Source organism: Mycoplasmoides pirum ATCC 25960, assembly GCF_000685905.1.
Lineage (GTDB): Bacteria > Bacillota_I > Bacilli_A > Mycoplasmatales > Mycoplasmoidaceae > Mycoplasmoides > Mycoplasmoides pirum.
Genome location: NZ_JMKZ01000001.1, coordinates 288,357 through 346,027 on the forward strand (window position 1 = coordinate 288,357; position 57,671 = coordinate 346,027).

At 24.7% G+C, this 57,671-nt stretch carries 58 protein-coding genes and 5 tRNA genes (2 of these 63 cut by a window edge); 62 read left to right on the forward strand and 1 reads right to left on the reverse strand.

Features of this window, described 5'->3' with window-relative positions:
• From T397_RS0101245 to T397_RS0101395, 31 genes are all read left to right on the forward strand, one after another.
• A protein-coding gene (locus T397_RS0101245) for a ComEC/Rec2 family competence protein (protein ID WP_027123882.1) crosses the window boundary here: on the forward strand, positions 1–388 show its end. The gene continues 557 nt to the left of window position 1, outside the view; 388 of the gene's 945 nt are visible here — the last part of the coding sequence; its start codon lies off the left edge, out of view; the stop codon is at positions 386–388.
• Positions 389–404: 16 nt separating this feature from the next.
• Positions 405–1,331: a DNA polymerase III subunit delta gene (gene holA / locus T397_RS0101250; RefSeq protein ID WP_027123883.1), complete on the forward strand. Its 927-nt coding sequence runs from the start codon at positions 405–407 to the stop codon at positions 1,329–1,331.
• Positions 1,332–1,337: 6 nt separating this feature from the next.
• Positions 1,338–2,735 carry an MPN449 family protein gene (locus T397_RS0101255; protein WP_027123884.1) on the forward strand — a complete coding sequence of 466 codons (1,398 nt, stop codon included), beginning with the start codon at positions 1,338–1,340 and terminating at the stop codon, positions 2,733–2,735.
• 22 nt (positions 2,736–2,757) lie between these two features.
• Positions 2,758–3,684 (forward strand): hypothetical protein, encoded by a 927-nt coding sequence (locus T397_RS0101260; protein ID WP_027123885.1) that lies wholly within the window; start codon positions 2,758–2,760, stop codon positions 3,682–3,684.
• 38 nt (positions 3,685–3,722) lie between these two features.
• A tRNA-Ser gene (locus T397_RS0101265) sits at positions 3,723–3,813 on the forward strand.
• A 113-nt stretch (positions 3,814–3,926) separates the two neighbouring features.
• The gene (locus T397_RS0101270) at positions 3,927–4,415 is read left to right on the forward strand and encodes an MG406 family protein (RefSeq protein ID WP_027123886.1); all 489 of its coding nucleotides are present in this window, start codon (positions 3,927–3,929) and stop codon (positions 4,413–4,415) included.
• Positions 4,381–5,265, forward strand: coding sequence for a F0F1 ATP synthase subunit A (locus T397_RS0101275; RefSeq protein WP_027123887.1), 885 nt, complete (start codon positions 4,381–4,383; stop codon positions 5,263–5,265). The genes T397_RS0101270 and T397_RS0101275 overlap by 35 nt, the downstream gene beginning before the upstream one ends.
• A 35-nt stretch (positions 5,266–5,300) precedes the next feature.
• Positions 5,301–5,594: an ATP synthase F0 subunit C gene (gene atpE / locus T397_RS0101280; RefSeq protein WP_027123888.1), complete on the forward strand. Its 294-nt coding sequence runs from the start codon at positions 5,301–5,303 to the stop codon at positions 5,592–5,594.
• A gap of 25 nt (positions 5,595–5,619) precedes the next feature.
• The gene (atpF, locus tag T397_RS0101285; RefSeq protein WP_036448594.1) at positions 5,620–6,246 is read left to right on the forward strand and encodes a F0F1 ATP synthase subunit B; all 627 of its coding nucleotides are present in this window, start codon (positions 5,620–5,622) and stop codon (positions 6,244–6,246) included.
• Positions 6,239–6,805, forward strand: coding sequence for an ATP synthase F1 subunit delta (gene atpH / locus T397_RS0101290; RefSeq protein ID WP_027123890.1), 567 nt, complete (start codon positions 6,239–6,241; stop codon positions 6,803–6,805). The genes atpF and atpH overlap by 8 nt, the downstream gene beginning before the upstream one ends.
• A 58-nt stretch (positions 6,806–6,863) precedes the next feature.
• A complete protein-coding gene (gene atpA / locus T397_RS0101295) occupies positions 6,864–8,435 on the forward strand; it encodes a F0F1 ATP synthase subunit alpha (protein WP_027123891.1) in 1,572 nt (523 codons plus the stop codon).
• Positions 8,436–8,437: 2 nt separating this feature from the next.
• On the forward strand, positions 8,438–9,304 hold the full coding sequence (atpG, locus tag T397_RS0101300; RefSeq protein WP_027123892.1) for an ATP synthase F1 subunit gamma: 867 nt from the start codon (positions 8,438–8,440) through the stop codon (positions 9,302–9,304).
• A 12-nt stretch (positions 9,305–9,316) separates the two neighbouring features.
• On the forward strand, positions 9,317–10,726 hold the full coding sequence (atpD, locus tag T397_RS0101305; RefSeq protein ID WP_027123893.1) for a F0F1 ATP synthase subunit beta: 1,410 nt from the start codon (positions 9,317–9,319) through the stop codon (positions 10,724–10,726).
• Complete coding sequence (gene atpC / locus T397_RS0101310; protein WP_052663054.1) at positions 10,726–11,133, forward strand: ATP synthase F1 subunit epsilon; 408 nt, start codon at positions 10,726–10,728, stop codon at positions 11,131–11,133. The genes atpD and atpC overlap by 1 nt, the downstream gene beginning before the upstream one ends.
• A gap of 3 nt (positions 11,134–11,136) precedes the next feature.
• Positions 11,137–12,402 (forward strand): hypothetical protein, encoded by a 1,266-nt coding sequence (locus T397_RS0101315; protein WP_027123895.1) that lies wholly within the window; start codon positions 11,137–11,139, stop codon positions 12,400–12,402.
• Positions 12,403–12,465: 63 nt separating this feature from the next.
• Positions 12,466–13,311, forward strand: a complete 846-nt coding sequence (locus T397_RS03825; protein WP_036448597.1) for a hypothetical protein — start codon at positions 12,466–12,468, stop codon at positions 13,309–13,311.
• Between the two features lie 27 nt (positions 13,312–13,338).
• Positions 13,339–14,814 carry a lysine--tRNA ligase gene (gene lysS, locus T397_RS0101325; protein WP_027123896.1) on the forward strand — a complete coding sequence of 492 codons (1,476 nt, stop codon included), beginning with the start codon at positions 13,339–13,341 and terminating at the stop codon, positions 14,812–14,814.
• Positions 14,815–14,817: 3 nt separating this feature from the next.
• Complete coding sequence (locus T397_RS0101330) at positions 14,818–15,795, forward strand: hypothetical protein (RefSeq protein ID WP_027123897.1); 978 nt, start codon at positions 14,818–14,820, stop codon at positions 15,793–15,795.
• A 4-nt stretch (positions 15,796–15,799) separates the two neighbouring features.
• Positions 15,800–16,951, forward strand: a complete 1,152-nt coding sequence (glf, locus tag T397_RS0101335; protein WP_052663094.1) for a UDP-galactopyranose mutase — start codon at positions 15,800–15,802, stop codon at positions 16,949–16,951.
• Positions 16,952–17,049: 98 nt separating this feature from the next.
• Entirely contained in the window at positions 17,050–18,228 is a 1,179-nt protein-coding gene (rpsF, locus tag T397_RS04205) for a 30S ribosomal protein S6 (protein WP_052663055.1), read from the forward strand.
• A 10-nt stretch (positions 18,229–18,238) separates the two neighbouring features.
• On the forward strand, positions 18,239–18,751 hold the full coding sequence (locus T397_RS0101345; RefSeq protein ID WP_027123899.1) for a single-stranded DNA-binding protein: 513 nt from the start codon (positions 18,239–18,241) through the stop codon (positions 18,749–18,751).
• A 153-nt stretch (positions 18,752–18,904) separates the two neighbouring features.
• Positions 18,905–19,150, forward strand: coding sequence for a 30S ribosomal protein S18 (rpsR, locus tag T397_RS04495; RefSeq protein ID WP_408633470.1), 246 nt, complete (start codon positions 18,905–18,907; stop codon positions 19,148–19,150).
• 21 nt (positions 19,151–19,171) lie between these two features.
• Positions 19,172–19,612, forward strand: a complete 441-nt coding sequence (gene rplI, locus T397_RS0101355; protein WP_027123901.1) for a 50S ribosomal protein L9 — start codon at positions 19,172–19,174, stop codon at positions 19,610–19,612.
• Between the two features lie 2 nt (positions 19,613–19,614).
• A complete protein-coding gene (dnaB, locus tag T397_RS0101360) occupies positions 19,615–21,000 on the forward strand; it encodes a replicative DNA helicase (protein ID WP_027123902.1) in 1,386 nt (461 codons plus the stop codon).
• A gap of 2 nt (positions 21,001–21,002) precedes the next feature.
• Positions 21,003–22,478 (forward strand): hypothetical protein, encoded by a 1,476-nt coding sequence (locus T397_RS0101365; RefSeq protein WP_027123903.1) that lies wholly within the window; start codon positions 21,003–21,005, stop codon positions 22,476–22,478.
• A gap of 18 nt (positions 22,479–22,496) precedes the next feature.
• A complete protein-coding gene (locus T397_RS0101370) occupies positions 22,497–23,159 on the forward strand; it encodes a uracil-DNA glycosylase (RefSeq protein WP_027123904.1) in 663 nt (220 codons plus the stop codon).
• A gap of 18 nt (positions 23,160–23,177) precedes the next feature.
• Entirely contained in the window at positions 23,178–24,587 is a 1,410-nt protein-coding gene (gene gatC, locus T397_RS03840) for an Asp-tRNA(Asn)/Glu-tRNA(Gln) amidotransferase subunit GatC (protein ID WP_162150121.1), read from the forward strand.
• 23 nt (positions 24,588–24,610) lie between these two features.
• Positions 24,611–26,053 carry an Asp-tRNA(Asn)/Glu-tRNA(Gln) amidotransferase subunit GatA gene (gene gatA, locus T397_RS0101380; RefSeq protein ID WP_027123905.1) on the forward strand — a complete coding sequence of 481 codons (1,443 nt, stop codon included), beginning with the start codon at positions 24,611–24,613 and terminating at the stop codon, positions 26,051–26,053.
• Positions 26,046–27,491, forward strand: a complete 1,446-nt coding sequence (gene gatB, locus T397_RS0101385) for an Asp-tRNA(Asn)/Glu-tRNA(Gln) amidotransferase subunit GatB (protein WP_027123906.1) — start codon at positions 26,046–26,048, stop codon at positions 27,489–27,491. Before gatA ends, gatB begins: the two co-directional genes overlap by 8 nt.
• Entirely contained in the window at positions 27,484–27,960 is a 477-nt protein-coding gene (locus T397_RS03845; RefSeq protein WP_052663057.1) for an NUDIX domain-containing protein, read from the forward strand. The genes gatB and T397_RS03845 overlap by 8 nt, the downstream gene beginning before the upstream one ends.
• Before the next feature lie 120 nt (positions 27,961–28,080).
• Positions 28,081–28,575 (forward strand): Holliday junction resolvase RecU, encoded by a 495-nt coding sequence (locus T397_RS0101395; RefSeq protein WP_052663058.1) that lies wholly within the window; start codon positions 28,081–28,083, stop codon positions 28,573–28,575.
• 79 nt (positions 28,576–28,654) lie between these two features.
• Here T397_RS0101395 and T397_RS0101400 read toward each other — a convergent pair whose 3' ends face one another.
• A complete protein-coding gene (locus T397_RS0101400; RefSeq protein WP_027123908.1) occupies positions 28,655–28,966 on the reverse strand; it encodes an HU family DNA-binding protein in 312 nt (103 codons plus the stop codon).
• A 317-nt stretch (positions 28,967–29,283) separates the two neighbouring features.
• Here T397_RS0101400 and T397_RS0101405 point away from each other — a divergent pair, with 317 nt between their 5' ends.
• From T397_RS0101405 to T397_RS0101555, 31 genes are all read left to right on the forward strand, one after another.
• A complete protein-coding gene (locus T397_RS0101405; RefSeq protein ID WP_027123909.1) occupies positions 29,284–29,727 on the forward strand; it encodes a DUF1951 domain-containing protein in 444 nt (147 codons plus the stop codon).
• A gap of 195 nt (positions 29,728–29,922) precedes the next feature.
• Positions 29,923–30,408, forward strand: coding sequence for a 50S ribosomal protein L10 (gene rplJ, locus T397_RS0101410; RefSeq protein ID WP_027123910.1), 486 nt, complete (start codon positions 29,923–29,925; stop codon positions 30,406–30,408).
• Positions 30,409–30,468: 60 nt separating this feature from the next.
• On the forward strand, positions 30,469–30,831 hold the full coding sequence (gene rplL, locus T397_RS0101415; RefSeq protein WP_027123911.1) for a 50S ribosomal protein L7/L12: 363 nt from the start codon (positions 30,469–30,471) through the stop codon (positions 30,829–30,831).
• A gap of 21 nt (positions 30,832–30,852) precedes the next feature.
• Positions 30,853–31,026: a 50S ribosomal protein L32 gene (gene rpmF / locus T397_RS0101420; RefSeq protein WP_027123912.1), complete on the forward strand. Its 174-nt coding sequence runs from the start codon at positions 30,853–30,855 to the stop codon at positions 31,024–31,026.
• A gap of 8 nt (positions 31,027–31,034) precedes the next feature.
• Positions 31,035–31,253 (forward strand): hypothetical protein, encoded by a 219-nt coding sequence (locus T397_RS03850; protein WP_036448601.1) that lies wholly within the window; start codon positions 31,035–31,037, stop codon positions 31,251–31,253.
• Positions 31,254–31,442: 189 nt separating this feature from the next.
• Positions 31,443–32,612: a DnaJ domain-containing protein gene (locus tag T397_RS0101430; protein ID WP_027123913.1), complete on the forward strand. Its 1,170-nt coding sequence runs from the start codon at positions 31,443–31,445 to the stop codon at positions 32,610–32,612.
• 65 nt (positions 32,613–32,677) lie between these two features.
• Positions 32,678–33,016 (forward strand): hypothetical protein, encoded by a 339-nt coding sequence (locus tag T397_RS0101435; protein WP_027123914.1) that lies wholly within the window; start codon positions 32,678–32,680, stop codon positions 33,014–33,016.
• A gap of 37 nt (positions 33,017–33,053) precedes the next feature.
• Positions 33,054–34,637, forward strand: coding sequence for a methionine--tRNA ligase (gene metG, locus T397_RS0101440; RefSeq protein WP_036448603.1), 1,584 nt, complete (start codon positions 33,054–33,056; stop codon positions 34,635–34,637).
• A 197-nt stretch (positions 34,638–34,834) separates the two neighbouring features.
• The gene (locus T397_RS0101445; protein ID WP_027123916.1) at positions 34,835–35,104 is read left to right on the forward strand and encodes a hypothetical protein; all 270 of its coding nucleotides are present in this window, start codon (positions 34,835–34,837) and stop codon (positions 35,102–35,104) included.
• 40 nt (positions 35,105–35,144) lie between these two features.
• Positions 35,145–36,884 (forward strand): DAK2 domain-containing protein, encoded by a 1,740-nt coding sequence (locus tag T397_RS0101450; protein WP_027123917.1) that lies wholly within the window; start codon positions 35,145–35,147, stop codon positions 36,882–36,884.
• A 219-nt stretch (positions 36,885–37,103) separates the two neighbouring features.
• A complete protein-coding gene (plsX, locus tag T397_RS0101455) occupies positions 37,104–38,087 on the forward strand; it encodes a phosphate acyltransferase PlsX (RefSeq protein WP_027123918.1) in 984 nt (327 codons plus the stop codon).
• The gene (gene rnc, locus T397_RS0101460; protein WP_052663059.1) at positions 38,087–39,079 is read left to right on the forward strand and encodes a ribonuclease III; all 993 of its coding nucleotides are present in this window, start codon (positions 38,087–38,089) and stop codon (positions 39,077–39,079) included. Before plsX ends, rnc begins: the two co-directional genes overlap by 1 nt.
• A 45-nt stretch (positions 39,080–39,124) precedes the next feature.
• Positions 39,125–42,088 carry an AAA family ATPase gene (locus T397_RS0101465; RefSeq protein WP_027123920.1) on the forward strand — a complete coding sequence of 988 codons (2,964 nt, stop codon included), beginning with the start codon at positions 39,125–39,127 and terminating at the stop codon, positions 42,086–42,088.
• Between the two features lie 6 nt (positions 42,089–42,094).
• Positions 42,095–43,135, forward strand: coding sequence for a signal recognition particle-docking protein FtsY (ftsY, locus tag T397_RS0101470; RefSeq protein ID WP_027123921.1), 1,041 nt, complete (start codon positions 42,095–42,097; stop codon positions 43,133–43,135).
• Entirely contained in the window at positions 43,125–43,472 is a 348-nt protein-coding gene (locus T397_RS03855) for a helix-turn-helix domain-containing protein (protein WP_052663060.1), read from the forward strand. Before ftsY ends, T397_RS03855 begins: the two co-directional genes overlap by 11 nt.
• A complete protein-coding gene (locus tag T397_RS0101480) occupies positions 43,454–44,131 on the forward strand; it encodes a hypothetical protein (RefSeq protein ID WP_027123922.1) in 678 nt (225 codons plus the stop codon). The genes T397_RS03855 and T397_RS0101480 overlap by 19 nt, the downstream gene beginning before the upstream one ends.
• A 140-nt stretch (positions 44,132–44,271) precedes the next feature.
• On the forward strand, positions 44,272–44,934 hold the full coding sequence (locus T397_RS0101485) for an MPN555 family protein chaperone (RefSeq protein WP_052663061.1): 663 nt from the start codon (positions 44,272–44,274) through the stop codon (positions 44,932–44,934).
• A gap of 25 nt (positions 44,935–44,959) precedes the next feature.
• Positions 44,960–45,244, forward strand: coding sequence for a DUF3217 domain-containing protein (locus tag T397_RS0101490; protein ID WP_027123924.1), 285 nt, complete (start codon positions 44,960–44,962; stop codon positions 45,242–45,244).
• 48 nt (positions 45,245–45,292) lie between these two features.
• Positions 45,293–45,610, forward strand: a complete 318-nt coding sequence (locus T397_RS0101495; RefSeq protein ID WP_027123925.1) for a hypothetical protein — start codon at positions 45,293–45,295, stop codon at positions 45,608–45,610.
• Between the two features lie 17 nt (positions 45,611–45,627).
• The gene (gene thrS / locus T397_RS0101500) at positions 45,628–47,379 is read left to right on the forward strand and encodes a threonine--tRNA ligase (protein ID WP_052663062.1); all 1,752 of its coding nucleotides are present in this window, start codon (positions 45,628–45,630) and stop codon (positions 47,377–47,379) included.
• A gap of 1 nt (position 47,380) precedes the next feature.
• The gene (locus tag T397_RS0101505) at positions 47,381–48,202 is read left to right on the forward strand and encodes an MPN552 family protein (RefSeq protein ID WP_027123927.1); all 822 of its coding nucleotides are present in this window, start codon (positions 47,381–47,383) and stop codon (positions 48,200–48,202) included.
• Between the two features lie 160 nt (positions 48,203–48,362).
• Entirely contained in the window at positions 48,363–49,946 is a 1,584-nt protein-coding gene (locus T397_RS0101510; RefSeq protein WP_027123928.1) for a hypothetical protein, read from the forward strand.
• Between the two features lie 24 nt (positions 49,947–49,970).
• A complete protein-coding gene (locus tag T397_RS0101515) occupies positions 49,971–50,981 on the forward strand; it encodes a P30/P32 family tip organella adhesin (protein WP_027123929.1) in 1,011 nt (336 codons plus the stop codon).
• Between the two features lie 111 nt (positions 50,982–51,092).
• Positions 51,093–53,237 (forward strand): RelA/SpoT family protein, encoded by a 2,145-nt coding sequence (locus T397_RS03860; RefSeq protein WP_052663063.1) that lies wholly within the window; start codon positions 51,093–51,095, stop codon positions 53,235–53,237.
• 16 nt (positions 53,238–53,253) lie between these two features.
• On the forward strand, positions 53,254–54,882 hold the full coding sequence (locus T397_RS0101525) for a CTP synthase (RefSeq protein ID WP_027123930.1): 1,629 nt from the start codon (positions 53,254–53,256) through the stop codon (positions 54,880–54,882).
• Between the two features lie 148 nt (positions 54,883–55,030).
• Positions 55,031–56,605, forward strand: a complete 1,575-nt coding sequence (locus tag T397_RS0101530; RefSeq protein ID WP_162150122.1) for a glycosyltransferase — start codon at positions 55,031–55,033, stop codon at positions 56,603–56,605.
• Between the two features lie 229 nt (positions 56,606–56,834).
• Positions 56,835–57,326, forward strand: a complete 492-nt coding sequence (greA, locus tag T397_RS0101535; protein ID WP_408633471.1) for a transcription elongation factor GreA — start codon at positions 56,835–56,837, stop codon at positions 57,324–57,326.
• 15 nt (positions 57,327–57,341) lie between these two features.
• Positions 57,342–57,427 (forward strand) — tRNA-Tyr (locus tag T397_RS0101540).
• Between the two features lie 4 nt (positions 57,428–57,431).
• A tRNA-Gln gene (locus T397_RS0101545) sits at positions 57,432–57,506 on the forward strand.
• Between the two features lie 57 nt (positions 57,507–57,563).
• A tRNA-Lys gene (locus T397_RS0101550) sits at positions 57,564–57,638 on the forward strand.
• 4 nt (positions 57,639–57,642) lie between these two features.
• A tRNA-Leu gene (locus T397_RS0101555) sits at positions 57,643–57,671 on the forward strand (it continues 57 nt past the right edge of the window).

The window sequence follows — 57,671 nt, forward strand, 5'->3', positions numbered from 1 at the left end:
ACCTTACATTAACAAGTGATTAATTGGGTTTGTTAGTTCTTTTCTAATTAATATGTTAATTGGTCCTGTAATATTATCAATGAACAGTAAAATAAGTTTATTAACTATTTTTAATTCTTGAATTTTATCGCCAATAATCATGTTTTATTACATATTTAGCTTGTTAATATTTTGATTACCTTTCACTTGAAATTTTTTTAGTTTTATTTATGATTTTCTATTTTTTCTTATAAATAATTTAAATGAAATTCAAATATTTTTGTTTTTGGATATTAAAAAAATAAATTCAATATTAATATACATTTATTATTTATTTTTTCTTTTAAGTTTTATTTTTTTAAATGTAAATGAAAAAGTTACGCATAAGAATTTAAAATATATTAAATAACTTTATTATATTAATTATGACAATTATTTATTCTACTGATGAAGGTTTAATTAATTACAAGTTGAAAGAAATTCTAAAAGAAAAGTATTCAACTTATAAAAAAATTATATACAAATCTCCAAATCAATTAATAGATTTACTACATGCAAACAATATGTTTGATGAATCAAACGAAAAATTATATATTGTTAAGGGTTGTGATTTTTTAATTGATGAAAATTCTCTTAAAATTGCATATGATTTAATTTCTGCATTAAAACTTAATACAAAATTGGATGTTTATTTAACTGTTGAATCAAATAAACTTTTAAATAAGGATAAATCATTAAATGAATTTTTAAATCTAGTTAAAATAATAGAAATTCCAAAATTAAATTTAAAAACTTTTAAAAACATAATTATCAATTTTTTAGATAAGAATAAAATCAATTTAACTTTTGACCAAATTAATCTTCTTCTTTCTAGAATTCCTCAAAATGCAAAAATTTTAGAAAATGAACTAAACAAATTTTTATTATTTCCACCAAATGAAATTTCTAATGAATTACTAAACAATTTAATTACTGAATATGAAAATGATTCAATATTTAAACTTGTTGAATATATTCTCACACAAAAAATTAATGAAGCCATTTTGTTATTTGATTCTTTAATTTTGCATCAATATACATCATTAGAAATTTTACAAATAATGGCATCTCAAGTTTTAAAAATTATTATGATTAAATTGGCAATTGATAATAAATTAAATGATGAACTTATTATTAAAGATTTAGAAATTTCTTTTTTTCAATTAAATCAAATAAAAAAAATATCTAGTTTATTAAGCATTAAACATCTAGAAAATTTTTTAAATGGTATACTATCAATTGATGTTATGATGAAAAGATTAAATATGGATTACAATGTTTTAAGATTTTTTATCTGCAAAGGAAAATATTAGTTAAATATGTCTAAAACTGCAAATGATCTAATAATTATATCTAGACAATATTTAGGTACGATTTTTGGCAATACTACTTTATCGAATAGATTAAAAAATGATGATAATTTTTCTAATGTAATAAAAAAAGAAATTGGAATTCATAATAATTTAGAAAATATTATTAATTCTGATGATCGAATTACTTCTAAATATTTAGAAAATTACAAAAAACACACAAATAAAGAAATAGATTTAACAGAATTTGAAAATATAACTGATTTAGATGATATTCAAGATGAAATAAATTATCTAAATGTAATGGTTAAAAATCTTTTTGATCAAAAAGATTTATCAAGTTTTCCTTTAGATTTAAATAATAATGTTCATGTTGAAGGTGTAATTAATTCAGAAGAAGAATCAAAAAATAAAGTTGATAATTCTAATTATAGTAATGATTCTAATGACACAACAAATGTAGAACCTTTGCATGGCGAAAGAATTAGAAATTCTAATTTTAGCGACAATAAAACAAATTCATTTAATCAACAACGATCATCAAACAATCAATCATCTTCATTTAATAATTTTCCATTTGCAAATATTACACAACAAAGTGTGGACATGTTGTATCGTGCATCTGCTGCAAAAAAACTTGAATATGAGATGCAAGTAGGGAAAATTTATCGTTGAAAAGAAAAACCAAGAGCAATTTATATTTTGCAGTTTTTTGCAATATTTGCTTCATTGTTATTTGTTTTATCAGGTTTAGCATTAGTTATTTCTTGAATTTATGCAGCATCAAATGGATTAATGGTTAATAATCCTAACTCTAATCAAAATAATGCTCCTACAAATATAGCAATCAATGGTGGCCAAACATTTTCATTTATATTGCCCGCGATTATTATGATCGGTTTTGGATTAAATATGTTGATTAGGTATTCAAATGATTCTCTAGGAAAAATTAGTTCTTTTAAAAAAAATAAGTTAGAACAAATTTTAAAAATGCAAAATCAATCATTAGAATTTCCTAAAGTAAATCAAAATTTACAATATCACTTTTATTTTAATTCAATAGTAATTGCTTTTGTTTTCTTTTTGTTCTTTGCATTGATACCTATTGCTAATTCACCAATGCAAGTAATCGTCAATATAAATGTATTTTCTTTAAACAATGTATATGGAATAAATGTACCAATGATTGAAGCTATTTACATATGCAATATAATATTTTTGGTATTATTTGCACCATTATTATTAGTTGGAATAACTGGAAAAGTTTTAAATCCAAAACCAGATGAAGAACGTCTTCAAAAAATTTTAAATAACTATGTTGAAGAAATGAAAAAAGAAGGAATTGATCCTACAGGTGGTAATCCTTTTGGGCCAGTAAGTGGTTTTGGGGGACCATTTGGTTTATAATTTAAAATTATTATAATGGTACATGATCACAAATTTAATTAGTTCTCATAAACAATTAATTACACTTTCTTACAAAACTAAAAAACAAAAATTATTAAAATTTCTTTTTCCTTATTATCCTTTAAGGTGAAGATATTCAACGTATTTAATAATTTTTTTAGCAGCTTTAATTTCTTTAAGATTTTTAACACAAATTTTTAGTATTCCAATTGGACCAGTATTAAGAATTTCATTTAATTGAATTCCCACATCTCTAATTGGCTGAATGTTTGGACCTGTTTTAGCAATACCTTTGGGTATCATAATTGATTCAATAACTTTTTTTTGATCTGGTGGTGTTTGATTTTGAATGTATGCTATTCAAGAACCATTAATTATGTGCTTATCTGGAATAATAGGCGGAATTTATCAATTTAGAAAAGAATTTAAAAATTGAATTTGAGATTATTTATTTTTACAAATTATATTTTTGTTTTTTGTAAGTATAGCTATTATTGCTTTACTAACCTTTGCATCTAATAAATTTGAAAACACAAATTTAGATTTTATTGGATTATCTCGAATGGATACTGTCTATTTATCAATTAGTGTTATTGTTATCTTTTTTGTTTCAATTCAAGTAATTATTCATTTATTGCTATACTATAAGAAAATTTATCAAAAACAATTAATATTATTTATTTATGTAATTTTATTAGTTTTCTTATTATCAATTATTTTTTCATTTATTTTAGGCACAATATCTGCTATTAATTTTTATAAATATATTTCAGGAGACAATTCTTTATCGCCTAATTTTTTAATTTATGGTTCTTATTATTATTTAATTCCTAGAGTTATAAAAGAAATTTTTAAGGCACCCTTATTAATTATCATTTTAGTTAATTTAGTTAAATTATCAAATTCTTATTTAATAAAAATTCAACAATTGTCTTATCAAAAATGATAATTTAAATTTATAATTTTTTTATCCATAATTTTATTTATGGGAGCGTACCCAAGTGGTTAAGGGGGCACCCTGCTAAGGTGTTAGATCGGGTTTTCCGGTGCGAGAGTTCGAATCTCTCCGCTTCCGCCATTTTAAGATAAGATGACCAAGACTATACTTGGTCATTTTTTATTTTCATAAAATAAAAATACTATTTATATAAAAAAGGTATAGAATAGAGATACTCTTTGGAGCATTTAATCGTGTTCAGCAAGAAACATTCCAAGTGATTATTTATTACATATGGTAGTTTTGTTTTATTAGGATTAGTAATTCTATTAGTTGTTTGCGGAACTAATTTAGCTTCTTGAGGATCGCTATACGGTTGATTATTATCAATTCCTTTTGCATTTATAGCAATTTTTTCATATACATGGATACCAAGAATTTTACTTAGTCTTTCCAAAAAAAGAATTGGTGATAAAAGTAAAGCGGTGTTGTTTCTAAGTATTTCACTTTATATTTTGCGGTATATTTTTTACATTACACCAATTTTAATTGCAGCGGGTGTAAACAATTTTAAAATCGATGGTGTTTTTAATGTTATTCCTACGATTGTAGCTATAATATTAATTCCAATATCGAGCATTGCTTTAAACTATTTAATATTTTGAATAGAATATTACAAAAATAAAAAAAATCAAAAGGAAAAAGAATATGTCCCCACAGGAGATAGTTTGAAACCCAATTAATGAATTTTCAAATTCAATAAATTCTTTTTGGGAACAGAAACCAATTCCAGATTTAGCTTGAACTCCAATGGTGCCAACTGCTGCAGTTATAACAATTCCTATAACATTAGTAATAATTTTAGGTTTTGTGTTTGCATATTATTTTAAAGCACGCAAACAAAATCCTGAAAAAGCTCCTACTGGTTATGTACTTTTAGTAGAAATGTTAGTAATTAGTTTTGAAAATTTAACAGTTGAATTATTAGGAGAAAGATATAAAAAAATAACACCTTATTTCTTGGTTTTAATTTTATATATTTCTGTTGCCAATTTGTTACCTTTAATTGGATTATCAGCTCCAACAAGTTCTATAACTGTTTCTCTTTCATTGGGATTAATTACTTTTATAGGAATTATATATATGGGCTTTAAACATCAAAGATTATCATATTTGAAAAATTTTACTGTCAAAATCAAATACCATCGCAAAGAAATTCCTATAATGATTAATCCATTAAGCATTATAAGTGAAATTACACCTTTGCTTTCAATTTCGATGCGTTTGACAGGTAATATTTTTTCAGGTGCAATGATTATTGGTTTGTTTTATTCATTCATTCAATATATTTTTAGTACTGTAAATCCAACGATTTTAGGATTAATTTTAGGATCAACTTTTGGCGGATTGGTGACCCCAATATTCCATTTATATTTTGATGTAATGATTGGTTTAATTCAAGCATATGTGTTTGTAATGTTAACTTATACATATTGATCAAATCAATTAATAGAAGCAGAAGAAAAAAATGAAAAAAAACTTGAAACTACAGAAGTGAAAACAATTAATTTAAGTTCTCATGATCGAATTTAATTTTTGTATTTAATTTTTATTAAGGGAGTTTTTATATGGATACAAATATTCTTCTTCAAATTTCAGATATTGTAACGCAAGCTACAAGTACTTCTACAACATTTACAGATAAAGGTGCTGCACTTATTGGTGCTGGTATTGCTATGGTCGGTGCTGCAGGAGTTGGTGCTGGTCAAGGTTATGTTGCTGGTCGTGCTTGTGATTCTATTGCAAGAAACCCGGAAGTGGAATCAAAAATTAGAACATTTTTAATTATTGGTTCAGCAATTTCTGAGAGTTCAGCAATTTATGGATTAATTGTTTCATTTATTTTAATGTTTGTAGTTTAGTTAATTTTAATTGCAGGTGTTAAAAATGCAATTCTTAAAAAGAAAGAAAAAATATATATTATTGTTATTCACTTTACTAATATTGTTTTTTCTTATAGCAATAAGTGTTTCTTCATGTGCGTTGCCTGAAGAATTAAATGAAAACAACATTATTAATCAATTTTTTCCAAATTTTTGGGTATTTTTAGCAAATTTAATTGCTTTAGTTATTTTGTTGTTTGTCATTATTTTCTTTTTGTGAAAACCAACTAAAAGATCAATTAATGCAAGAACTCAAGCCATTCAAAATAAAATTGATGAAGCAAAAAAAGCAAAAGAAGAAGCAGAAATTTATTTAGTTCAAGCTAATGAAAAACGTCTTAAAGCAATTGAAGAATCACAAACAATTATTAATAATTCAGTCAATGAGGCTTATCGAATTAAAAGTGAAATAGAAGAAAAGGCAAAACGTGATGCAAATATTATTATTCAAAATGCACGTATAGAATTTGCTAAACAAGAAAATAAATTACGTTCACAATTACATTCAGAAATTATTAATGTTGCTCTTTCAGCGACAGAAGCTTTAGCTCAAAAAACTATTACAAAAGCAGATCATGAAAAATTTGTTGAAGAATTTATTTCCGAATTGGAGGATATAGATTTTGAATAAAATTTACAATTTTGCAAAAGCTTTATATTCTCTCGCGGAAGAAAAAAATCTTATTAAAAAAATTTATGTTGAATCTCAACAATTTCTTCAAGTTGTAAATGAGTACTCAGAATTAATTAAATTTTTTAGTAATTCTTCATTAAACAAAAGCGAAAAATTTTCTATTTTAGAATCTACATTTAGAAATAGATTTGATGATTTGTTTTGTGACTTTTTGTGTGTTCTAATTGAAATGAATGAATTTTTCTATGCAAAATCAATTTTTAAAAAATATTTAGCCTTAGTTGAAAATAAAGATCATGCTAAATTTATAAAAATCACTTCACCATATCCTTTAAAAGATGCACAATTAAATAAAATTAAAGAAATTTTAGAAAAGAAGATGGATTTTGATTTAATTGTTAAAAATTTTGTTGATCCTTCAACTATTGCTGGAATTAAAGTTGAATCTGACTCCCATTCCTTAGATTCAACAATTAAGGGCAAGTTAAAAACAATTGAAACTAGATTGAAAGTAATGCTGACACTTCAACAATCGCAATCTCCTAAAACAAGTTAGTGTTATTAAAACAATTTTGAAGAAAATTATAAAAATTTAGAAGATAAGGTATGCAAACATGGCAATTAATTTAGATGAATTTTCCTCTTTGATTAAAGAGCAAGTAAAAAAATATTCTAACAAAATCATTACTAACGAAAAAGGTTATGTAGTTTCAATTAATGATGGAATTGTTAAGGCTAGTGGTTTAGATGATGTTATTTTAAATGAATTAGTTCGTTTTGAAAATGGTTCTTTTGGAATTGCCTTCAATCTAGAAGCTAATAGTGTTGGTATTGTAATGTTGGGTAAATATTTTGATATTCACGAGGGTTCATTAGTAGAAAGAACTAAACACGTTATTGAAACACCAGTTGGTGATGCTTTGATTGGTAGAGTTGTTAATGGAATAGGCATGCCAATTGATGGTAAAGGTGAATTAAAAGATATAACTTATGAACCAATTGAAAAAATTGCGCCTGGAGTTATGGATCGACAATCTGTAAATGAGCCATTAGAAACTGGAATTTTAGCAATTGATTCTATGTTGCCAATAGGTAAAGGTCAACGTGAATTAATTGTAGGTGATCGTCAAACTGGTAAAACAACTATTGGAATAGATGCAATTATCAATCAAAAAGGCAAAAACGTATATTGTGTTTATGTAGCAATAGGTCAAAAAAATTCTTCAATTGCACAAATTTCAAGACAATTAGAATCAGCAGATGCAATGAAATATACTACTATAGTTTCATCAACTGCATCAGAAATTCCAGCTTTATCATATGTTGCTCCATTTACTGGTATAACAATTGCTGAATATTGAATGCGTCAAGGTAAAGATGTATTAATTGTTTATGATGATTTATCTAAGCACGCTGTTGCTTATCGTACAATATCATTATTATTAAGAAGACCCCCTGGACGTGAAGCTTACCCGGGTGATATTTTTTATTTACACTCTCGATTATTAGAACGTTCAGGAAAATTATCAAAAGAATTAGGTGGCGGTTCTATTACTGCGTTACCAATAATTGAAACACAAGCTGGAGATATTTCAGCATATATCCCAACAAATGTTATTTCCATAACTGATGGTCAATTGTTTATGGTAAGTAATTTATTTAATTCTGGACAAAGACCAGCAATTCATGTTGGTTTATCAGTTAGTCGTGTAGGTTCTGCTGCACAAACTAAAGCAATTAAACAATTATCAGGTTCTTTAAAATTAGAATTGGCTCAATATCGTGAATTAGATGTATTTAGTCAATTTGGTAGTGATTTGGATAATGAAACTAAAAAAGTTCTTGATCACGGTAAAAAAGTTATGGAAATCCTAAAACAATCTAATGGCGCACCATTAGATCAAGCAATGGAAGCTATTTTATTGTTTAGTATCAAAGAACGATATATCAAGTGAATTCCAATTGATCAAATTCAAAAATTTAAACAAGAATTAACAACATATTTTAGTAAAACAGATGTATATAAAGAAATTCAAATTAATAAAGCATTAAATGATCAATTAACAATTAATTTAAGAAATCTATTTAAAAAATTTATTAAAGAATTTGTAATGAGTATTTCTAATTATGATTTTTCAAAATATGGTGATGAAAAAGAATTAGAAGTGGATGAAAAAAATAAATAATTATGGCTTCCAAACAAGAATTAAAACAAAAAATGAGTTCTATTTTAGTAACTGAAAAAATTACTAAAGCTATGCAAATGGCTGCAACTGCTAAGTTACATAAGTTTAAATCTCAACATGAAAAAATTTATGAATTTTTTAATGAATATTATGAAACAATTGGCAAAGTTATAGCTAATGCTAAATATTATCAACCGCCAAAACAAGTTAAGGAAAATTCACTTTATATTTTAATTAATTCATCATTAGGTTTGTGTGGCGGTTTTAATAACAACATGAATCGGCTATTGTTAGAAAAAATTAAACCTAACGATAAATTAATTTTGCTTGGCAAAAAAAGTTTAGGTTATTGAAAATTAAAAAATCAAGGTAACAATATTTTATTGATTAAAGATTTACAAGATGCTGATATCAATTTTGATATTAGTTATAATTTGGGACAAGAAATTTTAGATCTATATGAAACAAATGAATACGAAAAAGTATTTATTGTTTATACAAATTTTGTGAATAACTTAAAACAAGAACCAAAAATTATTCAAGTGTTACCTTTTGATGTTGATATTTTTAAAGATAAAATTAAAAAAGATACAAATTCTAACAAACAATATTCTGCTCCAATTGAGTTCGAACCTGATGTAAAAGAAGTTATTAAAGGTCTTACTCCCCAATTCATGCAAATTGTTTTATATGGTTGTTTAATTGAAACTAAACTTTCTGAATATGCTAGTCGTAGAAATGCTATGGAGTCAGCAACAAAAAATGCAAATGATTTATATAACAATTATTTATTATTGTACAACCAATTAAGACAAGCATCTATTACACAAGAAATTAGTGAAATAATTCAAGGTAGTGAACAAAAATAATAGGATTTAATTATGAAAACGAAACATACAATAGTTGGAAAAGTATATCAAGTAATTGGGCCTGTAGTTGATGTCATTTTTGAAAATGAATCAGAAATGCCTAAAATATATGATGCATTATATGTAAAACTAGATAATGAAAATTTGTGTTTAGAAGTTTCACAAATTATTGGAGATAATGTTGTTAGATGTATTGCAATGGGAGCTACTTATGGATTAAATCGTGGTTTAGAAGTAGTTTGTTCAGGAAATCCAATTCAGGTTCCTGTAGGTGAACAAGTTTTAGGTAGAATGTTTAATGTTGTTGGTAAAACAATTGACAATCTTGAATCTTTAGATGATAAAAATATAAAAATGATGCCAATTCATCGAAATCCACCATCATTTGAAGAGCAATCCAATGAAATTGAAATTTTTGAAACAGGCATTAAAGTTATTGATTTATTAATTCCATATGCTAAAGGTGGTAAGATTGGATTATTTGGTGGAGCAGGGGTTGGGAAAACGGTTCTTGTTCAAGAATTAATTCACAATATCGCAAAAGGTCATGGTGGTCTATCTGTTTTTGCTGGAGTTGGTGAAAGAACTCGTGAAGGTAATGACTTGTATTATGAAATGATTGAAGGTGGAGTTATAGATAAAACAGCCTTAGTGTTTGGGCAAATGAATGAACCTCCTGGCGCAAGAATGCGCGTAGCATTAACTGCTTTAACAATGGCTGAATATTTCCGTGATGTTCAAAACCAAGATGTTTTGTTATTTATTGATAATATCTTTAGATTTACACAAGCTGGTAGTGAAGTTTCAGCATTATTAGGAAGAATGCCATCTGCTGTTGGTTATCAACCAACTTTGGCATATGAAATGGGATTGTTACAAGAAAGAATCACTTCCACTAAAAGTGGTTCTATAACATCTGTTCAAGCAATTTATGTTCCTGCAGATGATTTAACTGACCCTGCTCCAGCTACAACATTTTCACATTTAGATGCAAAAACAGTATTAGATCGTAACATTGCAGCATTAGGAATTTTTCCAGCTATTAATCCTTTAGAATCAACAAGTAGATTGTTAGATCCAAATGTTGTAGGTTTACGTCATTATAAAGTTGCTAGAAATGTTCAACAAATTTTACAAAAATTTGCAGAATTACAAGATGTTATTGCTATTTTAGGAATTGATGAATTATCAGAAGAAGATAAAATTGCAATTGCTCGTGCTAGAAAAATTAGAAATTTCTTGAGTCAACCATTCTTTGTTGCAGAAAAATTTTCTGGTAACAAAGGTAAATATGTAAGTCTAAAAGACACAATAAGAGGTTTTGAAGAAATTTTAGAAGGTAAACACGATAATTTACCAGAACAAGCATTTTCATATGTAGGAACAATTGAAGAAGCAATTGAAAAAGCAGGAAACTTGTAATGTCTGATAATTTAGTTCATCTAAAAATTTTGACACCAAATGGTATTAAGTTTGATGCTGATATTAAAATGGTAGAAGTTAAAACTCCTGAAGGTTATATAGCATTAATGTACAATCACGTTCCTTTTGTTGCTACTTTATCTGCTGATGTTATTTACATAACTCATTCAGATAAAAATCGTGAATCTGGAATTATTAATACAGGAACAATTTATGCAACAAAAACTGAAATTAAGATTTTTGCATTAAATTTTATTTTAACTAAAGATATTGATGTTAATAAAGTATCAGAAGAAAAGAAAAAGTTAGAACAACAATTATCAAGAATTAATGATTTAGTTGAAACTACAAAAATTGAAAGAAAATTGGCATTTGAATTATTAAAATTAAAACAAGCAAAAAAATAATTTATGAATTTTATTCGCTATGAATCTTGTTTAACTTTAAATATCAATGATTTTTTAAAAAATGGTTTTTGATGTAAATTTCAACAAAATCATTTTTATTTTGTTTATGATGACAATTTAAGTAAAGTTTCTGAATTATTTGATTTATCTATTGGTATTAAACAACCATTGGTAGGCAATATTATTTATAATGATCAATCATTATGAAATTTATCTGAATTAAGCCGTAGTGAATTTATTTTTAAAAATATTAGCGTTTTAACATTTTCTGAATTTGAAGAAATTAAAACCAAATCTGTTTATCAAATTTTATTAGATGAAATATCTTTAAGTAATCATAAATTATTTAATTTGAATACTATAGTATCTAATTATTTGAAAGAAATTAATTTATTAGAACATAAATCAAGTATATTTAACGAATTAGACGACGATTTAAAAATTAAAGTTTTATGTGCTAAATTATTTTATAAAAAACCCAAATTTTTATTTTTAAATTTGATTAATTCAAATACTGATTCAAACAAAATTTCAATTTTTTTAAATAAATTTTCTAAATTTATTTTGAATAATTTTTTTGATGTTTGTTTAATAATTTTTTTTGATAAATATTTAAATCTTGATAAATTTCAAATAATAAATATTAGTAACAAAAAAAATTATAACCCAAATAATATGATATTCACTTTAATTGAAGATCAAACAGATATAAAACATTTATGAAAACATTCAATTAAAAATTTTTTTACAAGCTTATTATTTTTTATTAAAAATAAAAAAACTTATATATCTTTAATCTTTTTTGTATTTTTTTTCACTTTTGTATTTGTTAATATACTTTGAAGTATAAATTTTAATAAATTAGTTAATTGAAATTTTGATTTTAATTTGTTAGTAAAAATTTTAAGTTTAATTCTATTTCTAATTTTGCAACTTGTTATGTTTTGAACAATTAAAAGAAATTATAAAAACTTAATATCTTCGATAAATTTTTTAATTTTGAAAGGATTTAATAGAATATTTTTAATTCATACTTTTTTATATATAGATTTAAATTTAGTTGCATTAGCTTTTTCATTTAGCATGATTATTAATGCATTGTTAAAGTTTATACTAATTGTTCCAATTACTTTTATAGATATTATTTGACCAATTATTGTTTATTTTTTAACACATATAATTTTTTTAGGATTTCATTACATATACATACTTAAATATTATGGAATATCATCTACAATGAACTATAAAAAGTTTTTTGTTAATAATTAATTTATATATATTCTCTTTAATTTATAATAAAAATTCATTTATATTTTAAGGTTAAGTGTGTTTATGGACAATGTTCTAATTTCTGGAAAAGAAACAACAGAAAATTTTTTAGACATCAAAGAAAAATGTAAAAAAATAGGTACTTATTTTAGTGAAGATAGATTTTATACTTTATTGAATTCATATATAGATGATGCTTTAAGAAAATATTCATTGTTTTTATATTTAATTACGATATTTTTATTTAGATCAAATAATTTTAAACATGCAACAACTTCATTTAAAGCAAAACCTAAGTGAGTTACATTAATTGATATTTTATGTTGAATTTGTTTAATTGTTTTTATAGTTTCATTAATTTCTGGAATATCTTATCCACTAATAGAAGGAATAAGTGGCGCTATAAAAGGTAATTGAACAGGTTTTATAGATGCATTTAATAATTCATTAAATAGTCCAGGAACAATTACTTTATTTGTTGTTTCTTTAATTTCATTTATTATTGCAATAACATATATATACGTTTTACGCAAAATTGTAGTTTTTAATAAAAAATTATCATTAAAAGATTTTGTTGTGCAGAAAGTAAGTTTTATAAACCGTTTTGAGAATTTGTTAAAAATAAATGAAGATTTAAAAAAAGCAAATAAAAAAATAAAAAAAATTAATAAAAAAATCAACAAAAAAAATTCCAAAATTAAACCAGATGAATTTTACTTAATTCAAAATGTTGAAATGCTATCTCAAAATGATTTATGATTATTATTTCAGATAATAAATATTTTATATAAGTTGTTCCCTAATTCAGGTTTTGTTTTTGAATTGTCAAATATAGAATCTTCTAATTTAGAAAAAATTAAAACTATTTGTAATTATGATTTTAAACATATTAAAATTACACATATTTAATTTATATTAAAATGGAATTTAATTGCTATGCAAGAAAAATTATCAGATCAAGAAAAAGTTCGTTTGTCAAAATTAGAAGAATTGCAAAAAAATAATCTTAATCCCTATGAAGTAGTTAAAGTTGAAAGAACACACAATTCGCAAACTTTTAAATTGCAATATGAAAAATATAATAAAGAAGAATTACATAATAATAAAGATAAAATCATATTAGCAGGTCGAGTTGTAGGAATTCGCCACACTTTCATTTTGATACAAGATTTTTTTGGCAAAATTCAACTATATTTAAATAAGAATAATCAACCAGATTTGTTTGAATATTTTAATAATTATTTAGACTTAGGTGATATTGTTTCTGCAATAGGTACACCTATGAAAACTAATACAAATGAATTAACATTGAATATTACTAGTTTAAAAATTATTAGTAAATCATTAAAAACTCCTCCCGAAAAATTTCATGGTTTAACAGATGAAGAAGACCGAGCAAGAAAACGTTATCTAGATTTAACATACAATTCTAAATCTATGGAAACTTTTTTGATGCGTTCAAAAATTGTTCGATTGATGCGTGAATATTTAGATAGTGTTGATTTTTATGAAGTAGAAACTCCAATATTACAATCTATATTAGGTGGTGCTAATGCTCGTCCATTTATTACTCATCATAATACTTTAAAACGTGATTTTTATTTGAGAATAGCGACTGAAATTCCATTGAAAAAATTAATTGTTGGTGGTTTTGACAAGGTGTATGAAATAGGTCGTATCTTTAGAAATGAAGGAATGGATTCTACACATAATCCTGAATTCACTTCAATGGAATTATATATGGCGTATGAAGACATGGTTGCAGTAATGAATATTACAGAAGATATTATTCATTTCATTTCTAACAAATTAAATATTAACCAAATTACATTTAATGATAAGACAATTGATATTTCAAAACCATTTAAAAAAATAAGTATGGTTGATTTAATTAAAGAGCATACAGGAATTGATTTTAATAATGTTACTTCTGATGAGGAAGCAATTGAAATAGCAAAAAAACATAATGTTCATTTTGAAAATCACCAAAATACATACGGTCATATTGTTAATTTATTTTTTGAAGAATTTTGTGAGTCAAAATTAATTGAACCAACTTTTGTTACAACTTACCCTGTAGATGTTTCTCCGTTAGCTAAATTAGATTATTCAAATAAGCGTTTTACAGAACGTTTTGAATTATTTATTTTCGGAAAAGAATTTGCTAATGGTTATAGTGAATTGAATGATCCAATAGACCAAAAACAAAGATTTGAAAATCAAGTTTTAGAAAAACAAAAAGGTAACGATGAAGCTGTTGAAATTGACTACGAATTTTTAGAAGCTTTAGAGTATGCTTTACCACCAACAGGTGGTCTTGGCATTGGTGTTGATCGTCTAGTTATGTTATTTACTCAAAATGTTTCAATAAGGGATGTTTTGTTATTTCCACATATGCGTGACTCCAAATAAAATATGTCAGATTTTAATAACGAATATGTTTCAAAATTAAATCGTGCACAAACTAATGCTTATGTAAGCAAATTTTTAGAATTGTTATTAAAAAAAATAATGAATTCTCACAATTTAATGTTGGTTATTCCACCAATTTTTACTAGTGAAAAAAATAATTTTATTGTTAATAATAATTTTCGAACTATTGATTTTGACAATGCTTTTTCAAAAAATATTTTTAAAGTTATTGATTTTTTAGATAAATGATTATATTTGTATATAAGACAATCAAATGTTCAATTAAATTCAGGAATTGTTTGTTTCAATAATCAAGTATTTAGAGATGCTGATATTGAAAATTTTAAAAGAATTTCTATTCCTTGTTTATCATTTGTAGTTTCAATACAAAGATTAGATTACTCTAATACTTTTTTAATAAATCAATCAAAAAAAATTATTAGTTTATTAAACGAAATTTTTTTAGAAATTCAAATTGATAATTTTAAATCTGATAAATCAATTAAAGAATTTAAAGAAATGAATTTAACTACTTTTTTAAAAAATAATAAAAAAATGTCTATTGATGATATTTTAATTCATCAAACTGCAGAAAATCCAATATTATTATCTAATTTTAACGATTCGAAATTATTTAAAGAAATATTTCCTTACGCAGAAAATAATTTTATTCATAGTGAAATGAATAATATTTTTTTGCAATTTTATAGTCAAAAAAACATTGTATTAGATTTTTTTAATATTTGTTTACAACCAACATACGAAAAACTTAAAGAATTAGATTTTTATGAAAAAGAAATATATATTTCAAAACTAAGTAAAGTATATAAAAATTCAGAATGAACTTATATTGTTAATATCAATTTAGCAAACATTTTACTTTGATTGTTAGATAAGCAACATTATTCTGAAATTTTTTCTGGTCCATTTGGTGATGAATTTTATGAAAACATATTAAACAACGAAAGAGATGTATTATAAAAATATGAAAAAAGTAATTATTGTTGGAGCTGGTATTTCAGGTTGCTCGATAGCAAATCTTTTAGCAAATAAAGGCTATTTAGTAGATATTTATGAAAAAAAAGATTATGTAGGCGGTCATTGTTATGATCTTTTATCAAAAGATAAAATTTTATATCATCAATATGGACCACATATTTTTCATACAGAACATGATGAAGTTATTAATTTCATTAGACAATTTGCCAAATTTAATAATTATATAAACAAAGTTCAAGTTAAATTGCCTAATAAAAAAACTACCAGATTACCTTTTAATTTTAAAGAAATTAAAAAAATAGATCCTAAAAATGCTAAGTCGATAATTAATCTTTTAAAAAAATTATTTCCAAATCAACAAAAAGTTTCAATTTTGGAATTAAAAAAATATAGAGAATATGAACCTTTAAATAAAATAGTTGATTGAGTTTTAGACAATATTTATGCACCATACACATCAAAAATGTGAGGAATTAAAATTAGTGAAATAGATGAAAATGTTATCGCTAGAGTAGGTATTACTTTAAGTGATAATGAAAGTTATTTTCCAACAGCCAAAATTCAAGGTTTGCCTATTGGTGGTTACACTAATATGATTAAAAAAATGATTGAACATCCCAATATTAATTTGAATCTAAATGTTGATGCATTAAAATTTTTAAAATTTAAAAATAATAAAACTTACTGAAAAAATAAAGAAATCAAAGATCAAATTATTTATTGCGGCCCTATTGAAGCTTTATTAAATTACAAATTTGGAGTTTTGCCTTACCGGAGTTTAGAATTTATTTTTAAAACTTTTAATGTTTCAAAAAAACAAGAATTCCCAATTATTAATTTGCCTAAAGATAAAAAAAGAACAAGAACTGTTGAATATAATCAAATGACTTTGCAAAAAACAAAAAAAACAATTATTTCAACAGAGTATCCGGGTGAATATAAAAGAAATGCAAAAAAATGAAATACACCTTATTATCCAATAAATAACTCTATAAATAATGCTTTATATAAAAAGTATTATAATGAATTCAAATCAATTAAAAATTTTCATTTATTAGGTAGATTAGCAGAATATAAATATCTTGATATGGATACATCCATTTTAAGTGCAATAAAATTAGCTAAAAAATTTAATTAACATGCTATAATGCTAATAGCTTTTAATTAATAAATATTTAAATTATTTGCTTGCAAAATTTAAATTTGCATACCCATAAGGAAATTAAATTTAAAAATATGTCTAAATATGAAATTGTAGTGCTTCTTAGCTCTAAATTAACAGTTGATGAAGCTGATAAAGTTTTAACTGACTTAAATAAAAATATTAAAGTTGAAAATCTTGAATCTAAGTTTTTAGGTACTTGAGAATTAGCTTACCCTATTAATAATGAAACGTTAGCGCATTATTATCAAATTAATTTTGATGGCGAGGGTAATAGTTTTGTTGATTGAAAAAGATTGGTTTTAATTAATAAATCCGTTTTGCGTCATTTAATCATTAATTTATCAAAAGATTATGGTGCACGTGCTTCTGAAAATGAGAAAAAATTACGAATTTCTGTTTCTAGAAAAATTAAGTATGATGAAATTATGAACAATCCTGATTATGTTGCACCTAAACAAGGTCCACAAATTATTGTTAAGAAAAAACGTAAAGATGAATGAACATTAGTTACTAGAATAGGTGCTAATGGACCTGAAGATATTACTGTTAAAAATCCTAAATTTAAAAAATCTAAATTTGCTGAATTACCCGAATATAAAATTCCATCCAAGCGTGTTCCAAATTCTACTAGTGAAAATGAAATTATTTCTGAATCAAAAAACACTAAAATTGATTTAGAAATTAAAACACCAAAAGTAGAAGAAAATGTTGTTGAAAAATCAACATTAAAAATTGATGAATTTGTTACTCAAAAAAATATTAAAAATGAAGTTGATGATAAAAAACATCATAGTAAAATTTCTCATCAATCTGTTTCAAATAATAATGCAAAAAAAGAACATCATATTAAAAAAGATAAAAAATCAACTAATTCATTTGAATCAAAAAATGATGTTAAAAAGAAGGATCATGTAATTTCAAAACCTTCAAAAGAAATTAAAACAAATAAATTGACAAAAACAGTTGTTAAAAAAGATACTAAACAAATTAAAGAAGACAAAAAAGAAGTTTCAAAAATTTCAACACCTAAAAAAGTTATTTTGAAACCTGTATCTTCTAAAGTGTCAAAAACTAAAGTTACAGATAATGCAAAAAAAACAACTACTAAAAAACCAGTAACTGCAAATTCTAAAAAAGAAGTTTCTAAAAAACCAATTGCATCTAACAAGAAAAAAGAAACATCAATTGAAAAAACAATTACAAAAAAACTTGTAAAAAATAAACCAACTACTGCTAAGAAAAAGAAATAGGGATTAATTAATGAACCGAGTTACTTTGGCAGGTTATTTAGCACAAGATCCCACACCATTAAATTCTTCTTCAAAAAATGATTTTGTTGGTGTGAGATTCACAGTTGCAGTTAAAGACTTACGTGATAGAAATATTGGTGAAACGCATTTTCTTAATTGCGTAGCTTGATCGAACACAGCTAGTTACATTCAAAAAAATTTAAAACGTGGTGATTTTATAGTTGGTGATGGTCGAATTAGAATGAATAAATTTGTTAATTCAGAAGGAAAAAATATTTCTAGAACAGAAATTGTTATTGACACAGTTGCAGCACCAGGTTCGAGAAGAAATAGTAATAATGTTACTCAACAAATAACAACAACAGAATTAGAAAATATTGATAATGCATTTCCTGATACCATTGATATAGATTTGAATTTAGATGAAGCATTTAGTGTAAAAGAAGTTGATAAAGAAGATACAAACAATCCAAAAGAAAATAAAGAAAATACTCTTCCTTGATCTGATGATCTAGAAGATTAGGAGCACATTATGAGTGATAATTTAAAAATAAAACAACCAGCAAATAATATTTCTGAAGATGATCAAACAAAAAAAACAGAAAAAGTTGAATTAGAAAATAAAGATAAATCATTAGGAAGCTATACAAAAAGAAATTTCCGTCCAAAAGAAAATATAAGCATTTCTACTAATCGTAAAAAAACTTTTAAACCACGCGGAAGAAAAATATGTCATTTTTGTGCTAGCGGTGTTTTAAAAATTGATTACAAAGATAAAGCATTATTAGAAAAGTATATTAATTTGTATGCAAAAATTCTTTCACGTCGTCAAACAGGTAATTGTGCAATGCATCAACGACATTTATCTAATGCTATTAAAAGAGCAAGAGTTATTGCATTATTACCATTTGTTCGAGATTAATTTTTATACAAGAGTTAATTTATGAAAGTAATTTTAATTAAAAATGTACCTAATTTAGGAAAAACTAATGCTGTAGTTGATGTTAAAGAAGGATATGCTAAAAATTACTTGATAAAAAATAAATTAGCCATTGTTTATAATGATACTAACAAGAAAGAATTAGATAAAAAATTAATTGATATCAATGCTCAACATGATTTACTATTAGCGCAAGCTGTTGTGTTAAAAAATCAACTAGAAAAATTAGAATTAAATTTTATTTTGCAAATGAACGCAAATAATAAAGCATTTGGTTCTATTAACAACAAACAAATTTTGGACGAATTAAAGTTAAAAAATATAGAAATCGATAAAGTTATGTTACCTGATAATTTGAAATTAAGTTTAGGTTTTCATAAAATTAAAATTAAAATTTTTGAAAATGTTGAGGCAATGCTTCAAATTAATGTTAAGGGTGACTAAATATGGATAATGAACAAATACAAAATGAGACAATGCCTTATGTTGAAATCACACCTGAATTGGGCATAGAATCAGAAGAAAATGTTTTAAGTTTGTTAATTAATAATTCTGTTAGTCCAGACAATGTATTTGCAAAACTTATTGTTAGTGACTTTAGTAATCCTAATTATCGATTATTGTTCAACACTATGTTATCAATGTATGAATCAAATAAACAAATTGATTTAACAATTGTTAAAGATAATTTACAAGTTCAAAATCATTTATCTGATGATATGCGTCATCTATTAAATATATTGGCAACTAAAAATTCTAATCCAATTATAATTGATAACTACATTCAATTAATAAGAATGGCTTCAATGTTAAGAGAGTTAAAAAAATTAAGTCAAGATATTTTAGATTCTCATATTAATTTTTTAGAATTTGATGATCAATTAGCTATTTTCGAACATCGTTTTTCAAATATTATTAAGAGCACAAATAAAAATTTAGTTTTACCTATTAATAATTATGTTGATAAATATAAAAATAAATTTGAAAAATCATATTTCAATACTATTACAACAGGAACAAAAACTAATTTTGAAAGAATTGACGAATTAACAAATGGTTTTCAACCAGGTGATTTAATTATTCTTGCTGCTAGACCTGGTCGTGGTAAAACTGCTTTTTCTGTTAACTTAATTGTTAATGTTGCAAAAAATCTAGAACCTGATGAAACAGTAGTTATGTTTTCTTTAGAAATGGGTGGCGAACAAATTGTTCATCGTATTGTTTCTGCTGAATCAATGATTAACTTTAATTTAGCTAAAGTTAAGAATCTTGATAGTCAATCAAGTAGTCAAATTGTTGCAACTTTAAATAAAATAAATGATTTACCGATTTTAATTGATGATTCTAGTGATATTTCGTTAACAGAAATTAGAAGTCGTTTGCAACAAATAGCTAATACAAAAAAAATTAAATTAGTTGTTATTGATTATTTACAATTAGTAAAAGTAACAAGAACACATTCAATGATGACTAGACAACAAGAGGTTGCAATGATATCTCATAGTTTGAAATCATTAGCTAGAGAATTAGAAATTCCAATTATTGCAATTGCTCAATTGTCAAGAAAAATTGAAGAACGTCGCGGAGCATCAAGCCAACCCATATTATCTGATCTTAGAGAATCAGGTTCTATTGAACAAGATGCTGATTTAGTTTGTTTCTTGCACACAGTTGAAAGTGATGACGAAATGAATAGTTTAAATCAAGATAATGTTGATATTGAATTCATTATTGCTAAACATCGTAATGGTGCTACAGGAAAAGCAGAATTAACTTTCCAAAAGTCTATTAGTAAATTTATATCAAAAAGCAATACATACACAAAGGAATAATTATGAACATAAAATACAAAAATTTATTAATCAAAATAGCATTGCTTTTTATAATTCTTTGCATTCCTTTATTAGCTTTAACTTCTTGTGGTGCTCCAGCGTCAAATAAATATTTAACTTTAGTTTCTGAATTTAATAATTTATTAAGATATCCAAATCCATCTAACGAACAAGAAACAATAGATAAAGATAAAACAATAAAAGTTCATTATTCATTATTGGCAAGAGCGGGTCAATCAAATGTAAATAAATGAAGTTTTGTTGTAAATAATGCAACTTCTACTGATCAAAATCAACCTTTAACTAGTGATAAAATTGATAATTCATTTTTAAATATTTATGGCACTTTAGTTAATACTATTGCTTATAACATAGCTTATCCTGCTAGTGTTTTTGCAACAACTGTTTCTAGTTATAATCGTAGCTTAGGGGATGATAAAAATCCAAACATAATAAATTTGTTTAAAGATGATAAAAATAATTTCATTCCTAATAATAGTGATTTTTACAAAGGAATGTCAAATAATTTGTTAGTAGCTAACAATGAAAATAATATTAACTTTGGTATTTCTGATTTAACTTTTAATTTTAAAAAAATTAATAGTTCAGGTGCGGTGGATAATACTGGTGTAAACAATGGTATTATTGATGCAAGAAAAAATGGAACATATGATAATAGCGGAAAAGAAATAACTGATAATGCATCAGATATGACAAAAAACAATGTTAACAATCGTTTAAGTAAAATGTATGCTATAACAGATATTGCAGTTTATTTTCGTTATTATATTGCTGGTTCTGATCAAGGTAGTGTTTCACCAAGTAGAAATCAAATTGTTGTTTCTAATCCAACTGATGATATAGGCAAAAAAAATAAAGAAATTTTAGATAATCAATTTCAAAAAATATTTAATAAAAAACCCGAAAGTTACACATATAAATTATCAATGAATGATATGGTAGCCATTTTACTTTATGGTGCTACAGATATTAAAAAAGATGAACAAGATCCAAATAAATTAAATTACAAAATAACTCCATCTATAGTTCAATCATTAACTCCTTTATCATGACTAACTAATGAAAGTTTTACATTAGTTAATGGCGATCCTAATAATCCACAAAAAAATTTGTTTAAGATAGACAATGATTTATTAAACAATTTAATTGATCCAAGCAAAATATTGACTGAAAGACAATTTGAAGATAAAGGATTAACAATTGAGCAACAAAGAACTCAAACTTTTTTAGGCAGAACTAATGCAATTGATTTACAATCACGTGCTTTTATTTCTGAAATTAATGTCAAAAATATAGCAGTTTCTGAATTAAAAAAGCAAATTTTAAAAATTGATAATAATCAAAACAATTTATTAAATTTCACAATTGAAGACTATTATTCTCAATATTTTAAATCATTGATTAGTGATGATAATTTTGCTCCTTTTGTTGAAGATATAACATTACCTACTTCATAGAATTTATAAATAGCAAACATGTTAACAAATTTAATAAAAAATCTAAATACAAATTGACGTGATAGTTTATTAAAACAAATTAATTATTCTTATTTTGACAATCTTAATAAAATTGTTACCAATTCTTATTTAAATAATGAAGTTTTTCCCAAAAAAGAAAATATATTTAATGCATTTAATTTTTTTAATGTTGAAGAAACAAAAGTAGTGATTATTGGACAAGATCCATATCATAATAATAATCAAGCTAATGGATTAGCTTTTGGTATCAATCCTAATTGTAAATTTCCGCCTAGTTTATCAAATATAGCAATAGAATTGAAAAATGATTTAAATGTTGAATTGAAAGATTATTCCTTAGTTTCATGAGCAAAACAAAAAATTTTATTGTTAAATACTAATTTAACTGTAATGTCACATAAACCTTTAAGTCATTCTAAAATTGGTTGAGAAAATCTAATTATTAATGAACTTAAATATTTATTAACTGTGAAACCAAATGTTATTTTTGTTTCGTGAGGTCAACATGCTAAAAAAATTATTGATTTATTGAATGTCAAATATTTAGTATCATCAGCTCATCCTTCGCCATTTAGTGCTCACAATTTCTTTAATACAAAACCTTTTAGTAAAATAAATAATTTTTTACTTGAAACTAGACAAGCAATTATAAATTGATAAATGGTAAAATTATTACCTATGAATAACGAAATTTTTTTAATTAATAACAATGTAAAAAATTCTACAGATATCAGCGTCAATCCCGCATGAGCTATTGGTGTTTTTGCATCATTGGTAGTTTTTATATTGTTAATTTCAATTTTGAAAAAAATTTATGTTTATTTTGTGCATAAAAAACGATATTTTGTAATTCCGCATGTTAGTGTGAAAGGAATGACAAATATTGCTATGGTTATAGCAATGGCTGTTAGTCTTATCATAATAATTATGGCAATTACTGGCGGTCTTGCTGGCGTTTTATTTAGATCATATCCTGGAACAAGAGTGTCTATAGAAATTATTTTAGTTAAAATTTCAGGATTACTTTTTGGACCAATTATTGGTTTAGTGTCGGGTGCAGCAATTGATTTGTTAGCAGTTACTTTGTCAGCTGGTTTTTTTCATTATGGTTATTTTATGGCAGCAATGCTAACGGGGTTATTAGCTGGTTCATTAAGATCTGTAATTAATTTATCAAAAGTATCTAAACGGAAAGATCTTATACTTGTGATATGTTTAACATTGTTTGTTATAGTTTCTATTATCATATCAATTTCTTCATTTGCAGCAATTCCAGGTTTAACTGAAATTGGTTTTGTTTTAAAATTACCAGGAACGCCTATAGATATTCATCTTTCTGAAGTTCAATTTTTCTTGTTAATAATAGGAACTTCATTGATTGTAATATTAACTATATGAATTATTTTTATTATTAAATATTTTTATAGTAAAAATCATAATTTCAATATAAGTAATTTAACATATAAACAATATAAACACGGAAATCACAAAAGTTCTATTTTATTAATTTTAAAAAATAATTGATATGAACCTCTGGTAACTACAATTACTTTGGCATTTAGTGTTGGTTTATTAGTTAATGTCTTGTTTTTACCAATTTTTGATGCACAAATTACTGGCCAAACTTATACATTTTGAGTTTTATTTAGATTTTTAATATTATTTGTTTTATTTGCAATTGATGTTATTGTAATATACCCAATTCTATTAATTGTAACTCCAATTGTTAAATATAATTATCAAGATGAATTAGTTGAAGATTTAGATATACTTGTTAAGTATGAAACATGAAATTTTAAAGAAACGGAATCAGATATGTTTGAAAAAGAAATTGTAGAATGTAGCAAATCATTGTTGTTTTCTTTAAGTGATAAACAATTAGAAGAATTATCAAAAGATTTTAATGAAATTATTCATAGTTTTGAAAATGTTTCAAAAATAGATACAACTAATTTGGAACCATGCAATTATCCGATCTCAATCTCAATTCATAAATTGAGAGAAGATGAAGTCAATAATGATTTAAATTATGTTGATATTATGCAGTGTCCTGAAAAAGTTGAAAACAATTTAGTAAAAGTTTATTAATTGTTTATAGGGATTTATAAGTTATGCGTTCAAAAATTATAGATTTACACCAACAATTAAAAAGTCAAAATATTTCTGCTACTAAATTAATTAAAAAAACCATAAGAAAAATTTCTAAATTTAAAAAAACAAATTTTTTAATTAATACTAATATTGTTGAAAGCACAAGGTTATCAAAGCATTTAGATAAAAGTGAAAATTTTTCTAAATCATTTTTAGCATGTATTCCATATGTATTAAAAGATAATATATCAACCAAAGATATAATAACAACTGGTGGATCTAAATTTTTAGAAAATTATATTCCACCTTATGATGCTACAGTATATAAATTACTTAAAAAAAATAATGCTATTCTTGTTGGCAAAGCTAATTTAGATGAATTTGGATTAGGTGGAACTGGTTCATTTTCAGCATATGGAATTGTCTCGCATCCATTTAATAAAAAACACATTGCTGGTGGTAGTTCTTCAGGTAGTGCAGTTGCTGTTGCCTCAGGTGTAGTTCCATTTTCAATTGGAACAGATACAGGGGATTCAATTCGTAGACCTGCTAGTTTTTGTGGAGTTGTTGGATACAAACCGACATATGGTTTAATATCAAGACACGGAGTATATCCATATGCTCCTTCATTAGATCATGTTGGTGTGTTTGCTAATACAATTGTTGATGTTGCCTTAGTAGCTGATGCTATTATTGCTTATGACACAAATGATTTTAGTAGTCAAAAATTTAATAAAAATTTATTTGTTAGTTTGAATGAGCCTATTAGTGATTTTACTATTGGTTATCCTGCTAATATTGAAATATATATGGATGAAAACATTTTAACAGCTTGAAATAAATTGAAATCATTATTGTTAACAAATAACATCAAATTAGTTCCTCTGGGGATTAATCTAGAATTACTTAATGCAATAAATCCTATTTATAAAATTATTTCTTATTCTGAAGCGGTAAGTTGTTATTCAAGTTTTACAGGTATTCCTTTTGGAAAACATTTAGAAGGTAATAATTTTGAAGAAATTGCAGAAAAATCAAGAACTTTATTATTTGGAGATCAATTAAAATATCGTTTTACAATAGGTTCATTTGCTTTAAAAAAAGAAAATTTTGATAAATACTACTTGAAATCTAAATTAGTTAGAACAAAATTAGTAAATCATTTTAATGATGATTTCTTGAAAAAAGTAGATGTTGTTATGTCTATTGGTTCATCATGTTTAGCACCTTTAATAAAGGATGTAGTAGAGAACAAAAAACCTACATCTAATTTGATTGATGATTTTCTTCAAATTTCAAACTTTGCTGGAGCTCCTTCAATTACGATACCATTTGCAAAAGATGATAAAAATTTATTTTTAGGTGTTAATCTTACAGCCGCACAATTTAAAGATGACTTATTATTAAAAATTGCTTTAGTTATTGAAAACATTATCAATACGAAAGGAGTAATAAATGTTTAATTTTGAAACAATTATTGGTATTGAAGTACATGTTGCTTTAAATACTAAAACTAAAATGTTTTCTCCAGCAAAAAATAATCATAATGATAAACCTAATGTAAATTTACATATAAATGATTTAGGCTTACCGGGGACGTTGCCTCAACCCAATAAAGAAGCAATTAAAAAAGCTTTTATTTTAGCTAAAGCATTACATATGCAAGATGTAGATTATTTATTAAGGTTTGATAGAAAAAATTATTTTTATCAAGATTTACCTAAAGGTTTTCAAATTACACAACAATATCACCCCTTTGCACAAAATGGTTATTTGGAAGTTAATAGTAATAATAAAGATTATCATTTTAAAATTCAAAGATTTCATATTGAAGAAGATACAGCAAAACAATATGCAGTAGATGATCATTTATTTTTAGATTATAATCGAGCTGGATCACCATTAATTGAAATTGTCACAGATCCAATTTTTTTTAATGCTGAGGAAGTTAAATTGTATTTGTCAACATTACGCCAAATTTTAATTCATAATAATATATCTGATGCAAAAATGGAATCAGGATCAATGCGAGCTGATATTAATTTATCAATTCGCCCAGTAGGTTCTAAAAATTTAGGCACAAGAGTTGAAATTAAAAATGTTAATTCTATAAATAATATTGAAAAAGCAATTAAATATGAAACTAATCGTCAAATTGAATCATTGTTAATTGGTAAACCTATTATTCAAAGCACAATGCGATTTGATGATCAAGAAAATAAAACAGTTTATATGCGCGAAAAAACATCAAATGTTGATTATAGATATATGCGTGAACCTAATATTATTCAAATTTCATTAGATGAAAAATGAAGCAATGAAATTTATGAAAAAAATAAAATTATTTTTCCAAGTGAAATTGCAAAAAAACTAAAAGCAGTAGGTATAGAAGAACAAAAAATCAATATTTTATTAGATGATGTGCATGCATTAAATGCATTTAACTTTATTGCTTCATCAACTAATAATTACAAAGAAACATCAAGATGATTATTAGTTGAATTAGCAGGAATTATGAATGATTTAAATCATACTTTTGAAAAAAATGTAAAGGAAGTAGATTTAATTAATATTATTGAATTGATAAATTTATTAAATCAAGAAAAAATTAATGGCAAACAAGCTAAAATCATTTTAGAACATAGTTATAAATTCAAAAAGAAGCCTAGCGATTTGATTGTTGAATTAAAAATGGAACAAATTGTTGATCCAATTAAAATTGAAGAAATATTAAAACCAATTTTTGCAAATAATGAAGTTAAAATTAAAAAAGATTATAAAAATCGTGCAGATCGTGTTGAAAGTATGCTATTAGGATTACTAATGAAAGCTACAAATGGTCAAGCTAATCCCGGCATTTCAACAAAAATCGTTAAAGAAATGTTAAAAAAATATGAATAATAAATTAAGTTTAGAGATAGCAGCCGGTGGTATTATTACTATAATTGATGACAAAACTAATTCAATTAATATTTTGTTAGCTTTAACAAAGAATCATAATCCATATTGAGGATTTCCAAAGGGACATACTGAATTAAATGAAAATTTAGTAGAAACAGCTATTAGAGAAATTAAAGAAGAAACAAATTTAGATGTAACTTTGGTAAATTCAAAACTAAATTGATTAAATGAATACTCGCCTTTTCCTGGTACTATAAAAAAAGTTACATATTTTTGATTTAAACCAAAAGACATTAGTCAACTTAAAAAACAAGAATCTGAAATTTCAAAATTAATTTGAGTTGATTATAAAGAAGTTTTTAAATATTTGACTTATCCTAGAGATCGAGAAATTTTTATTGAATTTTTAAATGATTCAAAACTAACAAAAAATATAAAATTGTTCAAACAAAAATTGAATAATAAATAATTAAATAATTTTTTAATTTTTATTAAATTCTTAAAACACATAAAAATAAAATTTTTCTAATTTTGTAAATTTTTGTTCACTTATTATTAAAAAAGGAGCATTTAAATTTTTATTTTTATAATGAAAGCAAATCGAGGAATGTTTTTAGAAACAATAATTAACCGAACTATTGAATATTATAAAAACAAGAATGTAGCATATTTTTCTAAAAGATTTTTACCTATAAAAATTTATTCATTTAATGGCAATAGAATTCAAGGATGATTAGATTCAAAAACACAAACAGATTACTATGGAATTTTTAAAGGTAAATATTTAGATTTTGAAGCAAAGCAAACTAGTACAAACAATTTACCATTAGCTAATATCAAGAATCATCAAATAATTCATATGAAAAATGTTACAAAATTTGGCGCAATAGTTTTTTTTATAATTTATTTTTCAAAATTTGATAAATTTTTTCTTTTGTTGTTTGATAAGTTTTTGAATTTTATTGAAACAAATAATAAATGTTCGTCTATATCTTTTGAATATTTAATAGCAAATGCTATTGAATTAGATTTGATATTTCCAGGTGTATTAGATTTGCAATCTAAATTAGATAATTTAGTTTAAAGTATTTTTTTTATAAATAATAATAAAAAAACCTATTCGAATTATGAATAGGTTTTGTATTTATTAATAAAAAATAAAATTATTTTTTACTATCTTCATATTCTCATTTAGCTTTTAATAAAACACTTTCTTTTATATCTTTAATTGGAGAAAATTTTAAGCGAGCTTTTGGTGGAATTTTAATTTGTGCACCAGTCATAGGATTTTTTGCAATTCTTTCAGAAGACATTGTTACTTTAAATTTACCAATATCTGGTAATTTTATAGATCCTTCTTTTTTTAATTCGCTTTTTAATAAATCTGTGTATGTAGTAAATACATTTGCCACGACTTTATGAGAAACTCCAGTAACTTCAGCGATAATTTTAAATATTTCAGACTTTGTCAACATATTTTGTTCCCTTAAAATTTATTAGTTCACTTTATTTAAAATAAAATTTACATAGTAAAAAATCTATTACAAATTATATTATAAATTTATATTAATAATCATTGAATGCAATGTTATTTCAACTAAAATTTATTTTTTGAATAAAAACTATAACAATTTATAAATTATTTGATACAATGCTTTTTTGTTATAGTGTAATTAACATAGTGTATTGAATGTTCTAAATTTTAAAAAATAATAATCACTTTAAATCTAATAGAATTGTTACACAATAAATTAAGTAGAATACAGAGAATCAAAGTAAAAATAGGATCAAAATGTCTAATATTAATTATTCAAATAATTTAACAAAAGCATTAAAAGTATTTAATGAGATTTGTATAGATCAAAATTCTAAACTTAACTTCATCAAAGAAGTTTTCGAAACTGATGGAGCAGCAAATATGAATTTTGATTTAGATAAATTAAAAACTATTATGAGTTTAGTTGTTCCAAAAGTATTGGAAAATGATACTTCAATTATAAAAGATCATTTTTATAAAAATTTAGATACTATATCAAAGTGCGACACACCTGAAGATATTATTTTATTGTTTAAATCTAACCAAGAAGTAATTGATGAATTTTGTATTTCATATCTAACTTTTAAACAATACATTGATTTTATTGATAACGAAAAAAGTCGATTAATAAAAATTCAAAATGCAATAGCTAAACAAGTTGTTGAATATGTTTCGGGTTCATTAAATAATTCATTGTAATTATTTGTGTTATAATTTTGTTGCAATAACCAAAGAAAGTAACTAACTATTTAATTAAATAGTTTTAATTTGTTACCGAGGTAATTTTAATAATCCCCGTCAATCAAACTACTTTGGTTTTTTATTTTTAATAAAATCAAAGTAGTTTTTTGTTATTGTATTTAAAACTAAATGATTCAAAATAAAGGAGTAAAAATGAAAGCAGTTATTCAAGCGAAAATTGATAAAATCAATGAAATTGCTAATATTTTGTCAACTGCTAAATCATTTGTTATTTTTGAATATTCAACAATGACAGCTTTAGAAACTACTGAATTACGTCGTAGTTTAACTCAAGCTGGAAATAAAATGTTTGTTTTAAAAAATAATATAGTAACACGTGCTTTATCACAATCTAATATTGAAGTACCAAGTGATAAATTAATAGGACAAATTGCTATAGCTTTTGGGATAGAAGATGGTTTTCAACCTATAAAAGCAATTCACAAATTTGTGAAAGAAAAAGACAAAGTTAATTTTAGAGTTGGATTTTTAGAAGGCAAAGTTTTAGAAGTTAATGAATTAAATCAAATTGCTTTGTTGCCATCAAGAGATGAATTATACAGTATGTTTTTATCTGTATTACAAGCTCCATTACGCAAATTTATGTATGCAATGAAAGCAGTTGGCGATAAAAAATAATTATTTAAATATATTTGAAAGAAAACAATAAGGATAATATAAAAAGGTAGAAAATTACTTATGGCTAAAATGACTAAAGAACAATTTATTGAAAGTTTAAAAGAAATGACATTAGTTGAAATAAATGATGTTATTAAAGCGATTGAAGATGAATTTGGTGTTTCAGCAGCCGCTCCTGTAGCTGCAGCAGCTGCACCTGCAGCAGCTGCAAGCTCTGAAGTTAGTGTTATTATGACAAATGCTGGTGACAAGAAAATTGATATTATTAAGTTATATCGTGAAATTTCTGGTTTAGGTTTAATGGAAGCAAAAGCTGCAGTTGAAAAATCTCCTTGTACAATCAAAGAAAACATTAAACCAGAAGAAGCTGCTGAACTTAAAAAGAAATTTGAAGCAGCTGGTGCTACAATTGAAGTTAAATAATAATAAAGGAATTCATTACTAATGGCTGTTCAACAACGTCGTTCTAGTAAACATCGACGTGATAAAAGACGTTCACATGACGCTCTTAGTCCAACAACAGTTGGAGCATGTAAGAAATGTGGTAAAATCAAACGTTCACATCGTGTTTGTTCATGTGGAATGTATAATGATTTAAGAGTTACTAAAGGTCATTAACATTAAATATGGATAACAAAAAAGAAAACAACACAATTTTCATTAAAACTACAAATGATGAAAATGTTAAAGAAATTTTAGTTGAAAAAATTGATAATAATAAATATCAAAATATTAAAACAAGTGATAAATTTAATTGATTTTATGCAATATGTTCAATTTTTTTAATGATTATAGGTATTTTTGTTGGAATTAGTTTGTGTTGTTTATGCATTTTATATGCATAGTATTTGCTTATCTTATAATCTTTTAATATAAGTGCTATTTATTCAAAAATGGCACTTTTTTGTTTAATTAAATAATTAATAAATTTATTTTTAAAAAATAATACAAAAATAAATAATATAATAAAATTATCACTATCACATATAGAGTGCTAATATATTAAAATAATGTTTTACATATGAGTATAATTTATGGCTAAATCAAAACGGGATTATTATGAAGTTCTTGGTGTAAATAGAAATGCTACACAACAAGAAATCAAAAAAGCATTTAGAAAATTAGCGATGCAATATCATCCTGATCGTAATAAGGCTCCAGATGCTGAAGATAAATTTAAAGAAATTAATGAAGCATATGAAGTATTAAACGATGATGAAAAACGTCGTTTATATGATATGCATGGTCATGATGGTTTGAATGCTCAAGGTTTTCACCAAGAAGGTTTCAATCCATTTGATATTTTTAATAGTGTTTTTGGCGAAGGTTTTAATTTTGGCATGGACATGGATGATGGATTTGGAGATGTATTTTCATCATTTTTTGGAGGCGGAAATAGAACAAGTCGTCAAGAATATGTAGAATTAAATCAATTAATCGATATTAAAATTAGTTTTATAAGTGCAGTTAAAGGTATTATAAAAGATATTGAATATCCACGAAATAAAACTTGCAATACATGTAACGGATTTGGTGCTGAACCTGGCCCAAATAATATTGTTTCTTGTTCAAATTGTGAAGGCAAAGGGTGAATTATTAAAAATCAAAAAACTCCTTTTGGAACTATCCAATCAAGAAAGACTTGTTCAAATTGTCATGGTGAAGGTAAAATCATAAATAAGAAATGTAATACCTGCAAAGGAAATAAAGTTGTTGAAGAAATAGTTAAAAGAAAAATTCAAATTGATCCAGGAACATATGATCAAGATGTAATAGTTATCAAAAATGAAGGAAATATTTTCGAAAAACAAGTTGGTGATTTATATGTTCGTGTAACGGTTGAAAATAGTATGGTTTTTGAAAGAAATAAAAATGATATTATTGTTAGACCTTTAGTTGATCCAATATTAGCAATAGTTGGTGGTAAAATTGTTGTTCCAACTTTAGATGGAAATAAAGAAATTTTAATTAAACCTGGTACTGCTAATAATGATCGAATTATTATCACAAATGGTGGTATTAAATCTCCAGAACGAGGTTTGTTCAAAAACAATCGTCAAGGTGATTTAATTGTTATTATTAATTATGCAAAACCTATTCATTATTCAAAACATGATCTTAAAAAATTAAGTGAATTTGTTCATGAAAATGATAGTGTTAATTCTTATATTAAACTTGCTGAAAAAGAATTTAAAAATAATTAATGTTTTATCTAAATTAAATAATCTACAATTAAAATTAAAATATGTATAAGTATGAGGTATTTTAAATGACCTTTGAGTGATGAACAATTCCTGTTATTATTTTAATTGTTTTAGGTATTGTTCTTTTTGTTTATATGATTATTGCATTTAGAAGAATGAGTATTTCAGCAAAAAAATTAGATTATCTGATTGAAGATTTATCATATAAGTCTGAAAAAATAGCGCCAGTTGTTGACTCGTTAGTAAAATTGTTAAATTATGTTGATTTATTTGATGATGTTTTAAAAGCTAAAGGAATTAAAATATTAAATAATGCTTTAGAAAATAAAGAGGATTTGTCAAAAGCTGTTCAACAATTAAAAGAGTTATTAGCTAGTCATAATGACCCAAAGAAAATAAATTAAAACAATTTATTGAAAATTAACAAGCTTGTAAAATATTATGAATCAAAAAAAATTAAAATCAAAAAGTTTTATAACAACTCCTATTTTTTATCCTTCAGGGAAACCTCATATAGGTCATGCTTTTACAACAATTTTAGCTGATTTTTTAAAGCGATATAGAATTCAAAGAGGTTGTGATGCTTTTCTATTGACAGGCACAGATGAACATGGTAAAAAAATTGCTGAAAAAGCAGAAAAAAATAATTTAAAACCAATTGAATTTGTAGATAAAAATAGTGAAATATTTAAAAATCTTTTTGATAAAATGCAAATTAGTTATGATCGTTTCGTAAGAACAACAGAACCTAATCATGAAAAAGCAGTAAAAGAAATTTTTTTAAAATTACAAAAATCAAATTTAATTTATTTTGATAAATGAGAAGGTTTATATTGTACTGATTGTGAAGAAAATTATACTTTAACTCAAGCAAAAAAGTATGAAGATTCAGAAGAGTTATTTTGTAATATTGGACATACATTAGTACCAATTAAAGAAAATTCTTATTTTGTTAAGTTTAATAAATATGATTCTTGAATTAAACAATCATTAATAAAATATGAAATTAATGTTTTCCCATTAGCAAGAATTAGTGAATTATTAAATAATTTTTTATATTCAGGCTTAAAAGATTTATCAATTACTCGCGAATCAATTTCGTGAGGAATTAAGGTTCCAAATGATTCTAAACAAACTATTTATGTTTGATTTGATGCACTTTTTAGTTATATAACAGGTTTGAATTATTTACAAAAAGATGATTCATTATTTCAAAAATATTGAATGGATGATGAATCAGAAAAAATTCATTTGCTTTCTAAAGAAATAACAAGATTTCATTGTATTTATTGACCTATTTTCTTAAAGATGTTAGATTTAAAAATACCAACATTATTTTTATCTCATGGTTGAATAGTTGATGAAAATGGTAATAAAATGTCTAAATCATTGAACAATGTCATTGATCCCAATGAGTGAATAGATAAATATGGAAATGATGTTTTACGATATTATTTATTGAAAGAAATGTCATTAGATCAAGATAATCGATGTGGCGAGAAATTTTTAATAGGAGTTAATAATTCTGAATTAGCTAATAATTTAGGTAATTTGGTTTCAAGAACTATTGGAATGTTGGAAAAATATCAAAATAGCATTATTAAACCAATGGCAGATATGACAGAAATAGAAAGTGAAATATTAAATCAAATTGAAGATTTACCTGATTGATGAGATCAATGTATAATGTCTAATAAATATAAATTAGCGTTTGATGAATGTTTAAAATTAGTTTTCAATATTAATAAATTAATTGAAGTTAGAAAACCATGAGATTTATATAAAATTCATGATATGCAACCAATTGCTAATCTTTTATTTTTAGCTTCTGCTACCATTAGATCTATTTTTGTTTTATTAGAACCTGTTTTAATTAATAAATCATATGATGTATATAAACAAATGAATTTTAAAAAAGAATTAACGACTTTATCAAGTCTTAAAAAAACTGATTTAATTGTTAATTTAAAAGTTAATAAATCAGTGCCTATATTTGCAAGAATAGATCAGTCAAACACAAATTAGTTTTTATATTTTTTAATTAACATTTTTAGAAAAATTAACTTATTAATTTATATATTTATTAAAAAAATATTATTGTTGATATTTTACATGTTTCACTTTTAATTTATAATATCATAAGTAAAATTATGAGAATTTTGATTTTTTTTTAATTTACTTAATCGCTTTTTCATAGTTTGAATTTTAAGAGGAATTATATTGTGAAAACTGAATTTAGCAATAAAGTTATAAAAGAATATCTAATTGAAACTTTAAAAGTAGTTCCAGGAATTAGTAATTCTATTGATTCTAAAGATATTTCAATTGTTAATAATGTAATCACAATTAGTATTACTTGCTTGCCAGCTGTTGGCTACCATGAAGTTGCTTTAATGGCACAAAGAAATTTATATCATGGTTTATTTCGTGAAACAGATGGAAAGAAGTTTATTGTAAATATTTTAATTTCATCAATAAAAGAATCAAAATAATAAAATTTAGTTTAAATATTAAGGAATTTTTTTGTAAGTTATGGAAACAATAAATATCAAAATGTTGCTTAAAATGTTTGAGTTCGGAGCTCAAAAAGTTAGTGACAATTTTGAATATATAAATCAACTTAATATTTTTCCTGTCCCTGATGGTGATACAGGAACGAATATGAAAATAACAATTAATGGCGCATTTGCTTCTATTCAAAATAAAAATTTTGATAATTTATTTGAATTAGGAAAAACATATGCGCGCGTTACATTAATGAATGCTAGAGGAAATTCTGGTGTTATTTTTAGTCAAATTATAAAAGGATTTACAAAAAACTTTCCTGTTGAACAAAATGAATTAGATATATCAACATTAATAAAATGTTTTAAAGAAGCTAAAGATGTTGCATATAAATCTGTTGTTAATCCCGTTGAAGGTACAATATTAACTGTTATTAGAAAAATTAGTGAAAACTTATTAAAAAATGAATCTAAATACAAAACAATTGAAAATGTATTTTCTGATGTAATTGAAATAGGTAACAAAACATTAGATGAAACACCTAATCTACTTCCTGAATTAAAACATGCAGGAGTTGTCGATTCAGGTGGATATGGATTAATGCAATTCTTAATAGGCATGGAGTCTGCATTGACAGGAAAAGAATCTTTGACTAATGATTCTAAAGCTAAGAAACCAATAGATAATTTAGCAAATCCACAAACGTTATTAATTAACAATAATTCTCCAATTCATCACGAAGAAGATGGCCATGGTTATTGTACAGAATTTCTTTTATCACTAGGTTTAAAAATTGATAAAAATTTAAAAAAATTTCCATATTCAGAAAGTCATTTCCGAAAAGAAATATCTAAATTTACAAATTCAATGGTTTTAGTTAGTGATTTAGATGAAAAAATAGTAAAGTTACATGTTCATACGTTAGAACCATATCGTGTTTTATCAGCGGGTCAAAAATATGGTGAATTCATAAAAATAAAAATTGAAAATATGAATTTACAAGTTCAGAATCGTAATTCAAACAATAATGATGAATCAAATATTGAAAATTCTATTAACACTCTTGAAATTTTAGAAACAGGTAATAATTTAGTTGAAGATATTAAAATTTTAGCTACTGCACCATCTAATGCTTTGGGAGAAATGATAAAAGAAAATTATAATGTAACTGAATTTATTGATACAAGTGTTTATGGTAATCCATCAATTGGACATATAGTTAATTCAATAAAAAAATGTAAGTCTAAAAATGTAATTATTGTAATAGATGATTCAAATATTGCTCTTGCAGTTAAAGAAGCAATTACTCATTTAAAAAATTACATAAAATGTGAATTAATTGTTGGACGTAATTTTGTAGAATCAATGGCTGCATTATCTGCTTTTGTTCCGGAAAATAAAAATATTCGAAATAATATAAAAACAATGACTTATGTTATGAATAATACAGCATCAGCTTCATTTTCTTTATCAGTCAAAAACATTAAGTATCCGCACATTACAGTTCACAAAGATGATTATATTGGAATTATTGATGGCAAAATTGTTGCTTCTGAAACTGATGTATTATTATCGATCGAAAAAACTATTGGAAATTTAATCAAGAAAATTAAAAAACCTGAATTAATAATTATTATTTATGGTGCAAATGTTCCAATTAGAGAAGTAAGAGAAGTTGAAAAAATGATAAGTGAAAAATATGGTGTTTATTGTGAATCAATTAATGGTGCACAAAAAATTTATCCATATTTCATTGGAATACAATAGTTTATTTTGATTATTATTTAAAAATTTTTTTATTTTTTCAAAAAACCAAATTTCATTTTCAATTTAACATAAGATATTTTATTGCTTTAATCTATAAATATAATGCTAAAATTACTAAAAACTTAGTTTTAATAAACATTTGTTTTTTTAAGATTATCATTTAAGAAATATTTTTTTAAAAAAGCAAAAATTTGTTTATAAAGTTTAGAAATATTATTTATGAAAAAATTTACAATCGCTTTAGATTGTATGGGTTTTGAGAATAATCCAAAAGAAGCAATCTTAGCAGCAATAAAATTTAACAAACTTAATCCTAATATTAATTTTTTATTATTTGGTCCAAAAAACATTATTTTTCCTTATATAAAAAATAATTCAAATTTAATTTGCATTGATACAAGTGAAGTTGTTGAAATGGATGATACTCCAATAACTGCTCGCAGAAAAATTAATAGTTCCATGTATCAAGCAATTCAGTCGGTTGTTGAAAATAAAGCTGATGCTGTTTTATCAGCAGGATCAAGTGGAGCGTATACTGCTTTATGTTATTCAATGTTAAACAAAATATCTAGCACAATTAAACCCGGATTTATGTCATGATTGCCAACTATTGATAAAAAAGGTTTTTATTTTCTAGATGTTGGAGCCAATAAAGAATTTACAGGAAAAGAACTTTACAATTTAGGTCTTTTAGCTAATCAGTTTATTGTTTCTTGCAAAAATATTAAAAATCCTAGAATAGGATTATTAAATATTGGTACTGAATCATTTAAAGGATTTGAATACCATCATGAAGCTAATAAATTATTCTTAAATAATAAAAATCTTAATTATATTGGTTACTTAGAACCAAGAAATTTAATTAATGGTGTGTGTGATGTATTAGTCGCTGATGGATATAGTGGGAATTTAGTTTTAAAATCTTTAGAAGGTGCATTTAAAGCAATGGGAGGGATTTTGAAAAATTCTTATAAAATAAACCCAATTAGTGCTTTATTTAGTTTTAATGTTATCTATAAAATTACGTCTACTTTTAATTATAAAAATAATGCAGGTGCATTAATTTTGGGTTTGAATAAAGTTGCAATGAAAACTCATGGTTCTGCAGACTTAAAACAATTTTTTAGTTCATTAAGAATGACAAAAGAAATTTTAGAGTCAGATTTAATAAATAAATTAAAAGCGATGGAAGGTCTAATGTAATGATAAATAGTGAATTAAAGAAATATTTAAGACCGATAAAGAAAAATAAAAAAAATAATCAAAATAATTTTTCAGAAGAAAAAAAAATAACAAAAAAACAAATCAAAAAAAATTTTTGAATTAAAGAACAAGATCTAAAAAATATTTTTAATAAAAAAATTCATGAGGGTTTTAAAACAAATTTACCTGAATGAGCTATAACATCTAATAGAAAAACAGATTCTGAAGATGAAAATATTAATAAATCTATTGAAGTTTTAAATTGACAGATTGATGAAGTTTATCCAACACCCGATCCCGATATTAAAGATTTATTAAGAAATTTAAAAATTAAACCAAATAATATTCAATTATATATAGATGCCTTAACGCATAGTTCTTATAGCAATGAAAATAATTTAAAAAATAATTATCAACGATTAGAGTTTTTAGGTGATGCTATTTTAAACAAATTAGTTGCAATTTTTTTATATACAATGTCAGATGACGATGAAGGCAAAATGACTAAAGATAGAATTTCAATTATTCAAGCTAAAACTTTAATTAGAGCTTCATATGATTTGAATTTAGGTAAATATGTTAGAGTTGGACATGGTTTATTGAAGCGCCCGTTAAGTGAAAAAATTTTAGAAGATATTTTTGAATCATTTGTTGGTGCTTTATATTTAGATCATGATGAAAGAAAAGTTAATTCATTTTTATTTAAAACCTTGTTTAAATATTATTTAAATGATGATTTGCAAAACACGATTGATTACAAAACTAAATTTCAAGAAGCAGTTCAAGAACATGGAAAAAGGAAAAATATTGTTTATAAAAAAATTGAAAACAAAAACAATTCATCTAATTTTTTTGAAGTTGAACTAATTTATAATGGAATGATTTATGGTCGCGGACGAGGAATAAGATTACATGATGCAGAAGTTGCTGCTGCTAAAAAAGCATGTGAAAAAATTAGTAAAAATTCTACAAACAAAGTTATAAAGGAATAATATTTATAATATTATAGATATTTAGATACAAGAGCAAATTAAACTATGATTTTTTTAAAAAAATTTAAAGCAAACGGTTTTAAATCTTATGCTGAAGATATTGAATTAGTTTTTGATAAACCATTAATCGGAATTGTAGGACCAAATGGTGCAGGTAAATCAAATGTTGTTGATGCCCTAAAATGAGTTCTTGGTGAAAGATCCATGAAACAATTACGTGGTAAAAGTGGTGATGATGTTATCTTTTTCGGTTCAAAAGATCGTCCTGCTAGCAAGTTCGCTGAAGTTACTTTAGTTTTTGATAATTCTGCAAAAAAACTTCACGATAAGAGAAAAGAATTAACAATAACAAGAAAAGTTCATCGTGGAAGTGGAATTAGTGAATATTTTATTAATAATGAACCTGCAACTTTAAAAAATATTACAGATATATTTTTAGATACAGGATTAGCTCGTGGTTCTTTAGGAATTATTTCTCAAGGAACTGTTTCTTGGTTTGTTGAAGCGAAACCAGAAGATCGTAGAAAAATCTTTGAAGAAGCAGCAGGTATAGGAAGATACTCCAAAAAGAAAGAAGATGCTTTTCGTCAATTAGATAGAACTGCAGATAATTTAAAACAAGTCACAGTTATTGTTAATGAATTATCACGAGATTTAAAAAAATTAACAGTACAAGCAGATAAAGCAAAGTCATATAAAGAAGCTCATGAAGAACTTAAAGAATTAGATTTAATTATTTCAGTTCGTGATTATTTAAGAAATAAAAATGAATTTGATAAAGCTAATAAAACAATACAAGAAATCACTTTAAATTTTGAAAAACTAGAACCAGAATTAAAAGATTCAGAAGAAAAATTAGAAATAGCTAAAGAACGATTTGAAACTGCAGATAAAAACATTGCAATAATTCAAGAAGAATTACAAAATTTGTATTCTGAAATTAGTCAATTAGAACAACGAAAAATTATTATTGATGTTCATTTAAAAAACGATTTAGCATCTAAAAATAGTGATACAAAATCAAAAGCTTTGAAACAATTAATAAAAACATCAGAAGCTGAATTGAATCAATATTCTAAAACTATTAAAAAAATTGATGATGATTTAAATAATCTTTTAAATGAATTTAATAAGAAAAACGAAACAATTGCAAAAGATCGTGAAACACATTTATCATTATCTGAATCATATTACAAAATCACAGCCGAATTAGATTTTTTAGCATATCAAAAAGAAATGGATTTAGAACGTGAAATTGGTGTTAAAACAGTTTTAAATAATAAAGCAGCATTATCGGGAATAATAGGAATAGTTCAAGATTTTATTGATGTTGATAAGGAATATGAAAAAGCTATCTCAGTTGCTTTAGGTCGTGCTGCTAATAACATTATTGTTAATACAAATAATGATGCTAAAAAAGCAGTAGAATTTTTAAAAAACAATAAGTCCGGTTTAGCTACTTTCTTGCCAATTGAAAATATAAAACCACGAACAGTTAAAGAAGATCATTATGAAATTTTGAATCAATTAGAGGGTTTTTTAGGAACAGCCGATGCATTAGTGAATACCAAAGATGAATTTAAAACAGTTATTCAATACTTAATGGGTCAAATTTTAGTTGCTCAAGATTTAGATGCTGCTTTTAAAATTTCGCGTTTTACATATCAACTTTATCGAGTAATTACACTTGATGGTAATATTGTTGCTGCAGGCGGCGCTGTAACGGGTGGTTTTCGTAACAATCGTCCTACTTTTTTTAATGTTGAAGGAAAAATCAAAAAATTAGAAGAAGAAAAAAATAATGCTAATACAAATCTTAAAAATTTAGGTTTTAAAATTGATAAGATGGTTTTAGAAATATCTGATTTAGAAAATCAAATTAATGAACGAAAAGTTTCGTTTCAAAGATATAATGATTTAATTAATTCTCTTCAAAAACAAATAAGCGAATACAAAATAGAGTATGAACAATTAACTAACAAGACATATGATGGTAAAAATGTTTCTTGAAATGAAAATAAAATTTATTTAACTTTAAATGAATTAATGATAAAAAAAGAAAGTTTAAATGAAGATTTAAGACTAAATCAAGAAACTAAAAACATGTATCGAACTCAAATAGATTCTTTATCTGAAAAATTGCATGAAGTTCGAAAAGTTTTAGATGAAGATAAAAGTAAATTGGTTAATTTTAACGAAACATCTATCCGTAATGAAAACGTAATGGATAACATTAAAAATAAAATTAATGAATATTACAAAATAGCTATTGAATATGCAATAGAAAATTATCAAAAAGAATTACCAGTACCTGAAAATCAAGCAAGAATTAGAATTGCAAAACTGCAATCTCAATTAGATAATTTAGGACCAGTTAATATTGATGCTATTTCTGAACTTGATGATAAACAAAAAAGATTTGATGAGCTTTCAAAACAACAACAAGAATTGTTAACAGCTAAAGAACAAATTCAAATGGCTATTGATGAACTTGATAATAAAGCAAGAATTGATTTTAAAAATTTAATTGATCAATTAAATGAAGAATTACCAAAAACTTTTTATTATTTGTTTGGTGGAGGATCTTGTCAAATTCGTTATACTGATCCTGAAGAAGATGTTTTGACAACAGGTATTGAAGTATATGCTAATCCACCCGGAAAAAATGTAGGGAATTTAATGTTATTATCAGGTGGTGAAAAAACTTTAGTTGCGTTATCTGTTTTGTTTAGTATATTGAAAATTAGCGCCTTCCCATTAGTAATATTAGATGAAGCTGAAAGTGCATTAGACCCTGCTAATGTTGAAAGATTTGCAAACATTATTAGACAATCTTGTGACAAAACACAATTTTTAGTTATTACACATAGACAAGGAACAATGACTAAGTGTGATCGATTGTTAGGTGCTACAATGCAAACTAAAGGTGTTACAAAAATGCTATCTGTAACTCTTGAACAAGCCGAAAATTATGTTTCAGAAAATGCATCAGAATCACAACAGGTTTAATATTTTATGAAATTCTTTGATAAATTATTTTCTAAATATAGAAAAAAAAATAATGTTGTTGAACAAATAAAAGAAAAAAATGAAGCAAATCGAATTTTTAATACAGACCAAAGTAAATATGATAGTGGATTAAAAAATTCAGCTTTTAGTTTTGCAACCGCAATTAATTCTTTGTCAAAAAAATATGTGAAATTAAATGATGAATATTTTGATAATTTATTCGAAATTTTTATATCGATGGATATAGGATCAAGTTCAAGTCAAAAAATTATAGATGCAATAAAAGAAGAAATTCAATTTCAAAAAATAACTGACCCCAATTTAATTAAAGAAATAATTATTGATAAATTATTTGTATATTACATTCAAGATTCAAAATTAGATACTTCATTAAATTTTAAGGAAGGTCGTTCCAATATTTTTTTAATGGTGGGTGTTAATGGGGTTGGTAAAACTACATCGATAGGTAAAATAGCAGCTCGATATAAAAAACTAAACTATAAAATTTTATTAGTAGCAGGAGACACTTTTAGAGCTGGTGCCATTGAACAATTAAAAGTTTGAGCAGATCGTATAGGTTGTGATATTGTTGTTCCAGAAAATGAAAAGCAAGATTCAGCAACTGTTATTTATCAAGGTGTAAAGAAAGGCGTTGAAGAAAAATACGATTTAGTTATTTGTGATACTTCTGGAAGATTACAAAACAAAATTAATTTAATGAATGAATTAAAAAAAATATCTAATGTTATAACCAAATTCGTTCCTAATGCTCCACATGAAACTTTATTAGTATTAGATGCAACAACAGGCCAATCTGGTTTAAATCAATCAAAAGCATTTCATGAATTAATTTCAATTAGCGGAATTATTTTGACTAAAGTTGATGGTTCTTCTAAAGGGGGCGTCATCTTAGCAATTAAAGATTTATTTAATATTCCTGTTAAATTAATTGGACTAGGCGAACAACTTGATGATTTGGCAAATTTTGATTTGGAAAAATATATTTTAGGAATAACTTCTAATTTAGGTTTAGAAAATGTCGAATAAAAATTATACAAATCCACTTGTACAAAATGTTATTGATCAATTATTGTTGTTATCAATTTATCAACCTCTTTTGAAATCAAAACAAATAAAATATTTTAAGTTGTATTATGAAAATAATCTTACTTATGCTGAAATCGCAAAAAAATTTAATGTTTCTCGTGCTGCAATAGGTGAAAGTATTTCACAAACCAAAAGCTTATTAAAAAATTATGAAAAAAAATTAAAATTGTGAGAAAATCACAAAAAAAGATTAACATTATATAAATCAATTAAAAATCCAAAACTTCAAAAACAATTAATAGAATTTGAAAATAACTTATGTTGAAACTTGCATTAATAAATATAGAAGAATTTGTTTGCAAACAAATTGATTTTATTTATGAAATTGCAAGCAAAATATCAAAATTATTTAATAAAGAATTTAATGATGATTTAAAAGAAAAGATAAATAAATTTTCATTATCTGATGAAAATATAGTTTTTTATTTTTGTAAAGAATTATCAAAAGAATGAAAAATAAATAAAAAAGAATTATCAAATTCTTTTTATAAATTTGGAAGTGAAATTTTATCAAGTAAACAATTAGAACTTTCACAAGACTGAATAAATGCTTTTGAAAATTTAAAATCTCATGAAATAAAATTTGCTTTTATTTCTTTATTTGAAGTCCAAAATTCTCCCTTTAAAAATTATGTTTTTTCAAATTCCAATACTTTTGAATGCTTGCAAATAAATCAAGATATGACTGAAAAAGATATCACAAATAAAATTTATAATTTTGTTAGCAATAAAATTTGCGCTCCATCTGAAACAGCTATATTAACAAATCGTTTAGAATTATTTGAATTATTCAACTCATCAGAATTTAAATTTTTATCTTCATTAGAAGATTTACCAAAACAATTTGCAAAAAATAAATTGGTTAAACAAATATCCGAATTACCAAATATAGAATCTTGAATTTATAAATTTGATGATGATGAAAATTTAATTTAAATAAATATTTTTTGTAATTATAAATGTAAAGTTTATAATGTTATAGATTTTAAAAATTATTAATTTTTTATATTTAAAGATTTTTTAATTTTTTGTAATTTGAATAGTTATATACATTTGGAGATCATAAATAAATTTTTATGGAAAATAATAAAAGTAATGAATCAGTAAAAGATATTGTTAATAAATCTTCTGGAAAAGTAACAAAAGAAATTGATTTTTCAAAAGAAATTAAAATTACAAGAATTTTTACAGATGGGAATCTAATTGCTCAGCACAAAGATAGATTAAGAAAAAGTATCAAAAATATTTCAGAACAAGTTTTAGATTTTGAAACTGTTCAAATGGTCATTAAAGATAATTTATTTTCAGCAGCAATGGAGGAAATTGTTAAACATTTTTCTTTTGATATTGATCAAGAATATAAAAAATTCATTAAAGAAAATATCAAAATGTCTCTAACTCAAACTTCAGGCAAAGAACCAGAAGATGCAGTTTTAAATGAAATATCTGAAAAAATAATTAAAAAAACTGTAGTTTTTGATTATTTAACAACTTTTTGAAAAGTTCAAGTTACTGATCAAGAAATTAAAGATATGTTGGATGTTTATTATCAAAAAACTAATGATTCAATTCGTGAAGTTTTAGATGATAAAGAAAAATTTGAAGGTATAAGAAGAGCTATTTTAGAAGAAAAACTAATATTAAAAACAATTGCTGCTTTTCCAATTAGATTTGATCTACAACCCCCTGTGCAAAATCCAGTAAATTTTGATGCACCAACAAATAAGAAAAAAAACTAAAATAGTATTAAATTTGGTTATTTAAATGCTCAATAAAGTAATTATTGAAGGTGTTATTGAAAATTATCGTTGATCTAGTAATAAAAAAGGTTTTTATGTTTCTATAAAACAAACAAGAAAATTTGGAAAAACAAATTTTGTAGATTATTTTACTCTTTATGCTAATAAACCACTAAGTGACACATTAGCAAAATATGTTGAAGAATATGAAACTATTACAGTTGAAGGTGTTTTAAGAACATACCAAGATCACAAAACAAAACAATGAAAAGTAGCAATAGAAATTTCAGAAATTATTGTGAATGAATAAATTAATTTAATGTTTTAAATATTTTTAAATTAAGTGAGATTATTAATTATGGAAGAATACATTAATTATGTAAAAATTTCAGGAATGTTAGATAAAGTTAATCGAACAGATAGTGGTTCATTTTTTGTTAGATTAGTTCAAGCAGGAATGATAGGTAATGTAAAAAATGAACATTTTTACGAGTTATATATTAGTGCTAAAGATGTTCATATTCAAAAACTTTTAGTTGCTGGTTTATGATATATTGTTGAAGGTAAATTAACTATTTTTAAATCAAGATATGGTCATAAAATGTTAGTCCATGTAAAAAATATGATTTCACTAGAAGATAACCATCCAGATAGTGATAAAGTTCAATTTGAGTAATTGAGTATATAAATTTTATGAATATTTCTAATCAAAATGAATCAAATTTATTTTTAAGTACTTATAGTTTACTTTTAAAAATTTATTTATTAGAAATTGACAATAATGCTAAATTTGGTGAAATAAATTTTACTGATGACACATTTTTAGTAGATTTTTTAATAAATAAAGATATAGGTGCTAAAGATTTTAAATCAATTGAAAAAAAAATAATTAAACTTGCACTAAATTTAGAAAAATATGAAATTATTAATTTAACCAAAGCAGAAGCTTTAAAAAAAGTTAATTATGATGAATTTACTTCTGAATTAATTAAGGAATCCAATTTATCCAATTTTAGATTTATTCATCTATTAAAAAAAGATTTATTTATTTGACACGAGTTTCCAATTTTAGATAAATTTTCAGATTTAAAATTTAATCAATTGTTGTCAATTGGTGGTGTTTATTGAAAAGCCAATGAAAACAAACCACAATTAATAAGAATAGTAGGTTGTTCATTTAAATCTGAAAATGAACTAACTAATTTTGTTAAAGAATTTGAAGAGCGAAAAGAACGTGATCATCGCAAAATAGGAAAAAATTTAGAATTGTTTACTTTTAATTCTTTGACAGGTCAAGGAATGCCTATTTGATTGCCATATGGAACTACATTGCGTAATATTATCGGCAATTACGTTCATGATTGTCAATTAAAATATGGATTTAATTTTGTTTCTACTCCTGTTTTGGGAAATTTAGAACTATATAAAATAAGCGGTCATTATAGTCACTATAATGAAGATATGTTTCCACCAATAGAACTAGATAATGAATCAATGATGCTTCGACCAATGACTTGCCCACATCATTGTTTGGTTTATTTAAATAAACCTCATTCTTACAAAGAATTGCCAATTCGTTTATCAGAAGATTCAATTATGCATCGTTATGAAAGTTCTGGATCTTTAATTGGTTTAGAACGTGTACGAGTAATGACTTTATTAGATAATCATATTTTTTGTCGTCCCGATCAAATTGAAGATGAAATTATAAATGCTTATAACATTATTAATGAAGTTATAAAAACTTTTAATTTAAAAATAGATCATATTGATTTAGCGCTTCATGATCCAGAAAATAAGACAAAATTTATTGATGATAATGAAATGTGAAACAGAAGTGAAACACAGTTAGAAAACGCTTTAAAAAAATTTAATGTGTCTTTTTCTAAAAAAATTGGCGATGCAGCTTTTTATGGTCCAAAAATTGATTTTCAATGTAAAACATCATTAAATAAAATTATTACTTGTTCAACAATTCAATTAGATTTTTCATTGCCACAAAAATTTAATACTACTTATATAGATTCACAAAATAATCAATCTCGATGTGTGATAATTCATTTGGGAATTATAGGTACTTATGAAAGATTTATTGCAACTTTGTTAGAACAAACAAAAGGAATTTTGCCGATTTGATTAGCTCCTGTTCAAGTAAAAATTATTCCTGTTAATAATCAAGTTCATTTAGAATCTTGTAAGACATTATTAAATAAATTATTATTTAATAAAATACGTTGCGAAATTGATTCTAGAGATGAACGTTTATCTAAAAAAATTAGAGATGCTCAAATTCAAAAAATACCTTTGCAAATTGTTATTGGAGATAATGAAGCCAAAAATCTTGAAGAAATAAATTATCGTCAATATGGGTCTGAATTAATAAGTAAGATTTCTTTTTTAGAATTTGTTAAAATGATTGAAAATGCCAATATAGAGCACAAATAAAATGAAAAAAGCATACATAATAGATACTAATTTACCAGCAATATATTGCCAAGATGTAAGTTCAAAACACATTGAAAGATTTTTTCATAGACTAGCAAGTGATTCATTAATCATTTTAAGTAGCAATGGATGATATGATCAAGCATCACAAATTTGTTCACTATTAAATATCAATAATATTGATATTGTGTCAGGCGGCGGTAGTTGTTTTAAAATTAATAATCAAGAAAATTTTATTTATGATGGTTTTTTAAATAATGATACTTTAGATTTAATATTGCATTTAGCAATATCTTCTCAATCAGGAGTTTTAGTTAAGGGTCAGTTAAAAAATAAACCCGGAACAAATGTTTTGTTAAATTATTTTTTAAATGTGCAAAGTGCTAAACAATTTAAATTAATTTGAAAATTTGATTTCACAATTAATAATGATTACTTATCATTTGAAAATCAATTAAAACAAATTGATGTAAGTGAAATATATGTTTACTCATCAGGTTCAAATTTTGATGAAAAATTTTTTGATGAAAATAATGAATTAAATGATTTATTGTTGGCTTCTGATATCAATGTGAACCAATTTTTTAATAACACATACTTATTTAATCTTAAATCTTCATCTAAATTTAAAGTTATTTCAAAATACTTAACAAATTTAGATATTCCACTTAATAATGTTACTTATGTTAGTTTAAAAGAATTTGATAATGAAGGAAAAGAATTTTATGGTCAAATTGTTGTTCCAGCAAATTTTGACACTTCAATTTCTAATGCAAATTATTTAACTTATGATACAAAACGTTTAGATAAAATTTTAGAGTAAATTTTTTGAAGAATACTTCTTCAAAATATAATATATTTAAATATTTTCCAAATACTTTAGGATTTATTGTGTTAGAATTTTATGTGATGTTTCTAATATGAAAATTTGGTTTTGGAACTTTAGTATTACTTTATAAATAGGATAATTTATTGATAAGATTATGACACCTAAAATAGAAAAAAAACTTTTAGCACTACAAAAGAAAATGAGCAAAAAATTTCCTGACATGGAAATTATTTATGCATATGATTTAAAAGGTAAACCGCATGCATTAGCTTATAATCCTGAAACTGAAGATTTGGTTTCAGTAAAGAATTTTAAACCACTTGATCCTAACTTACAATTGTTTGATGTTGAAGACAATCAAATTCATGGTCCTTCAGTAGATGGAGATTCTGATGATAGTGTTACAACTTTCCAAGCATATGATAGTGAGAACAATGTTGTAACACTTGCATTAGACATTCCAAGTAAAACTTTTTACAATCCAGAAACTGGCGAACCTATTGATATATCTAATTATTATGATGCTGATCATAATCAAATTACATTAGATATGTTTATTGCTCCTGAAGAAAATGAACAACCACAAGAACAACCACAAGAACAACATGTTGAAGAGCATAATGATCAAGCATATGTTGATGAACAAGCTAATGTATCTAATTATGATGAACAATATCCAGTAGAAGGCTATGATCAACAACACCAAGAACAATACCCAGGTGTTCCTTATAATGAACAAGATGTATTTGGTTTGAATCAAAATTTAAATCAAATGCAACAACCACCACAACAAGATTTCTATCAAGATCAAGTTTATTACCAACAACCAATCCAAGAATATATAACTCCAACTCCAATTCCGATTCAACAACCTATTCAAACTTTTGAAGAACCAATTTTGGTTAATAGAATTTCTCAACCAACTAATAATCAACTTGAAGAACAAAATAAGCGATTAGAAGAAGTTAAACGTTCTGTTGATAGCCAAGCAGAAAGATTAGCTAATTTTGCTTCAATTAATGAAGCTAATAATAATGAAATTCAAAAAGCTAATCAAGAAATGCAACGTGTTAGAATGGAAATTCAAAATGCTAGAAATGAATTGTTAAATTTAAACAACGAATTTAAACGTGTTAAAGAAGAAACTAATCATAGCACTTCACAAATTGCTGAAATGAATTCAAATGAAATTCAAAAAGCTAATCAAGAAATGCAACGTGTTAAAATGGAAATTCAAAATGCTAAAAATGAATTGTTGAATTTAAACAATGAAGTTAAACGCGTTAGAGATGAAACTCGTGCTTCATTGTCTTCTAAACAAAATAATTCGCAACAATATCAACCTTCAGATAATAATGGATATATTAAAGAAAAATATGTTCCAGGTCGTTTAGTTGATGAAATTCCAGATTTAGACTTCATTGAACCTATCCCAACATATAGACCTATTGATACAATTCCATATCCATCTGCTCGTCCTTTAGCAATTTCATATAGTAGACCTTACATAAGATCATTCTCTCCTTCTTATGATTCAGTTTCTTTTTCTAGACCAAGTTATTACGATATGCCACGTAGATATGGACCAATGAGTTATTACTCATCTCGCCCACGTTATGGTACATATGCTAGTCCAAGTTATCTAGATTCTCCATACTCATTTAGTTCTTATCGTTTCGGAAGACAATTACCATCTAGACATTTAGGTTTTATTGATTTCCATCCATTTGATTATTAAAAACAATAAAAGTAAAGTGATAACATGAAAACAAATAAATGAATTTCAAATAAAAAAATAAAAATAATAATAGCTCTGAGTATATTAATTGTTTGTTCTTTAATTTTGTTTCTTGTTGTTTTTTTAACTATAAATAAATCATCACAAGATTTATATGTAATTAATTTAATTACTAAAGCTGAAAATGATTCAGTTGTTGGCGGTGTTCCAATTACAGAACAACCATGATTTATTCCTGTTGTTGCGGGTTGTGGTTCTTTATTAGTTCTTTGTATCATTTTAGGTTTAGGTATTGGGATTCCTTTATCTAAAAAGAAAGAAAGAGAAATTCAAATGCAACAAGAAGAACATAATCGTTTAATGGGACGATTACAATCTGTTGCAAGAGAACGTGCTGAAGCAATGCAACGTGAAGAAAATCATAATGTTGATGTTGTAAATAATAATGTAAGTCATGCTGCAGATAATAATTTAGATAATAAAGCTAGCCAAACTTCATTAATATCACTTAATCCTAATAGAAGTGCTCGCAAAGGAAATGACAATATGAACAACAACTTTTATAATCAATATCCTAGAACAGGAATGCCTCCTCAAGTTCCATATGGTTATCCAACACCTCAACAAATGCCTTATGGATACCCTGCACCATCAGTACCACCTCAACAACCACGTCCAATGCCTGCAATGATGCCTCAAATGCCGTATGGATACCCTGCGCCATCAATGATACCTCAACAACCACGTCCGATGCCTGCAATGATGCCTCAAATGCCATATGGATACCCTGCACCATCAATACCACCTCAACAACCACGTCCGTTATTAGGGGTTATACCGCAACTTCCATATGGTTACCCTGTAATGATCGGAATGATGTTGCCTCAACAACCTCCATATGGATACCCTGCACCATCAGTACCACCTCAACAACCACGTCCAATCCCAATAATAATACCCCAAATGTTTAATAATGGCTATGTAAATCAACAACTGCCACCTCGTCCTAATAACTTTTATTGACTAAATTATTAAAAATATATTATTTTTTACAACATTTGAACCTAATCTTACATTGATATAAGATTAGGTTTTTTTGTTATACTTATAAGATAAAAAGTGTTATCATGTAAGTTTATTAAAACAATGACAAATTATAAAGAACGTGAACAATTTTTTTTAAATTCATTAGAATCAAATTATGATCAAGAAGAAATTGCTTTAATAAAAAAATCACTAAATTTTGCTTTTCAAAAACATGAAAATCAAAAACGTAAAAGTGGTGAACCTTTTATTATTCATCCATTAGAAACTGCAATCAAATTAGTTGAATGAAAAATGGATGTTACTACAATTTGTGCAGGTTTATTACATGATATTTTAGAAGATACCGAAGTAACTGAAGAAGAATTAATTGAATTATTTGGCAATGAAATAACTGTATTAGTTCAAATGGTTACTAAAATTTCTTTGATTGCTAAAAAAAATCGTGAGCAAAATCAATTAAAAAATTTAAACCCTAACTATCAAATCCAAGTTTTTTTATCTATTTCAAAAGATATTCGTGCAATTATTATTAAGTTGGCTGATCGTTTTCACAATTTAAGTACAATTCAATTCTTAAATCCTATTAGACAAAAAGCTATTGCTCAAGAAACTTTTGATATTTATGCAAACATTGCTGGTCGTTTAGGGATGTACAATGTTAAAACTCAATTACTAGATCAAGCTTTTCATATAATAAATTATGAGGCATATACTAATACAGTCTCAATTATTAATGAATACCGTTTAATTAATGAAGATAAATGAAAAAAAATTACTGATAAAATTCACAATTTATTAAATGATGAAAACATTAAATATAAGTTTGAAGATAGAATTAAAGGAATTTATTCAACATATAATAAATTAAATTCTATATCTCGTATTAACAATATTCATGACGTATATGCTTTAAGAATTATATTAGATAATGAATTAGATATTTATCATGTTTTAGGATTAATTCATTTGAACTTTAAATACATTCCAAAGTTTTTTAAGGATTATGTTTCTGCGCCAAAAAATAATTTGTATCAATCTATTCACACTACAATTATTGATGAAAAAACTTTAGTAGAAATTCAAATTAGAACAAAATGAATGGATGCTAATAGTCGTTTGGGCTTGGCTAGTCATTGACGTTATAAAGAAGAATATAAAACTGTTTTAGTAAATGAAGCATCTAAAATATTTCAATTAGATTTATTTTTAAATTCAACTAAAAAAGATACTGATTTAATAAAAGAATTAACAAAAATTCCAGTTATAGATGTTATTGTTACTAATAATCAAAATACATATAATATTCCTGCAAGTTCAACTGTATTAGATTTAGCTTATCAAGTTGACCCTGAACAATTTAAATATATTGAAAATATTTTTAGATTTGGAGAAAAAATTCCTTGAGGTCAAAATCTTGATAATGGTGATGTAATTGAAATTACGTATAATAAAAATCCAACCATTAGAGAAAATTGAAATCGTTATGTAAGTAATCCCACAATTCGCAAGCATATTAATCAAATTGTTAGTAATTTAGAAATTACACAATACAATTCTGTTCAAAACTTTTTAGATGAAGTAGCAAAAACTTTAAAAGATAATCAAATTAGTAATGCCGAAATGTTAAAACGATTAAAAATCTTACAATTAAATTCAATTAAGGAATACTTAAGTTATATTAATGTTTTACATTTATCTTCTAAAGACCAAATTGATTTTTTTTCTAAGTCTAACATTTGAAAATCTGTTTTAAAAGAAATACGCAAGCATAGTAATAGATGGGTTTTTAACCAGTCGTTTTTTGAAGTTGTTGAAGGCTTAAAAATTAATAGTATACAAATTCCAAGATGTTGTTCAAAATTACCTTATATGCAAGTTGTCGGAATTAAAGAACGTTCACAACTTTATGTTCACAATCCAACTTGTAGACAGTTGCATAAATTTTCGCATAGTAATAAATTAATTCCTTTAAGATGAAATAAAAAGAAACTTGAAACACTGACAAGAAAATTTTGAACTCATGTTGAAATTAAAGGTTCATGAAGTGAATCTGTTGTCAATTCAATTGTTTTAAATATTATTAAAAATCAAGGTAGTTTAAATGAAATCTCAATTTCCAAAAACAAAACTACTCAAGAATTTTGTGCAAATGTAATATTATATGTTTATGATATGAATCATTTAGAACGTATTATGAGTGAAATGATTTTAAGAAATATTAATTTTATTTGAAAAATGATTTAGTATCGGTTAAGTAAATATGAAAACAAACATTAAATGAAACAAAAAAACAAAATATATATTTATTACAGGTGGTGTTTTTTCATCATTAGGTAAAGGTTTAAGTGCAGCTAGCATTGGTTGTTTACTTAATCAATTAGGTTTAAAAATTACAAGCATTAAACTTGATCCTTATCTTAATGTTGATCCAGGAACAATGTCGCCATATCAACACGGTGAAGTATATGTAACCAAAGATGGTATGGAAACGGACTTAGATTTGGGACACTACGAACGATTTTTAAATGTTGAACTTACTTCATTGTCATCTATAACAGCTGGCAAAATTTACAATAAAGTTATTAAAGCTGAACGCGATGGTAAATATGTTGGAAAAACTATTCAAGTTATTCCACATGTTACAGACGAAATTAAAAATTCAATTTATCAGTTAGGTAATGAAACGAATTCTGATATTGTTATTGTTGAAATTGGTGGAACAATTGGTGATATAGAATCAATTCCATTTGTGGAAGCTATGCGACAAATTAAGTATGAATTACCAGATAATCAAGCAGTTTGTATTCATGTAGTTCCAATCATTGAAATAAGTCCATCTTATGAAATTAAAACAAAACCATTACAACACTCAATTAAAGAATTACGAAGTTTTGGAATTGAACCAGATCTATTATTAGTTAGATCTAATAAAGAAATATCTGATGATATAAAAAATAAAATAGCGATAACAACTTATGTAAAATTAAAAAATATTTTTTCATGTGTTGATCTTGATAATATTCATTTGTTGCCTGAATATTTATATAAGCAAAAAATTCATAATGCTTTAGCTAAAAAATTAAATTTAAAATTTAAATCTAAAACTTTATCTAAGAAATTTAGTGATTTAATATCTGCAATAAAAAATCAAAAAACTCAATCTTTAATTAAAATTGCAATTGTTGGAAAATACACCCAACTTAAAGATGCTTATATTTCAATTTATGAATCTTTAAAAATTGCTTCATATTATCAAAACATTAATTTAGAACTAGTTTGGATTGATGCAGTGCTTAAAAAAGAGCAAATTATTGAAGAATTAAAAAAAGTTAACGGATTAGTTATTCCTGGCGGTTTTGATAATAGGGGAATTGATGGTAAGTTATTTGCTATACAATATGCTAGAGAAAATAAATTGCCTTTTTTAGGAATTTGTTTAGGAATGCAATTAGCATGTGTTGAATTTGCAAGAAATGTTTTAAATTTGAAAGATGCAAATTCAACAGAATTTAATCCTGACACAAAAAATAAAATTTTAGATTTAATTGTTAAAAATAAAGTTCAATTAGGCGGAACTTTAAGATTAGGTAACTATGAATGCAGTATTAAATCAAACACATTAGCATCTAAAATTTATAACAAAAAAAATATTAAACGACGACACCGACATCGTTATGAATTTAATAATGATTATTTAAAAGACTTTGAAAAAGCTGGTTTTATTTTTTCTGGTGTTAATAAAAAAAATAATCTTCAAGAAATAATTGAAATTAAAAATCATCCTTTTTTTATTGCAACCCAATATCATCCAGAATTTAATTCAACTTTATATCAACCTGAAGTTTTATTTGTTAATTTAATTAAAAATGCCAAGCAATATAAAAAATAAAAAAATTTAATTTTTAAAGTTAATAAAAATAGATAAAACATATTAATCAAAAATTTAATTGCATAAAAACTATTGAAAAACTTGCCTTTTTTTTTTTTTTTTTATAATGGTTTTTCCATTTTTTTTCGCTAATTATAGTTTTGATAACATGCAGTCAAAAAAAGCCAATATTCCATATATTTTATTTTTTGTATTTTGATTAATTTTTTCTGGCTTATCTTTTTGATATATGATTGTTTATCAATGAAATCATACTTTATTAAGTGTTAATGAAGTAGTAGTAAAAATTTTTATTGTAATAAATTGAATTGTAATAAATTTTATTACTTGTATTGGTATTAAAGATTTTATTACAATGGTTACATATTTTTTTTATATTAAAAATAAACCAATATCCAAATTTTATTTAAAAAATGAAAAACTATTTGATAAAGGACAACCTAAAGTTTTACTATTGTATCTTACATGTGATGATTTTGATTCAAATAGTTTGCTTAAATCTATTGAACAAGATTATGATAATTTTAAAATTTATATTTTAGATGATTCTAAAAAAGATACTTTTAAAAATGAAATTAATGATTTTTGTGCAAAATATCAAAACATTAATTTAATTAGAAGAAATAATATTTCAGGATTTAAAGCAGGTAATATTAATAATTTTTTAATGAACACAAAAGAATTTTTCGATTATTTTGTTATTTTAGATAGCGATGAAATAATTCCTAAAAATTTTATAAAAGAATGTTTGTTGTATTTTACAAATGATATAGGTATTATTCAAGCAAATCATAAAGCAACTAGAACAAGTAATTTTTTCGATAAATTAGCATCTAATCATGTGCTGCCATATTGAACAATATCAATGTCTTTTAAAAATTTATATGGCACAACACCCTTTTATGGACATGGTGCAATGATAAGCCGTAATTGTTATTTTGATTGTAATGGATTCCCTGAAATTGTTACAGAAGACATAGGTTTTTTAATTAAATCTTTAAATAAGGGTTATAAATCTTTATTTTTACCACATGTAATATGTGAAGAAAAATTTCCTATTGATTATTTAGCTTATAAAAAATATCTCAATAAAATTACTCAAGGTCATATTGAATTAATTAAAAAATTAGGTACTGAAATTTTTGTTAAAAAAAACTTTTTTATGAAACTTAGTTTATTTTTTGATGTAACTAGTATTTTTATCAATCTATATTCAATATTGCTATTAATAATAAGTTTTTTAATTTTGGGTCCTTTGAATTTTCAATACAAATTTCAATATATAATTTGAATATTTTTAATTTTTTTTAATTTTATTTATTTAATATCTGATTTAATTTTTATGATTCAAAGAAAAGAAAATTTTTTAAATTTATTAGGTTATTTACTTTTTTATTTGTTTTTTTACCCCTCATTGATAACATTTTGCATAAGAATTTTCACATTATCAATTTTTAGAAAAAAAGCTAAATTTATTGTTACTCCTAAAAATAGTAAAAAATATACCATTTGATCTGCGATTAAATTAAACATTTGAGATATTTTTATTTATTTTCTATTTTTATCAATATCTATTATTTCAGTTTTTTTATTGGGTACATTTAAATATGAATTAATATTTTGGTATGTATTTTTTACTATTCCAAATATATTTATAATTTTTTTTACTTTAATGAGTAATAAAAAAAACGAAAAACAAAATTACCAATCATATAATTTGTAATCTATTTTATATATTATAGTTAATTGAATGAATAACTTAAAAGTTTGGTTTATTTAAATTATTATTTTATGCAATTAATTTAACTTTTGTTTGTTAAAAAGAATAATTCAATTCCTAAATATTACATACATTTACAATTTTTAAAATATTTTATAAGTAGAATGGAATATTTTGTGGAAAAAATAAATATTTATATATTATAATGTTTAAGCAAATTAATATTTATGGAATGATAATTTTCATGGCAGACAAGTATTTATTAACAGAACAAGGACGCAAACAACTAGAAGAAGAATTACGTTATTTAGTTGATGTTAAACGTCCTGAAGTTATTAAATTAATTCAAGAAGCGCGTGAACAAGGTGACTTGTCAGAAAATGCTGACTATGATGCTGCTAAAAGTTCTCAAGGAGAAATTGAAACTCGAATAAAAGAGATTCAAGATATTTTAAGCAATATAGAAATCATTAAAGAATCACGTTCCCAACAACTTGTAGTTCGTATTGGTACTATTGTACAAATTCTTGATCATGAAGATCAACAAAAACATCAATATGAAATTGTTGGAGCTATTGAAGCTGATCCTTCTAAAAATAAGATTTCAAATGAATCACCTTTAGCAAAAGCTATTATTGGTAAAAAAGAAGGTGATGTTTGCGAAATAAGAGGAATTGAATTTCCATATAATGTAACTATTAAGAAAATTAAAAATAATAGTTAATTTGCAATAAAAAATGGGTAGGTAGCGAAGTGGCTAAACGCTTCTGACTGTAAATCAGACACCATCCGGTTTCGGCGGTTCGAATCCGTCCCTGCCCACCATTATTGGGATGTAGCCAAGCGGTAAGGCAATAGACTTTGACTCTATCATGCGATGGTTCGATCCCATCCATCCCAGCCAATTTATGAATCTAAAATTTAGTAAGAATATTTTTAAAAAAATATTTCTTACTTAATTGATCCGCTAGCTCAGTGGTAGAGCATTTGACTTTTAATCAAAGGGTCCCGAGTTCGAGCCTCGGGCGGATCACCATTTAGCCCGAGTGACGGAATGGTAGACGTACAG